The sequence below is a fragment of the Amycolatopsis oliviviridis genome, assembly GCF_014654365.1.
Classification (GTDB): Bacteria; Actinomycetota; Actinomycetes; order Mycobacteriales; family Pseudonocardiaceae; genus Amycolatopsis; species Amycolatopsis oliviviridis.
Genome location: NZ_BNAY01000011.1, coordinates 1 through 55,571 on the forward strand (window position 1 = coordinate 1; position 55,571 = coordinate 55,571).

A 55,571-nucleotide genomic window follows, 5' to 3' on the forward strand; every position below is an offset into this window, starting at 1 on the left:
GGCTACCCGTCGTCGCCTTGGTAGGCCATTACCCCACCAACAAGCTGATAGGCCGCGGGCTCATCCCGTACCGCCGGAGCTTTCCACAACCAACCATGCGGCCAATTGTCATATCCGGTATTAGACCCAGTTTCCCAGGCTTATCCCAAAGTACAGGGCAGATTGCCCACGTGTTACTCACCCGTTCGCCACTAATCCACCCCGAAAGGCTTCATCGTTCGACTTGCATGTGTTAAGCACGCCGCCAGCGTTCGTCCTGAGCCAGGATCAAACTCTCCAACAATGTCAAATTTGATCGAGGCATAAAAGTAATGCTCTCAAAGGAACCTCTTACGAGGTTTCAATACATAAGCTCTACTGGCTTAGTTCACTAGCACACTGTTGAGTTCTCAAGCAACACACCCCAGATCGCACCGTGGCTACACGGCCTTATCCGAAGCAGTTATTCCTAGCAGTTTTTGGTGAGACACCCACTCAATCACCTTGAGGTGAGAGCTTGGTTCGTGTCCCGCGGCCACCCGGTTTCCCTGGCGACTTGGAGAACTTTACATGGCCTCCAGAGGCCCGAAACAGGGGGGTACCTTAACTGCGTTTCCGCAGGTCAGGGCCCCTGTTTCGGGCCGGGGCCGCGATCAGCCCCCGACGCGCACGCCGGCGACGTTGCGCTTGCCCTTGCGGACGACGAGCCAACGGCCGTGCAGAGCGTCCTCCGGGGACGGCTTCCACGCCTCGTCGGCGATCTTCGTGTTGTTGACGTACGCGCCGCCTTCCTTGACGGTGCGGCGCGCGGCGCCCTTGCTGTCGACGAGCCCTCCGGCGATCAGCAGGTCGACGATCGTCGACTCGCCGTTCGGGTCCACCTTGCCGTTCGGCACCTCGGCCATGGCGGCGTCGAGGGTCGACGAGTCGAGCTCACGCAGCTCTCCCCTGCCGAACAGTGCCTGGCTGGCGGCGATGACCTGCCGGGTCGCCTCCTCGCCGTGCACCAGGGTGGTGAAGTCCTCCGCCAGCTTCCGCTGCGCGGACCGCAGGTGGGGGCGCTGTTCGGTGTCCTCGGCGAGCGCCGCGATCTCCTCCTGCCCGAGGAAGGAGAACATCCTCAGGTAGCGGATGACGTCGGCGTCGGCGACGTTCACGAAGTACTGGAACCACGCGTACGGCGAGGTCATCTCCGGGTCGAGCCAGACGCTGCCGCCGCCGGTGGACTTCCCGAACTTGCGGCCCTCGGTGTCGGTGACCAGCGGCGCGGTCAGCGCGTGCGTGTGCCCGCCGTCGGTCCGGCGGATCAGGTCGACCCCGCCGACGAGGTTGCCCCACTGGTCCGAGCCGCCGATCTGCAGCTTGCAGCCGTACTCGCGGTACAGGTGCAGGTAGTCCTGCGACTGCAGCAGCAGGTAGCTGAACTCGGTGTAGGACATGCCGTCGGCCTCGAGGCGGCGCTTCACCGTCTCCCGGTTCAGCATGGTGTTGACCGGGAAGTGCTTGCCGACGTCGCGCAGGAACTCGACCACGGTCTGCTTGCCGGTCCAGTTCAGGTTGTTCTCGATGACCGCGCCGGTCGGCGAGTCGTCGAAGTCGACGAACCGTTCCAGCTGACCGCGGATCCGGTCGGCCCATTCGGAGACGGTGTCCAGCGTGTTGAGGGTGCGCTCACCGGTGTCGCGCGGGTCGCCGATCATCCCGGTGGCGACGCCCGCCAGCACGATCGGCCGGTGCCCGGCTCGCTGGAAGCGCGAGAGCATCAGGAGCGGGACCAGGTTGCCGGCGTGCAGGCTGGGCGCGGTCGGGTCGAATCCGCAATAGAGCGTGAGGGGTCCTTGGTCGAGGTCTCGCCGCAGTGCGTCGGTGTCGGTGGATTGCGCGATCAGGCCGCGCCAGGTCAGCTCGTCAAGGATGTGCTCGCTCACGCCTGTAGATCCTCCCGCACCAGGTCAACCGACTATCGGCCGGGGGCGGCCGCCCGTCGCTTGCCGCCCCGGCGATAGGTGGAGACCGCGGGCGATCCGTCGACCCAGAACCGCCATGGGGTGTCCATCGCCATGGCGACGCCGACGCGCGGCCCGGTGCGGATGCCTGTTTCGGGGACGCGTTCTCCGGTGAACAGGCGGACGGGGGAAGCGGGGTCGGTCAGGTCGACGCCGTTCTCGGCCCGGTCGATGCCGAGCACCGAGGTGAGGATGGCCGGTCCTTTGGCGAGTTCGCCGTTGCCCCGCGCCGACGGCCGGCGCGCGCGGGCGACGTCGGCCCCCGACACCACCTCACCCGCGCGCAGCAGTACGGCGCCGGGCTGGCCGTCTTCGGCGCCGACGACGTTCGCGCAGAAGTGCATGCCGTAGACGAAGTACACGTACAGATGCCCCGCGGGTCCCCACATGACCGCGTTGCGCGGGGTCTTGCCGCGGTAGCAGTGCGACGCGGGGTCGTCGAGTCCGCGATAGGCCTCGACCTCGACCAGCCGGACGGCGACCGTGCCGTCGGGACCGGTCGCTTCGATCACCGATCCGAGCAGGAGCGTGGACAGCTCCACCGGGTCCAGCGCCAGATCGCGCCGGGTGAACTGCCTGCCGGTCTCCAAGTTTCCGCACTCCCCTTTTCGCCGCGATCTCCCGGCACCGACCTTAACCGGCCCCTGGCCGGACTCGGCATTGAGCGATCGCTCAACCATGCTCTACAGTGCCTTTGAGCGATCGCTCAAACCGGAGGGGGCTCCATGAGCAGAAGAGCGCTTTACGTCGAAACGGTGATCCGCACCGACCTCGACACGCTGTGGGAATACACGCAGGACCCGCGTCTGCACGAACGCTGGGATCTCCGCTTCGCGCGGATCGAACCGGTCGCGGGTTCACCCGGGCGGTTCCGGTACACGACGAAGTTCCTGGGGATCGTCGTCAACGGCACCGGAACGCACGCCGGCGAGAGCACCCGGCCCGACGGAGGCCGGACGTCCGCGCTGAGGTTCGCCTCCACGGAGCGGCTGTCGCTCATCAAGTCCGGCTCGGGGTACTGGCGCTACTCCCCCGTCGACGACGGCGTCCGGTTCGTCACCGGCTTCGACTACACCACCCGGTGGGGTGTCCTCGGCAGGTTCGCCGATCTCCTGTTCCGGCCGGTCTTCGGCTGGATGACGGCCTGGTCGTTCGACAGGCTCCGCTGGTGGCTGGAGACCGGCACACCGCCTGAACGACTCCCGTTGCTCTCGCCCTCGGCGAGCCGCTGCCGACGGAGCCCGCGCACGGGCAAGGACGGCAGCGCGCCCCGCATTCTCGACACCTTGGAGCAGGCATGATCTTCCGCGAAGCGCTGGGCGGCGAATTCGCTTCGCTGCACCCCCGGATGCGCGAACGACTGTCGCTGAGCACGGAGAACGGCGTCGGGATGATCGGCATCGGCGTGATGGACGAGATCTGGCGCGGCGCCGCGTTCGCCACCCCGTTCCTGCGGCTCGGCGCGTCGAGGCACATCCTGTTCCCGGAGCGCGGCCGCAACGTCCCCTTCACCATCGAGAACTACCCGTACGTCGACTCGCTCGGCAGGGAGACGGTGTCGTTCGTCCGCACTTTCGAACTGCCGGAGCGGCGACGCCGGTTCGACGCGCAGATGATCTACAGCGCCGAGCGCGGGAAGATCGTCGACTACCTGGGCACGCATCAGCACCTCGCCGTCGATCTCGACGTGACCGTGCGGCCGGACGGCGGCTTCCACATCCGGTCGGAAGAGTTCCGGCTCCATGAAGGCCCGCTCCGGTGCGTGGTGCCGCGATCCGTCGTCGGTGTGGCCGAGGTCGACGAGTGGTTCGACGACGAGAGCGGCCTGTTCCGGATCGAGATCCAGGTGATGAACCGGCGGTTCGGCCCGCTGTTCGGCTACCGCGGCGCGTTCGAGGCTCGGTTCGTCGATCTGCGGACGGGGGTGAGCGGTGCCGTGAAGCCTCTGCGTGAGAAAGTCCTGGACTGATGAACGGGACCGGTACGAAACAGCGGTTGATCGACGGCGCGCTGGAGACGATCCGCACCAGCGGCATCACCGCGGTTTCGGCCAGGACCGTCGCGGCCGCGGCGGGTACCAATCAGGCGCTGATCTTCTACCACTTCGGCAGTGTCGAGGAGTTGATCGCGCAAGCCTGCGTGACGGCGACCGAAAGCCGCGTCACCCATTTCCGTGACCGGTTCGCCGAAGTGAGCACGCTGGGCGAGTTGCTGGAGCTGGGCCGCGTCATCCACGCGGAGGAACGGGCCGAGGGGAACATGGCGGTCCTCGCTCAGGCCCTCGCCGGCGCGCAGGGCGGCGGGCGGCTGGCCGAGGCGACGCGGCAGGCCCTGGACAAATGGGTCCACGAGGTCCGGCAGACCCTCGACCGTGTGCTCGCCGGTTCACCGGTGCTCGAACTGGCGGAGACCGAGGGGCTGGCCCACGCGGTCTCCGCCGGTTTCCTCGGCCTGACACTGTTCGAGTCGGTCGATCCGGAAGGCGCCGAGCACGCGCTGAGGGCGCTGGGACAGCTGGCTGTCCTGGCCGACGTCCTCGAAGGGCTCGGCCCGGTCGCCACCCGCGCAGTGCGCGCGAAGCTCCGGAAGACGGCGAAGCGGTAGCCCCGGAGCCGGGTCCGTGGCGAGCGGAGACGACGCGGTTCGCGCACGACCTGCGTTCGGTGTTCCCTGCGCCATCCGTGGATCGGCTCGCTACTGGGCGAGACCGGGGTGGCGTATCTGGGGCCGAACGTCCTGAGGATGTCGGAAGCGGCGCTGGCGATGCGCGTGAAGGCCCCCTTCCCTCGGCTCAGCCGAGGGAAGGGGGCCTTCACGCGGGATGGGTCTAGCTCAGCCAGGCGCGGTGTTCGGCGACCCGCGCGACCAGCCGGTCCCGCTGCTCGGCGACCCGCTCCGGAGCGGTGCCGCCACGGGCGTTGCGCGAGCTCACCGAGCCTTCGACAGTCAGCACCTCGCGCACGGCGGGCGTCAGCGCCGGGTTGATCTTCTCGAACTCTTCGTCGGTCAGTTCGTCGAGGCCGACGCCGCGGCCCTCGGCGACTCGGACGCTCTCCCCCGCCGCCTCGTGCGCGACACGGAACGGAACCCCTTGGCGCACCAGCCATTCAGCGATGTCCGTGGCGAGGGTGAACCCGGCGGGCGCCAGTTCGGCGAGCCGGTCGGTGTGGAAGGTCAGCGTCTCGAGCATGCCCGCGATGGCCGGGAACAGCAGTTCCAGCTGCTCGACGGAGTCGAAGACCGGCTCCTTGTCCTCCTGCAGGTCCCGGTTGTACGCGAGCGGCTGCGCCTTGAGCGTCGCGAGCAGACCGGTCAGGTTCCCGATGAGCCGTCCGGCCTTGCCGCGGGTCAGCTCGGCGACGTCCGGGTTCTTCTTCTGCGGCATGATCGAGCTGCCGGTCGCCCAGGCGTCGTCGAGGGTGACGTAGCCGAATTCGGCGGTGTTCCAGATGATCACCTCTTCGGCGATCCTGGACAGGTTGACCGCGAGCATCGCGACGTCGAAGGCGAACTCGGCGACGAAGTCCCGCGAGGCGGTGCCGTCGATGGAGTTCTCGACGCTGGTGTCGAAGCCCAGCTCCTCGGCGACGGCCTCGGGGTCGAGTCCGAGCGAGGAGCCCGCGAGCGCGCCCGAACCGTAGGGCGACTCGGCGGTGCGAGCGTCCCAGTCACGCAACCGGGTGACGTCGCGCAGCAGCGACTGGCCGTGCGCGAGGAGATGGTGGGCCAGCAGGACCGGCTGGGCGTGCTGGAGGTGGGTGCGACCGGGAAGGATCGCGTCCGGGTGCCGCTTCGCCTGCGAAACCAGCGCGTCGACGACGCCGAGAGTGCCGGCGACCACCCGGCGGGCGGCGTCCCGCAGCCACATCCGGAACAGCGTCGCGACCTGGTCGTTGCGTGAACGGCCTGCCCGCAGCTTGCCGCCGAGGTCGGTGCCCGCGCGCTCCAGCAGACCACGTTCGAGCGCGGTGTGGACGTCCTCGTCGGCGACGGTCGGGGTGAACGCACCCGAAGCGACGTCCTGGGCGAGGGCGTCCAGCGCGGCGAGCATGCCGGTCAGCTCGTCTTCGGTGAGCAGACCCGCCTTCCGCAGCACTCGCGCGTGGGCCCGCGACCCGGCGATGTCGTACGGCGCCAGCCGCCAGTCGAAATGGGTCGACGCGCTCAGCGCCGCCATCGCCTCCGCCGGTCCGCTGGCGAACCGGCCGCCCCACAGCTGCACCGGCTGCTCATTCCCGCTCACAACACTCCTCGGATTCCTTGGTTCTCTTCAGGCGACTGACCGGTCGAAGGTAGCGCCTGTGGTGAAGTCGTACAGCGCGTGCTCGTCGCGCGCGCTGTTCACGACCGCGTTCCCGCGGTGCAGGACCAGGCAGGCCTCGCCGGAGACCCGCCCGATACTGACCTTTTTCAGTTCTTCGTACGCGCTGACCAGCGCGAGTGCGGCGGGACCCTCGTAGATCCCGCGCCCTTGGAGCCCGAAGGCGCCGAGACGGCGGTTCAGCTCCTGGAAGGCTTCCGGCAGCGTCACGGTCTCCCCGTCGATCGCGACCGGCACCCCTTCGTCGAAGGTTATGACCAGCTTCTCCGGATCTTCCGGGAAGGCGAACCCGTCAGGCGTCACCTTCGGTCTCCTCACCGCCGTCCACAGTGGACGACCGTCGGGCCAGCGCCATGAAGCGATCGGCCAGGTCCTTGCCGGACAGCGGTTCCCTCGCGATCACCGCGACCGTGTCGTCGCCGGCGATCGAACCGACGACCTCCTCCAGCGCCGCCCGGTCGATGGCGCTGGCGAGGAACTGCGCCGCGCCCGGCGGCGTGCGCAGCACCGTCAGATTTCCCGACGAGTCCGCCGAAACGAGCAATTCGGCGAGCAGCCGCGAAAGCCGGGACGTGCCGCCTTGCACCCCGCGTACCGGACTGCCGTCCTCCGGGATGACGTACACCGGCGCGCCGGAATCGGCGCCCCGCAGCTTCACCGCGCCCAGTTCGTCGAGGTCCCGCGACAGCGTCGCCTGCGTGACGTCGATCCCTTCCGCCGCCAGGAGCTTCGCGAGCTCCGTCTGGCTGCGGATGGCCATCGACGACACCAGTTCGGTGATCCGGGCCTGCCGGGTGACTCTGCCGCCGGTCATCGTCGCTTCTCGTCCATGAGCCACACCAGAAGCGCCTTCTGCGCGTGCAGCCGGTTCTCGGCCTCGTCCCAGACCGCGCTCGCCGGACCGTCGATGACCTCGTCGGTGATCTCCCAGCCGCGGTGCGCGGGCAGGCAGTGCAGCACGATCGCCTCGTCCGCGGCGCGGCGCATCAGCGCGGTGTTGACCTGCAGCTCACGGAACGGGCCGACGCGGTCGAGACCGTCGTTCTCCTGCCCCATCGAGGTCCAGGTGTCGGTGACGACGACGTCCGCGCCTTCGACCGCGGCGTACGGATCGGTGAAGACCGTGGTGCTGCCGCCGGTCTCGGTCGACCGGTGCTTGGCGTCGAGCATGACCTGCTGATCCGGCTGGAAACCCTCCGGCGAGACGACGCGGACGTGCATCCCGGCCGTGGTCCCGCCCAGCAGCAGCGAATGCGCCATGTTGTTGGCGCCGTCGCCGAGGTAGACCAGGGTGAGCCCGGCGAGCTTGCCCTTGCGCTCGCGGATGGTCATCAGGTCGGTGAGCACCTGGCAAGGGTGGAACTCGTCGGTGAGCGCGTTGATCACCGGGATACTGGCCGCCGACGCCATCGCGTCGATCCGCTTCTGGGCGAAGGTCCGCCACACGATCGCGTCCAGGTACCGCGAAAGCACCCGCGAGGTGTCCTCGATGGTCTCTTCGCGGCCGAGCTGCATGGAGCGCCCGTCGACGATCACGGGGTTGCCGCCGAGCTGGGCGATGCCCACCTCGAAGGAGAACCGGGTCCGGGTGGAGTTCTTCTCGAAGATCGCCGCGACGGATTTGCCCTCCAGCGCGCGGGAGCTCAGCGGCTCGGCCTTCAGCTGGTCGGCGAGGTCGAGGATCTCGGCCTGTTCGGCGGGGCTGAGATCGTCGTCACGGAGGAAGTTGCGCAGCATGCGTTCGTCTCTGTCCTAGGTGGTGGTGGAATCGAGCGCCCCGGGAAGGGCTTCGAGGAATCCCGCGGCCTCGTCGGCGCTCAGGATCAGCGGCGGTGCCAGCCGGATGGTGTCCGGGGCGATCGGGTTGACCAGGTAGCCCGCGTCCTGCGCGGCCTTGGCGACCGTCGCCGAGACCGGTTCGCGCAACGCGATGCCGAGCAGCAGCCCGGCCCCGCGGACCCCGGCCACCAGCGGGTGGCCGAGCTCCTCCACGCGAGAGGCGATGTCCTTGCCCAGCGCGGAAACGTGGTCGTTCAGGTTGTCCGCGGCGATGGTCTTGAGCACGGCGAGCCCGGCGGCGCAACAGATCGGGTTGCCGCCGAAGGTGGTCCCGTGGTGCCCCGGCTTCACCAGGTCTCCCGCCTCGCCGACGCCGATGACCGCGCCGAGGGGCAGACCGCCGCCGAGTCCCTTCGCCAAGGTGACGAGGTCCGGGACGATGCCAGCATGCTGGAAGGCGAACCACGCGCCAGTGCGGCCGATGCCGGTCTGCACCTCGTCGAGGACGAGCAGGGTCCCGGTCGCCTTGGTGATCTCCCGCGCGGCCTGGAGGTAGCCGTCCGGCGCCGGGACGACCCCCGCCTCGCCGAGGATCGGCTCAAGGAACACCGCCGCCGTTTCGTCGTCCACCGCGGCACGAAGGGCGTCGATGTCGCCGTAGGGAACGTGGGTGACGCCCGGGACCAGCGGCGCGAACGGGTCCCGCTTCGAGGGCTGGCCAGTCAGCGTCAGTGCACCCATGGTGCGGCCGTGGAAGGCCCCCTCGCAGGCCACGATCTTGGTCCGGCCGGTGAGCCTGCTGATCTTCAGCGCGGCTTCGTTGGCCTCGGCGCCGGAGTTGACGAACAGCACCTTCGCGTTGCCGGACAGGCCGGCGACGTCCAGGAGCGTTTCGGCGAGTTCGACGACGACCGGGTTCACGTAGAGGTTCGAGGTGTGCCCGAGTTTCGCGACCTGTTCGGAGACCGCGGCCACCACGGCGGGGTGGGCATGGCCGAGCGCGTTGACCGCGATGCCGCCCAGCAGATCGACGTACGGCTTGCCGTCGGCGTCCCAGACCGTCGCGCCCTCGCCTCGGACCAGGGTCAGCGCCGGGGTGCCGTAGTTGTCCATGAGGGACGACTTCCAGTGTTCCTGGCCGTCTACATTGGACTTGAGGATGGTCACGGGAGCTCCGTTTCGGGGAAGACCATGGTACCGATGCCGCGGGAGGTGAAGACCTCCAGAAGCACCGAATGGGCGATGCGGCCGTCGATCACGTGCGCGCGGCGGACGCCGCCGCGGATGGCGCGCACGCAGGCCTCCATCTTCGGGATCATGCCGCTGGCGAGGCCGGGCAGCAGGGTTTCGAGGCGGTCCACGCGGATCCGGTCGACCAGCGAGCCGCGGTCCGGCCAGTTGGCGTAGAGGCCTTCGACGTCGGTGAGCACGACGAGTTTCTCCGCGCCGAGCGCGGCGGCCAGCGCACCGGCGGCGGTGTCGGCGTTGATGTTGTGGACGACGCCGTCGACGTCCGGGGCCACGGTGGACACCACCGGGATCCGGCCCGCGTTGACGATGTCGAGCACCGCGTCCGGGTTGACCTCGGAGACCTCGCCGACGAGCCCGATGTCGACCGGCACACCGTCCACAGTGGCCTGTTTGCGCTCGGCGGTGAACAGCCGCGCGTCCTCGCCGGAGATCCCGACCGCGTACGGGCCGTGCGCGTTGATCAGCCCGACCAGCTCGCGGCTGACCTGGCCGGTCAGCACCATGCGGACGATGTCCATGGTCTCGGGTGTGGTGACGCGCAGGCCGCCCTTGAACTCGCCTTCGACGCCGAGCCGGTTGAGCATCGCGGTGATCTGCGGGCCGCCGCCGTGCACCACCACCGGACGGAGCCCGACCGTGCGCAGGAAGACCATGTCCTCGGCGAAGGCCTGCTTGAGGCTCTCGTCGATCATGGCGTTGCCGCCGTACTTGACCACGACGGTGGCGCCGTGGAAACGCTGCAACCAGGGCAAGGCTTCGATGAGGATCGAGGCCTTCTCGGCGGCCGTCGCGAGCCGCTCGTCCGCGGGGACCGTGGATTCGGAAGGGCTCATGACGAGTACGCGCTGTTCTCTTCGACGTACGCGTGCGAGAGGTCGGTCGTGTAGATCGTCGACTCCCCTTCGCCGAGGCCCAGGTCGACGACGATCTCGATGTCCTGGCCCGAGAGGTCCGCCTCGGAGCGGTCCGCCGCCGGGGTGCCCTTGGCGAACAGGGTGACGCCGTTGATCGCGATGGCGACCTTCTCCGGGTCGATCTCCGCGGGGACCCGGCCCAGCGCCATGGCGATGCGGCCCCAGTTCGGGTCCGAACCGAACAACGCGGTCTTGACCAGGTTGTCCTCGGCGATCGTCCGGCCGACGGCGATGGCGTCCGCCTCGCTGGCCGCGCCGGTGACCGTGACGTCGACGTACTTGGTCGCGCCTTCGGAGTCCGCACGCAGCTGCAGCACGAGGTCGAGGCTGACGGCGGTGAGCAGTTCGGTCAGTTCGGCCTCGGTCGGTTCGACGCCGCTGGCGCCGGACGCGAGGACGAGCACGGTGTCGTTGGTGGAGGTGCCGCCGTCGACGTCGAGCCTGTCGAAGGTGACACCGGTGGCGGCGCGCAGGGCCCTGTCGAGGGCTTCGGGGGTGACGACGGCGTCGGTGGTGAGGACGGAGAGCATCGTCGCGAGGTTCGGGGCGAGCATGCCCGCGCCCTTGGCGAACCCGCCGACACTCCAGCCGCCGTCGTGCTTCGCGGCCGCTTGCTTCGGCTTGCTGTCGGTGGTCATGACCGCGGTGGCGGCGTTGAGGTCGGCATCGGAGCCGATGCCGAGTCCCGCGAAGGCGGTGTCCACGCCGGAAAGCAGCTTGTCCATCGGCAGCCGCTCGCCGATCAGGCCGGTCGAGCAGACCGCGACCTCGATCGCACCGGCTTCGAAGAGCCCGGCGACCTTCTCGGCCGTCTGGTGGGTGTCCTGGAAACCACCGGGACCGGTGGCGGCGTTCGCTCCGCCGGAGTTGAGGACGACGGCCTTCAGGCGCTGCTGCTTGAGCACCTCCTGCGACCACAGGACGGGGGCGGCCTTGATCACGTTGCGCGTGAACACGCCGGCCGCGACCTGCAGCGGCCCGTCGTTGACGACGAGCGCGAGGTCGAGCTTGCCCTCGGCCTTGATCCCGGCGGCCACGCCCGCGGCGCGGAACCCCTTCGGCTGGGTGACGGTCACGGAGCCACTCCTACGGTCGGTAGTCCGGTGGTTTCGGGGAGGCCGAGTGCAATGTTCATCGACTGGACGGCGCCTCCCGCGGTGCCCTTGGTCAGGTTGTCGATGGCCGCGACCACGATCAGGCGCCGGGTGTCGGCGTCGACGGTGACCTGCAGCTGGACGTTGTTCGAGCCGACCACCGAGGCCGACGACGGCCACCGGCCCGGTGGCAGCAGCTGGACGAACGGCTCGGTGGCGTACGCCTTTTCGTAGACTTCGCGGGCGCCGTCGGCGTCCAGGTCGGTCTTGAGGGCGGCGCTCGCGGTGGTGAGGATCCCTCGCGGCATCGGCGCCAGCACGGGGGTGAACGAGACCTTGACCCGCTCACCCGAGACCGCCGAGAGGTTCTGCGCGAATTCGGGGGTGTGCCGGTGGGCGCCGCCGACGCCGTACGCGGTGGCCGACCCCATCACCTCCGAACCGAGGAGGTTCGGCTTGAGGCTCTTGCCCGCGCCCGAGGTCCCGGTCACGGCGACGACGTTGACCTCCGGCTCGACCAGGCCCGCGGCGAGAGCCGGGGCGAGGGCGATCGAGCCGCCGGTCGGGAAGCAGCCGGGCACCGCGATGCGCTTGGTCCCGACGAGGCGCTCGCGGGCGCCTGACAGTTCGGGAAGCCCGTACGGCCATTGCCCGGCGTGGTCACCGCCGTACCAGCGCTGCCAGTCGGCCGCGTCGGAGAGGCGGTGGTCCGCGCCGAGGTCGACCACCAGGACGTCCGGGCCCAGCTGCGCGGCGAGGGCACCGGAGTGGCCGTGCGGCAGGGCGAGGAAGACGACGTCGTGCCCGGCCAGGGTCTCCGGAGTCGTCTCCAGGAGGACACGGTCCGCCAGGGGCGCGAGGTGCGGCTGGTGCTGGACGAGCGGCGTCCCCGCGGAGCTGGCCGCGGTGAGCGCACCGATCTGGATTTCGGGATGGGCCAGCAGCAGGCGCAGGAGTTCGCCGCCCGCGTACCCGCTGGCTCCGGCCACCGCGATCTTCACCGTCATACGTATGATTATGCACAGGCGTGCAAGTTCAATCAAACGAAGGTCGCGTGGCTCACCCGAAATAGGCCATCCCCTGTCCCTTGTCCGAGGCATCCTTGCGGCATGACGGACACGCCCGCCCGGCTGCTCAGCCTGCTGTCGCTCTTGCAGACCCCTCGCGAGTGGCCCGGCAGCGAGCTGGCCGAACGACTGGAGGTCAGCCCTCGGACCATCCGCCGCGACATCGACAGGCTGCGCGAGCTCGGGTATCCCGTCGAGGCGTCGCGAGGCTCAGAGGGCGGCTACCGGCTGGGCGCGGGCGCGGCCATGCCACCGCTGTTGCTCGACGACGAGGAGGCCGTCGCGATCGCGGTCGGTCTCCGGGGCGCCGCCGGGCAGGCGATCTCGGGTATCGAGGAGTCTTCGGTACGGGCACTCGCGAAACTCGAACAGGTCCTGCCGTCGCGGCTGCGCTATCGCGTCGGAGCGCTCGGCGCCGCGACCGTGCCGCTGCCCGGCACCGGGCCCGCCGTGGACCCGGAACACCTCACCGTCTTCGCGGGCGCGATCGCCAACACCGAGCGGACGCGGTTCGCCTACCGCACCGGCGACGGGACCGAATCCCGCCGGCACGTCGAACCCCACCGGCTCGTCTCGGCCAAGCACCGCTGGTACCTGCTCGGCTACGACCTCGACCGGGACGACTGGCGGATCTTCCGCGCAGACCGGATCTCCGAGCCGCGGGCCACCGGCGGCCGGGCGACGCCGAGACAGCCACCCGCGCAGGACGTGGCGGCCTATGTCACCGACAAGATGTACAGCCTCCTTCCCACCTACAGCGCACGCGTGACCTTGCACGCGCCGATGAGCCAGGTCGCCCCCGCGATCGGGGACAACGTCGGCGAACTCGAACCCGTCGACGACGAGACCTGCGTCCTGAACGCGGGCACCGACACCCTGGACTGGCTCGCGTTCCGGCTCCTCGGACTCGGCTGCGAATTCACCGTGCACGAGCCGCCGGAACTGATCAGCCACCTCCGGGAGATGGCCGCGCGGGCCGAGCGCGGCACGAAGTCCACAGTGGACTGACGAGTGGCTGCGAGGGCCGGGCGGCCCTCGCAGCCACCTGGAATCAGCCGAGTTCACCTCCCTCGCGCTGACTCGGCGGGATCGGGAGGTACGCGCCCCGGCGCTCCGGGTCGCAGCCGACCCTCGGCAGCCGGGCCCGGATCCCGCCCGGCGTCCGCTCGAACCGCCGCGCGATCTCCTCGACGCTTTCCCCGGCCAGCCAACGGCTTTCCAGTTCCGCGTCCAGCTCTTCGGACCACGGCAGGCCCTGGTGCGCGGGGCGGTCCGCCGATCTTCGGCGGCCGTTGCGGCCGGTGCTCCGGCCCGCGAACGCCATCAGCGTGTCGGAAAGGACGGTCGCCAAGGCCGGCACGGCCTCGGCGTCGATGTCGAGCCTGCCTTCGGCGACAGGCTCCTCCTGCGGTCCGGCTCCGCCGACCATGACGGTCACCCAGCGGTCTTCCCCGGCCGCGCCGCCACCCTCACGGGCGGCGACCTCGATGCGATAAACGGTGTCCTGCACGCGGATCTCGGTCCGGTGCTCTTCGACGATGGTCATGCCGGGGACGCTAACGGGCGGCCCCGACAATTCCCCGGCCCGGCGACGGGGAATCGGCGCGGGACGGTGGATGACCGGTACTTTCATCGCTTTTCGAGACGAGAGGGTGCCGGTCATGGCCGGTGGACTGACGCATTCAGAGGACTAATTGCGTCAGTCCCAAAGGAAATGCCCCGGTCCGGGAAACCGGACCGGGGCACGGAAGCGTCCCGAAAGCGACGGGCTCAGAAAGGCAGCGCCTGAGCCAGCGCCTCCTTCTTCACTTCAGCCACCGAAGACGGCACGTCCGACTTCTTCGTGCCGGCCGCGGCACCGGCCGGGACCGGCGGCGGGACCGGGGTGCACTGCACGTCCGAACCGTTGCCCGGCTTGCGCACGGGCAGCTTCCCGGTCAGCAGGTAGTCCGCGATCTTGTCGTCCACACAGGACACACCGGACAGCGAGCCCGAGTGCGTCGTGCCACCGGGGGCGCTGATCAGGCTGGAGTTCGGGTAGCGCTTGCGGACCTCGAGGCTGCCGGGGTACGGCGTCGCGGCGTCGTTCTCCTCGTTGACCAGCAGGATGCCCGGGACCTTGCGCCCGTCGATCTCCACCGGCTTGCCCGGCTTCGCGGGCCAGTCGATGCACGGCGCGTTGAACCAGGCGTTGCCCCAGGTTTCGAACGGCGCCCGGAAGTGGGTGACCCAGTTGTCGAACTTCCAGCGGGGCCAGCTCTTCGGCCACGCCACGTCGGTGCACTGCACGGCCGCGTACACCGCGTAGCCGTTGTCCTCACCCGGCGGGTTGGAGTTGTCGTACAGGCCCTTCAGGGTCTGCCAGTCACCCTTGTGGACCCAGCCCGAGAACGCGTTCGCCATGTCTTCCCAGCCGAACACGTAGTAGCCGGCCTGCAGGAAGATGTCCGTCCACTCGGAACCGCCGATGACGCCGCCCGCGGGCTTGTCGTACAGCTTCTTCTGCTCGCCGTACCACAGCTTCTCGACCGCGGACGCCGTCTTGCCGAGGTGGTAGACGTCGTCGTACTTGGCCAGCCAGCCGAAATAGGTCTTGATGTTCTTGTCGAAGGCGATGTCCTGGTTCAGGTTCGCCTGGTACCAGACGTCGCGGGGGTCGACCGTGCCGTCGAACACCATCCGCCGCACGTTCTGTGGGAACAGCGTGCTGTAGACCTGGCCGAGGTAGGTGCCGTAGGAGAAGCCGTAGTAGTTGATCTGCTTCTCGCCCAGCGCCTTGCGCAGGCTGTCGACGTCCTTCGCCACATCGATGGTCTTGATGTGGTCGAGGATCGCGCCGTTCTTGGCGCACGCCTTCGCGTAGCCCTTCGCCTTCTCACGCCACGCCGTCTCGATGGCACGGGTGGTCGGCACGTACTGCGGGCGGTTGTAGGAGGCGTAGTTCCCGTCGCAGGTCAGCGACGGCTTGCTCTCCCCCACGCCACGCGGGTCGAAGCCGATCCAGTCGTACTCCTCACCCGCCTTCTTGGGGACGGCCCGGCCGAGGGTCGACAGGCCGAGACCGGAGCCACCGGGGCCACCCGGGTTGACGATCATGACGCCCTGCGACTGGGCGGACTTGTGCTTGACCCGCGAGACGGCGATCGAGACCTTCTCCCCGCCCGGCTTCGCGTAGTCCAGCGGGACCTCGAGGAAGCCGCATTCCGCGCCGGCCTTGACCAGGCTCGGGCGCGTGCAGGCTCCCCAGGAGATGGGCTTCGGATCGAAGTCCGACGCCGAGGCGGCCGTGGCGGAAGGAGCGAGCGCCATGGTGCCGACGCCGATCCCCGCGACCGCCAGGGCGGCAACGAATTTCTTCACTGTGTTCCTTTTCGTCCGCGTTCGACCCGGTCGGGCCGAAGCTACCGAGAACCGGCTTCAATCTCGCTGACCGACACGTTGACCGCCATCCCTCTTTAGTCGGTATCCGAACCCCGATCCGGGCATATCAGTCTTTGTCGGTCCCTTGTCGTACGCTCGCGGCGCCCACTGGGGAAAGGAGAACGCGTGGACGAGGTGAAAAGCCTGGTTTCGGCGGTTCGCAACGGTTTGGCCGCGCTGGCCGATCCGGAGAAGGCGCCGTCGATGCGGGCGTACATGAAGTCGGAGATGCCGTTCCTCGGTGTGGCGTCACCGCCTCGGACGGCGCTGCTGAAACAGGTCTACGCCGAGCATTCACTAACCGATCGAGTGAGTTTCTCGACCGCCGTGCTCACCTTGTGGCGTGAGGCGGATTTCCGTGAAGAGCGCTACGCGGCGATCGCCCTTTCCGGACACCGCGCCTACACCCGCTGGCAGGACGGCGATCTGCTCGGCCTGTACGAGGAGATGATCGTGACAGGCGCGTGGTGGGACTATGTGGACGAGGTCGCGATCCGCCGGGTCGGGCCGATCCTGCGGGCGGAACCGGAAACGATGACCCAGCGGATGCTGACCTGGGCCTACGACGAGGACAAGTGGCGTCGTCGCACCGCGGTCATCTGCCAGGTCGGCGCCAAGGGCGGCACCGACACCGACCTGCTCACCCGGGCCGTCGAAGCGAACATCGACGACAAGGACTTCTTCCTGCGCAAGGGAATCGGCTGGGCGCTGCGCGAGTACGCGAAGACCGAGCCGGACTGGGTGCGCGCGTTCGTCGCCGCGCATCCGGCACTGTCCACTCTGTCCAGGAAGGAGGCGCTCAAGCACCTGGGAGATTGAGCGCCGACGTGAAGGCCCCCTTCCCTCTGCTGAGCCGAGGGAAGGGGGCCTTCACGCGCTGAACGGTATCAGGCCCGCAGGCTCGCCCCGAGGCGTTCACCGGCGAGCGCGACGGCAGCGTCACGGGCCTTCGTGGCCTCGTCGACGGTCAGCGTGCGGTCCGCGGCGCGGAACCGCAGCTTGTACGCCACCGAACGCTTGCCCTCACCCAGCTGCTCGCCCTGGTAGGAGTCGAACAGCGCGATGTCCTCCAGCAGTTCGCCCGCACCTTCGCGCAACGCCTCGGCCAGGTCCGCCGACGGCACGCCCGCCTCGGCGACGAGGGCGACGTCGAGCAGCACCGGCGGGTACGCCGAGATCCGCGGCGCCGGACGGCTGTCCGGGATCGGGATCGCGTCCAGGTCGAGTTCCATCGCGACGGTGCGCGGCGGCAGCCCGAGCGCCTCGACGACCTTCGGGTGCAGCTCGCCGGCGTAACCGACGGGCCACTGGCCCACCCGCAGCTGCGCGCAACGGCCGGGGTGCCACGGCGGCTGGTCCGCCGCGGCCGTGGTCAGCTCGACACCGGCGGCCTGCGCCACCAGCCGCGCCGCCTGCACCGCGTCGGCCCAGTTCGCCTGCTCGCCCTCGCCCCACCAGCCCGCGCGGCCACGCTGGCCGGCGAGCACGACGGCGACGTGCAGCGGCTGCGGCGGAACGGCCGCCTCCAGGACCGCGAGTTCCTCGTCGGTCGGGCGGCGGTCCACCCCGAGCGAAGGCATCGGGATCGGGTTCGGCCCCGGCAGCACGACCTGTCCGATGTGGAACAGCGAGACATCCTTGAAGCCACGGGAAATGTTGCGCTGCAGGATCTCCAGCAGCCCCGGCAGCAAGGTGCTCGCCATCCGGTCCTTGTCCGCCTCCAGCGGATTGCGGATCTGGACGGTGCTGCGGCGGACGTCGTCCTCGGGCAGCCCGAACGAATCCCAGACCGAGTCCGAGATGAACGGGAAGGGCAGCACCTCGACGTAGCCGTTCTCGGCCAGCGCACGCGCGACCGAACGACGGCGGCGCTGCGTGTCGGTGAGACCACGTCCGGCCGGAGCGTCGGGCAGCACCGACGGGATGCTGTCGTAGCCCTCCAGCCGGAGCACCTCCTCGACCAGGTCGGCGGGCTGCACCAGGTCACCGCGCCAGCTCGGCGGGACCGCGGTCACCAGCGCGGTGCCGTCCTCGGACGTGCCCACGTTGACCTTGCAGCCGATCTGCGAGAGCCGCTTGACCGTGACACCGCGCTCGTAGCGCACCCCGGCCACCTGGTCGGGCATGCTGATCGGCATGGTCACCGGCAGGTTCGGCTCGACGCCGCCCTCGTCGGTGCGGCCGGGCAGGATCGAGCCTTCGCCGTACTGGCGCAGCAAGCGCGCGGCGAGTTCGACGGCCGCCGCGCAGAGCTGCGGGTCGGTGTAGCGCTCGAACCGCTTGGCCGCTTCGGAGAACAGCTTGTGGCGGCGGGCCGTCCGGCTGATCGACGAGGGATCCCAGTGCGCCGCTTCGAGCAGCACGTCGGTGCTCTCCGGCGTGATCTCGGTAGACGCGCCACCCATCGTGCCCGCCAGCGAGATGACCCCGCTGTCGTCGGCGATGATCACGTCGTCCACGTCGAGCGTGCGCTCGACATCGTCCAAAGTGGTCAGTTTCTCGCCCGGCTTCGCCTTGCGCACCACCAGGTCACCCTTGATCGAACCGGTGGCGAACGCGTGCAGCGGATGCCCGAGTTCGAGCATGACGTAGTTGGTCACGTCGACCGCGAGCGAGATCGAACGGATCCCCGCCAGCATCAGGCGACGCCGCATCCACCACGGCGTCGGCGCCGTCGCGTCGAGGTTCTTCACCCGGCGCAGGACGAACCGCTTGCAGCCTTCGGTGTCTTCGAGCCGCACCGGCCAGGCGTCGCTCTCGGCCTCGGGGAGCTCGCGGGACGCCGGGTCGCCGAACGGGACGTCGAGCGCGTTGGACAGCTCGCGGGCCAGGCCGCGGACCGACAGCGCGTACCCGCGGTCCGGGGTCGGCGTCACCTCGAGGACGGTGTCGTCGAGTTCGAGCAGCTTGTTCGCGTCCTCGCCCGGGCTGGCCGTGCTCGGGGGCAGCACCAGAATGCCGGAGTGGTCGTCACCGATGCCGAGTTCGCGCGCGGAGCAGATCATGCCGTCACTGAGCCGGCCGTAAGTCTTGCGCGAGCCGATCTCGAAACCACCGGGCAGCACCGTGCCGGGCAGCGCGACGACGACCAGGTCGCCCTCGGCGAAGTTCGTGGCACCACAGATGATCCCGCGGGTCCTGATCCCCGTGGGGCCGTCGTCCTCGAATGGACCTTCGTCGTCGTCCTCGTCGTCGTCGAGGTTCTCGTCCGGCTTGTCGGCCTCGGCGACGGTGTCGTCATCGGACTCGCCGACGTCGACCCGGCAGAAGCGGACCGGCTTCTTGAACTCGGTGAGCTCCTCGATCTCGGCGACACGGCCGACCACGAGCGGGCCGGTGACCGGTTCGAGCTTCCGCACGTCGTCGACCTCGATGCCGATGCGCACGAAGGCGTCGGCCAGATCCTGGGCCGTGACCTCCTCGTCGACGTCGAGGTGTTCGATCAGCCAGCTGGCTGGGACCTTCACTCAGGCCTCCGTTCCGAAGGGCAGGGTGAACCGGATGTCGCCCTCCACCATGTCGCGCATGTCCGGGATTCCGTTGCGGAACTGCAGGGTGCGCTCGATACCCATGCCGAAGGCGAAGCCCGAGTAGACCTCGGGGTCGACGCCGCAGGCACGCAGGACGTTGGGGTTGACCATGCCGCAGCCGCCCCATTCGACCCAGCCGGGTCCGCCCTTCTTCTCCTCGAACCAGACGTCGACCTCGGCCGACGGCTCGGTGAACGGGAAGAAGTGCGGGCGCAGGCGGGTCTTCGACGTTCCGCCGAACATCGCGCGGGCGAAGGCGTCGAGGGTGCCCTTGAGGTGCGCCATCGTCAGGCCCTTGTCCACCGCGAGTCCTTCGACCTGCGAGAACACCGGGGTGTGCGTGGAGTCGAGCTCGTCGGTCCGGTAGGTGCGGCCGGGGCAGACGACGTACACGGGCAGGTCGCGGTGCAGCAGCGTGCGGGCCTGCACCGGCGAGGTGTGCGTGCGCAGCACCAGGCCGGAGTCCTCCTCGCCGAGGTAGAACGTGTCCTGCAGCTGGCGCGCGGGATGGTCCTTGCCGAAGTTCAGCGCGTCGAAGTTGAACCACTCGGCTTCGAGCTCCGGCCCGTCGGCGACCTCGTAGCCCATGGCGACGAACGCGTCGGCGATCCGCTCGGACAGGGTCGCGATCGGGTGCCGGGCGCCACGGGGCACCCGATCCCACGGGAGCGTGACGTCGACGGCCTCATCGCGGAGCACTCGCTCGTCACGCTCCGCTTGCAGCACCGCACGACGCGCGTCGAAGGCGGACTGAATGCCTTGCCGGGCTTCGTTGACCCGCTTGCCCGCCTCGGCCTTCTCCTGCTTCGGCAGGGCGCCGATCTCGCGGCGGGCGAGCAGCAGCGGAGACTGGTCCCCGAGGTGAGCGGGTTTGACCGCGGCCAGCGCGTCGAGATCCGCCGCGGCGGCGAAATCCGTCTCGGCCTGCTTGACGGCGGCCGTCAACGTTTCCGGCGCGAGGGCTCCCACCTGGGGGTCCTGCTTGTCGTTGGCTTCGGACATAACTCCTCGGCGTCCGCTGGGACTGGTCCGGTGCGCGCGAACGCGCACATGGGTTTAGCAGCTGCTGAATTCTATGGGACAGCGAACGGCGGCCCCCGATCACCCTCGGGCTGGGCACACCGTCACTCAGGAGTGCGAAAAACGCGCTCTACGCCGTAAACAAGGTGCTGGAACGAACACTGCGTTCCATGAGAGCTCCCTTGGTGTCGTGATGCGAGCGGCGTCGTTCCCGCGACTCTACGTGGCCGCGGCCCGGGAAGCCATCGCATTCGTGTACACGCAGATCGCGGCGGCCGTCGCGAGGTTCAGACTCTCCGCCCGGCCGTACATCGGGATCTTGACCGCGAGGTCGACCGTCTCCAGGACGGCGGGCGGCAATCCGTGCGCCTCGTTGCCGAACACCCACGCGGTGGGCTCGTCGAAGCTCACTTGATCGAGTTCGGTGTCGGCGTAGCCGTGCGCGCCGATCGTGCGGAGACCGGCGGCGGAGCAGGCCTTCAAGGCCGCGTCGACGTCCCGGATCCGAGTGATGGCGGGGTGGAACAGGCTGCCGGCGGCCGCGCGGACGCATTTGCCGTTGTGCGGGTCGACACTGTCCCCCGCGAGGACGACCGCGTCGGCACCGGCGGCGTCCGCGACCCGGATCACGGTGCCCGCGTTGCCGGGGTCCGCGACATCGACGAGGACGACGACGAGCTTGGCGCCCGGCTTGAGGACGGTCTCTTGTGGACGGTCGACGAGCGCGCAGACCGCGACGATGCCCTGCGGTGTCACGGTCTCGGACAGCCCGTCGGCGGCGCGATCGGTGATCGGCGAGACCGGGACGCCTGCCTCGCGCGCGGAGGCGAGCAGGTGCTCGTGCTGCGCGGCGGCGCGTTCGGTCACGAACAGCTCGTACACCTTGCCACCGTCTTCGAGGGCGGCCTCGACGGCGTTCGCGCCCTCGGCGAGGAACCGGCCGGTCTTCTCCCGCTCGGCCCGGCGGGTGAGCTTGCGCGCAGCAACAACCCGGGGCGTCCGTTCGGTGAACGGAGCCGCCCCGGGTTGCGGAAGAGCGCTTTCGCCGGTCAGGCCGACTTCTTCTCTTCGGTGTTCACGTTCGCCTTGGCCAGCTCGGCCAGCGCGGTGAACGCGGCGGCGTCGTTGACGGCGAGGTCCGCGAGGATCTTGCGGTCGACCTCGACACCCGCGGCCTTGAGGCCCTGGATGAACCGGTTGTAGGTCACGCCGTTGGCGCGGGCCGCCGCGTTGATGCGGGTGATCCACAGCTGGCGGAAGTCACCCTTGCGGGCACGACGGTCCCGGTAGGCGTAGTTCAGCGAGTGAAGCGTCTGCTCCTTCGCCTTGCGGTACAGCCTCGAACGCTGGCCGCGGTAGCCGCTGGCGAGCTCGAGAGTCGCGCGACGCTTCTTCTGGGCGTTGACAGCCCTCTTGACGCGTGCCACTGGTCCATCCTGTCGATCTGGGGGCGCGGCGGGCGCGCCCGGGGTTTACAAGTGCGGGGGTGTCAGCGGCCGAGAAGGCGCTTGACGCGGCCGACGTCGTTCTTGGCGATCTCGGTCGTGCCTTCGAGGCGACGGGTGAGCCTGTTGGACTTCTTCTCCATCAGGTGGCGGCGGCCGGCCTTCTGGCGGCGCAGCTTGCCCGAACCCGTGACGCGGACACGCTTGGACGTCCCGCTGTGCGTCTTCATCTTCGGCATTACGTTGTCCTCTTTCGTGCGGCGGCACACCGGGGTGCTCCGGTGTGCCGCTGACATGTGCTGGTCGGCGCTACGCGTCGGCGGGCGGCTCGGACGACTCGTCCTTGGCTGCCTTCGCGGCCTTCTGCGGCTTCACGTTCTTGTGCGGGGCCAACACCATGATCATGTTGCGACCGTCCTGCTTCGGCGACGACTCGACGAACCCGAGTTCGGTCACCTCGTCGGCGAGCTTCTGCAGCAGCCGGAAACCGAGTTCCGGCCGGGACTGCTCGCGACCGCGGAACATGATCGTGACCTTGACCTTGTTGCCTGCCGCCAGGAAGCGCGACACGTGACCCTTCTTGGTCTCGTAGTCGTGCTGATCGATCTTCGGCCGCAGCTTCTGTTCTTTGATGACGGTGAGCTGCTGATTGCGGCGGGACTCGCGGGCCTTCTGCGCGCTCTCGTACTTGAACTTGCCGAAGTCCATGAGCTTGCATACGGGCGGGCGTGCCTGCGGAGCGACCTCGACGAGATCGAGATCGTTCTCCTGTGCCAGCCGCAGCGCATCTTCGATCCGGACGATGCCGACCTGTTCACCGGCCGGTCCGACGAGGCGGACCTCCGGAACCCGGATTCGGTCGTTGATGCGTGTCTCGGAGCTGATGGGGCCTCCCTGGTTCGAGGTAAATTCTTCTACCGTTTCGACCTGGTGCCCACATGCCGAAGGCCCCGGTACCGTGAGGTACGCGAGGCCCACTCATTCCGATCGCGTTCAGTCTCCAGAACCGAACGCACCGCCGCCGACGCCCGAAATCGTCTTTGGCGAGACCGGACCCGGACACCTGGTGTTGCGGCGGTGACACGGGTGGGAGCGGGGCTCCACTTGCCGCCCCCGATCGCTCGGGGGCTGGTCGCTCGTGGAAGGGTACCAGACGTGTCAGATGAACCCGTTCAGCAACCCCCGTATTCCCCGGACGTCCGCGACCTGGAGGACATCCCGAGCGTCGAGGTGATCAGCAGGGCGGCCGTCATGCTGCTCTCCGCCGGCGCCGAACGACTCGGCCTCGCGGGCGAGGATCCGGCCAGCTCACCGCACCGCGACCTCGACGAGGCCCGCCGCCTGATCACCGCCCTCGCCGGGCTGGTGACCGCTTCGGCAGAGTACCTCGGCCTGCACGCCGGCCCATTGCGTGACGGCCTGCAGTCGTTGCAGAAGGCCTTCCGTGAGGCTTCGGCCGTGCCGGACGCTCCTGGGCAGGGGCCGGGCGAGAAGTACACGGGCCCGGTCTACTAGGCGCGCTTCGCCTGCCTTCAAGTGCAATGAAGGGGCCTTTCATAGCAAATTTTGCTATGAAAGGCCCCTTCATTGCACGCACGCTTGGCGCCGCCGCGACTGGCAGCTAACATTTCAGATGTGAGTGGGTTAGCGAAGGTGCCGAGGTCCCTCCTCAGGGACGAGGCCTACGAGAACATCCGCCGGGCGATCATCGACGGGACGCTGCCGCCGGGGACGAACCTGCGCGACGGCGACCTCGCCGATCAGCTGGGGCTTTCCCGGGCGCCCGTGCGCCAGGCGCTGCTGCGGCTCATCGAGGACGGCCTCGTCGAGTCGAAGCCGCAGAGCTACACGCGCGTGGCCGGGTTCGTGCCCGACGACGTCCGCGACGCACTCCAGCTCGTGCGCGCGCTGCACGAGTTCGCGGTCCGCGCGGGTGCGCCGCGGATGGGGCCCGCCGAGGTCGCGGCGATGCGCGCGGCCAACGACCGGTTCGCCGGCGCGATCGCCGCCGGGGACATCGCGGCCGCGATCGCCGCCGACGACGAGCTCCACGACGTCCCGGTGGCGGCCGCGCGCAACCGGGCGATCGCCGCGACGCTGGCCCGCTACACACCGCTGCTCCGGCGCCTCGAATACGCCCGCTTCGGCTCCCTGCCCGCACACCGGTCGGTCCAGCGGCACGCGGAACTGGCCGACGCCATCGAAGCGGGCGACGTCGACGCGGCCTGCGCGATCACCGCCACGATCTGGACCGAACTCGAAGCCCTCCTGGAGACGCCATGACCCTCGCCGACTTCCCGCGCTACCCGCTGCTGTTCGGCCCCTCCCCCGTCCACCCGCTCGAACGGCTCACCGCGCACCTCGGCGGGGCGAAGGTCTGGGCGAAACGCGAGGACGTCAACTCCGGGATCGCGTTCGGCGGCAACAAGACCCGGAAGCTCGAATACCTGGTCGCCGACGCGATCGCCACCGGGGCGGACACGCTGATCTCGATCGGCGGCGTGCAGTCGAACCACACCCGCCAGGTCGCCGCGGCCGCCGCGCGGGCCGGGCTCAAGGCCGTGCTGGTGCAGGAGAGCTGGGTCGACTGGAACGACCCGCTGTACGACAAGGTCGGCAACATCCAGCTCTCGCGCATCCTCGGCGCGGACATCCGGATGGTCGACGCCGGATTCGGCGTCGGCTTCAAGGAGAGCTGGGAGAACGCGGTCAAGGAGATCGAAGCGGGCGGCGGGAAGCCGTACGCGATCCCGGCGGGCGGATCGGACCACCGCCTCGGCGGGCTCGGTTTCGCGAACTGGGTCGTCGAGCTCGAAGCGCAGGAAGCCGAGCTCGGCGTCTTCTTCGACACGGTGATCGTCTGCTCGGTCACCGGCAGCACGCAGGCCGGGATGGTCGCCGGGGCCGCCCTGTCAGGCAGGCCGCGGCGGATCCTGGGCATCGACGGATCGGCGAAACCGGCCGAGACCCGGGATCAGATCACCCGCATCGCCCGGGCGACCGCCGAGCTGATCGGCGCAGGTGAGATCGGCGAGGTCGAACTGGACGAGCGCTACCACGCCGGGATCTACGGCATCCCGGACGAATCCACTTTGGACGCGATCAGGACGCTGGCGCGGCTGGAGGGTGTCCTCACGGATCCGGTGTACGAAGGCAAGTCGATGGCGGGGCTGATCGACCTCGTGGCCCGCGGTGAGATCTCGCGGGACTCGAACGTGCTCTTCGCGCACCTGGGCGGGCAGCCCGCGCTGAACGGGTACACGAGCGTCCTCTAGCTCCGAAGTGTCATGAAAGGTCCTTTCCTGACGAAAGACGTCAGGAAAGGACCTTTCATGACACACGCGCGGGGATCAGTCCACCACGGCCAGGACGTCGATCTCCACCAGCAGTCCGGCGGGCAGGCCGACGTACACGGTGGTGCGGGCCGGGTGCGGGGCCTCGCCGATCAGCTTGTTGTAGACCTCGTTGAACACGCCGAAGTGGTCGACGTCGGTCAGGTACACGCGCACCATCACCGCGTCGGCCAGGCTCGAACCGGCGGCCTCGAGCACCGCTTCGATGTTCTTGAAGGTCTGCTCGGTCTGCTCGCCGACGGTCTCGCCGACGATGGCGCCGGTGGCCGGGTCGAAGGCGACCTGGCCGGCCACCTGCAGGATGTTGCCCTTGCGGACCGCCTGCGAGAACGCGGCCACCGGCTTCGGCGCGTTCTCCGTGCTGATCGCGGTCTTGCTCATTCCAACTTCCCCTTTCGGTTCCCCGTCCATCCACTGTGGACGGAAGCTTCTTCGGTGGCGGCGGCGAGTTCGGGCACGAGCCCCATCAGGCCGTCGTAGTCCAGCAGTACCTTCGGCACCGATATCGACGCGGCCGCCAGCACGACGCCGCCCGGGCCGCGGACAGGCGCCGCGATGCAGTGGATGAAGTCTTCGTGTTCGGCGTTGTCCACCGCGTAGCCGCGGTCGGCGACGAGCGCGAGTTCCTTCTGGTACGCCTCTGCCGTGGTGATCGTGTTCGGCGTGCGGACGAAGAAGTCGATCCTCGACACCACGTCCGCCTGCTTCTCCGGTGTCATCGCCGCGACGAGCACCTTGCCGACGGCGGTGCAGTGCAACGGCGCGCGCTTCCCGATGCGGGAGTACATCCGCACCGAATGCCTGCCCTCGAACTTGTCGATGTAGACGACCTCGCCGTCCTCATAGGACGCGAGGTGGATGGTGTGCCCGGTGCGCGCGTTGAGCCCGGCGAGCGCCGATTGCGCGGTGCGGCGGACGTCACGGTCCTCCAGTGCCTGCTGCGCGAGGTCGAACAGCGCACTGCCCAGCCGGTAGTACCGCTGCCCTTCCCGGCGCACGAAATGGTGCGTCTCCAGGGTGCGCAGCAGGCGCAGCACGGTCGACTTGTGCACGCCGATCTCCTCGGCGAGCTGATCGAGCGTCTTCGGCTCGCGGGCGAGTCCGCTCAGCAGCGTCAGCGCCCTGTCCAGGCTCTGGCTCATCCGCCCACCAATCCCTTGTCCGTCAGCTTGGCCGCCGCCCATGCTGCCTCATCCGCCCCGAGGAGCGTCTCGACCACGGATTCGGGCAGCGGCGTCCCCACGTCGTCGTGGGTCAGCAGGGTGGCGGCGGCCTGGAGGTGACCGCGCCGCAGCCGCGTCGCCGGGGCGTCGCCGCGCAGGACGGCGGCGAGGAACCCGGCCGCGAACGCGTCACCGGCGCCGACCGGCTCCACGACGTCGACCTGGAGCGCGGGCGAGAACAGGGGTGCCGCGTCACCGTCGATCAGGGTCACGCCGCGTTCCCCGTGCTTGAGGACCAGCGTCTTCGGTCCGGGCAGCGCGGCGCGAAGCCGCTCCGGGTCGCCGGTCCCCCACACCCGCTCGGCTTCGTCCTCACCGGCGAGCACGATGTCGGCGCGGGCGGCCAATTCGGCCAGTACCGAAGGATCGCGTCCGGTCCACAGGGCGGGCCGGAAGTTCACGTCGAACGACACCAGCGTGTCGCCGCGCGGGCGTTCCATCAGGGCGCGCACCAGGTCGAGGCAGCCGTCCGACAGCGCCGGCGTGATCCCCGACAGGTGGATGACGCGCACGCCGTCGAGATCGAGTTTCCCGAGCAGCCCGGCGTCCATTCCGGACGCGGCCGAGCCCTTGCGGTAGTACCGCACGGGACTGCCCTGAGCTCCGCTTTCCTTGATGTAGAGCCCGGTCGGCCGCGTCGGGTCGACCATGACCGCGCTGACGTCCACCCCCGCGGCGGCGATCTCGCGCACCAGCGCACGGCCGAACGGGTCGTCCCCGACGGCGCTCACCCACGCGCTGGCGAAACCCAGCGCCGGGAGATGGCAGGCGACGTTCGACTCGGCCCCGCCGATCGTCCGCACCCACTTCCGCACCTCGTCGGGCGGCCCGGATTCGGCCGGTACGAACAAGGCCATCGACTCCCCGATGCACAAAACGTGGGGCGCGCTTGTCACCTTCGCGTCTCCTAGTCGTCACGCCGTTGACCTCTAGCGGACCGGATGCTACACCTATCCCACGCAATATGCGCAACGTCCGTTGCAACATACGCAACCGAGGTGAACCTCATGTTCGAAGCCGGCACCATCGATTCCGCCGCGGTCGCGGCCGTCCGGGAGGAGCGCGTCGACTGGCGCTTCCGCTCGGTCGCGCCTTCGCTGACGGGTCTCACGATCGGCGAGGCCGCCGCCCGCGGCGCGAAGCTGTTCGAAGACGGCTTCCTCGGCCCGTTCGTCGTCCTCGACGAAGAAGCCGTCGAACACAACCTGCGCACGATGGCGGGCTGGTGTGCCGAGCGCGGTGTCGCGCTGGCCCCGCACGGCAAGACGACGATGGCGCCGCAGCTGTTCGAACGGCAGCTGAAGCACGGCTCGTGGGGCATCACCTGCGCGAACGCCGGGCACCTGCGGATCTACCGGGCCTTCGGGGTCTCGCGGATCCTGCTGGCGAACCAGCTGCTCGACCCGTCGGGCCTGAAGTGGCTCGCCGCCGAACTGGACGCCGACGACGACTTCGAGTTCGTCTGCTGGGTCGACTCGGTCCGCGGTGTCGAGCTGATGACCGAAGCCCTGAGCGGTGCCCGCCGGAAGGTCGACGTCCTCGTCGAACTCGGCGCCGAGGGCGGCCGCACCGGTGTCCGCGACACCGAGACCGCGCTCGCCGTCGCCGAAGCCGCGCACGCGAGCCCGGCCCTGCGGCTGCGCGGCTCCGGCGGTTACGAGGGCGCCCTCTCCCACCACACCGACGAGAAGTCGCTCCAACTGATCAGCTCCTATGTGGACGGTCTGCGCGAACTCGTCTTCGCCTTCCACGACAAGGGTCTGCTCGACGACGCCGGGCAGATCATCGTCACCGGCGGCGGCAGCGCGTACTTCGACCGCGTCGCCGACGAGCTCACCAAGGACTGGGGCGGCCTGGACGTCCTGCCGATCCTGCGCAGCGGCGCCTACGTGACCCACGACGACGGCTTCTACCGCGTGATCTCCCCGCTGGGCGAGCACCCGCGCATCGACGGCGTCGCCTCGTTCCGTCCCGCGCTGCGCGCCTGGGCACAGGTCACGTCGAAGCCGACGGACAAGCTCGCGCTGCTCACCATCGGCAAACGGGACGCCTCCTTCGACGAAGGCATGCCCGAACCGCGCCTGATCCGCAAGAGCGACGGGTCACCGTCCGCGCTCGAAGGTCATTCCATCCAGAAGATGAACGACCAGCACGCCTTCCTCACCCTGCCCGCGTCGTCACCGGTCGAGGTCGGCGACTGGATCGCCCTCGGCCTGTCGCACCCCTGCACCGTGTTCGACAAGTGGCCCCTCATCCCGGTCGTCGGCCCCGACGGCGAGACCGTGCTCGATTTCGTCCGCACGCATTTCTGATCCGTCCTCCACCGCCGCAGAGGAAGAATCATCATGGACATCGTCGTCCGCTCCGCTCTGGTCGCCGACGGCACCGGGGATCCGCTCACCAGGCACGACGTGGGCATCTCCGGTGGCCGGATCGCCAGTGTCGCCGAACCAGGCTCGCTCGCGGGCCGCCGCACCATCGACGCCGAAGGACTCGTGCTCGCGCCCGGGTTCATCGACATGCATTCGCATTCCGATCTCCAGCTGCTCGCCAATCCGGATCACCTCGCGAAGCTCTCCCAGGGCGTCACGACCGAGGTCCTCGGGCAGGACGGGCTCTCCTACGCGCCCGTGAACGACGACGTCCTCGTGTCGCTGCGCCAGCAGCTCGCCGGGTGGAACGACGATCCGGCGGGCTTCGACTGGAACTGGCGCTCGGTCGGCGAATACCTCGACCGGCTCGACGCCGGGGTCGCGGTCAACGCCGCCTATCTGGTGCCGCAGGGCACCGTCCGCATGCTCACCGTCGGCTGGGAAGACCGGCCCGCCAGCGAAGCCGAGATGAACGCGATGAAGGAACTCATCGCGACCGGACTGGCCGAGGGCGCGATGGGCATGTCGTCCGGGCTCACCTACACGCCGGGCATGTACGCGACGACCGAAGAGCTCGTCGAACTGTGCCGGGTCGTCGGGGAGAACGGCGGCTTCTACAGCCCGCACCACCGCAGCTACGGCAAGGGCGCGCTCGAAGCGTTCGGCGAGATGGTCGACGTCTCCCGCCGCTCGGGCTGCCCGCTGCACCTCGCGCACGCCACCATGAACTTCTCGGTGAACAAGGGCAAGGCGGGGAACCTGCTGGAGCTGCTCGACCAGGCGCTCGACGACGGCTGCGACATCACGCTCGACACCTATCCCTATCTTCCCGGCGCCACCTACCTTTCCGCGCTGCTGCCGAGCTGGTCCACCGAAGGCGGGCTCGACGCCACGCTGGCCAGACTGTCCGATGTGGACACCCGCGAGCGGATCCGCGCCGAGATCGAGGAGACCGGCTCCGACGGCGCGCACGGCGTGCCGATCGACTGGGAGGCCATCGAGATCAACGGTGTCCGCCGGGACGAGAACTCCCACCTCGTCGGGCATTCCGTCGCGGCGTCCGCGCAGCGCGCCGGGAAACCGGCCGCGGAACTGTACTTCGACGTCCTGCTCTCGGAGAAGCTCGGCACGTCCTGCCTGATGCACGTCGGGCACGAGGAGAACGTCCAGGCGATCATGCGGCACCGCACGCACACCGGCGGCAGTGACGGGCTCCTCGTCGGCGCGCGGCCGCATCCGCGCGCCTGGGGCACGTTCCCGCGCTATCTCGCGCGCTACGTCCGCGAACTCGGCGTCCTCGACCTCGCCGAATGCGTCGCCCACCTCACCGGCCGCGCGGCGCAGCGCCTGCGGCTGACCGACCGGGGTCTCGTCCGCGCCGGATATGCGGCCGACCTCGTGCTGTTCGACCCGGAAACCGTCGCCGACACCGCCACGTTCGACGAGCCGCGGCAGCAGGCCGCCGGTATCCCCCATGTCTTCGTCAACGGTGTCGCCGCCATCGACGATGGTCAACCGACCGGCGCCCTCGCCGGCCATTCACTGCGGAACCCCGGGAGTGCCCGATGATCGACTGGCTCCAACATTCGACGGGAGGTCTCCTGACCCTCGCCGCCGTCTCGATCGCGGTGTTGTTGTTCCTCATCATCAAGGTCAAACTGGAACCCTTCATCGCGCTGATCGTGGTCGGCCTGCTGACCGCGCTGGCCGCCGGCCAGCCGGTCGTCCAGATCGTCGGCTCCGCGCAGAAGGCGTCGGACTCCCTGCTGGAAAAGGGTTTCGGCGGAATCCTCGGGCATATCGCCGCGATCATCGGGCTCGGCACCATCCTCGGGTCCATTTTGGAGCGTTCCGGTGGGGCGAAGGTCCTCACCGGCGCGCTGCTGCGGGCCATCGGCGAGAAACGGGCCCCGCTGGCGATGGGTCTCGCGGGCTTCGTCTTCGGTATCCCGGTGTTCTTCGACATCGGCATCTTCGTGCTCGCGCCGCTGGTCTACGTCGCCGCCAAACAGGGCGGCCGTTCGCTGGTGCTCTACGCGCTGCCGCTGCTCGCCGGCCTTTCGATCACGCACGCTTTCCTCCCGCCGCACCCCGGTCCGGTCGCCGCGGCGGGCCTGCTGCACGTGGAACTCGGCTGGATCATCCTGATGGGCCTGGTCTGCGGTATCCCGGCGTTCCTCGTCGGCGGTGTGCTGTATTCGACCTGGATCGGCAAGCGCGTCGACGTGGCGGTCCCCGCGGAGTTCCTGGTCGCGGAAGAAGAGGGCGAGAAGGAGGAGAACCCGCCGTCGCTCGGACTGGTGCTGGGGATCATCGCGGTCCCGCTGGTGCTGATCCTCGCCGGGACCTTCGGCAGCATCTGGCTTCCCAAGGAGTCCGCGCTCGCCGGCGTCGCCGCGTTCATCGGCACCCCGGCGGTCGCGCTGACGATCTCGGTACTGCTCGCGTCGTGGCTGCTCGGCCTGCGCCGGGGCTTGACGGGCAAGGATCTGAGCGAACTTTCGGCGAAGTCGCTGCGCCCGGTCGCGATGATCCTGCTCGTGGTCGGCGCGGGCGCGTTCTTCGGCGCCGTGCTGGCCGCGACGGGGATCGGCAAGGCCGTCGCGGGTTCCCTCGACAACGCCGGTCTCCCGGTCATCCTGGCGGCCTACGTGATCAGTTGCGGTATGCGCATCGCGCAGGGTTCGGCGACGGTCGCGATCGTGACCACGAGCGGCATCGTCGCGCCGACGGTGGCGACGCTGGGCTACTCGCAGATGCAGCTCGCGCTGCTGGTCGTCGCAATCTCGGCCGGATCGATCATCGCCTCCCACGTCAACGACGGTGGTTTCTGGATCATCTCGCGGTACTTCAACATGTCCGTCCCGCAGACCCTGAAAACCTGGACCGTATTGGAAACCGTCCTTTCCGTTTCCGGTTTCGGCGTGGCAGCATTGCTCATGGCAGTGGTTTAAACCACCTGAAAGCTGGGAGAGATCACGATGACCGGACTCGATCGACGCACCTTCCTCGGCGCCGTCGGAGCGGCTGGGCTCACCACCGTTCTGGGTTCCCACCTCGCGAACGCCTCCGAACAGACCTGCGGACCGAAGGGAACCGGGGCCATCTACATCAGCAGCTACACCAGTTCCGGGCACGGGCTCGATGTCGCTCACCGGGACGCGACCACGAACGCGGTGGTCGTCGACCGGACTATCCCGGGAGTCAGCAACGCTTCCTGGTTCGACATCAGCGCCGACCGCAAGACGCTCTACGTCACCAATGAGGACGAGAACGGTCAGATCTCCGCGCTCAGCCTGGCCGATCCGGCGAAACCCAAGCTGCTCAACAAGAAGTCGGCGAAGGGCCAGCACCCGACACATCTGAGCGTCCACTCGAGCCAGAAGTACGTGCTGGCCGCGAACTACAGCAGCGGCAGTGTCGTCGTGCTCCCGATCCTCGCGGGCGGGAAACTCGGCGACGTCGTCGATCTGGCCCAGCACAAGGGCGCCGAACGGGCCGCGCACGCCCACCAGGTGGTCAACGACCCCACCGGCAAATGGGTGCTCTCGGTCGACCTCGGCGCTGATTCGGTCTACGTCTACAAACTCGACGTCGCCACCGGGAAGCTGAAGCTGAACCAGCAGCTGAAGCTCCCGTCGGGCGCCGGGCCGCGCCACCTCGCCTTCCACCCGAACGGCAGGTACGCGTACATCCTCGGCGAGCTGCGGGCCGAGGTGACCGTCGCGGCGTGGGACCCGGCCACCGGGAAACTGACCGCCGGGCAGGTCGTCGCGGCCGTTCCGGCGGGCACCCCCGGCGCGCAGTACCCGGGCGAGATCACCACGTCCAAGGACGGGAAGTTCGTCTACGCGTCCGTGCGCGGTTCGGACACGATCGCGTCGTTCGGCGTCGGCGAGGACGGGAAGTCGTTGCAGCTGCTGAACAACGCGCCCGTCGGCGGCGTCTACCCGCGCCACATCACCCTGGATCCGACCGAACGCTGGTTCTACGTCTCCAGCGACAAGTCCGGCACGCTCAGCTGGCTGCCGCGTGATCCCGCCACCGGTCTCCCGGGGGCCGTCGCCGGGAAACTGGCGCTCCCCCAGGTCAATTCCGTCTTTTTCGCATAAGGAGAAAATCCCATGAGAACTCGCGTGCTCATCGCGGGCCTCGCCGCGGTCGGCCTCGTCGCGGGCTGCGCGCCCGCCCAGAACGCCCCCGCCGCGGGCGGCGGTGACGAGAAGACCGGCACCGTCCGGGTCTGGCTGTTCGACGAAGCCAACCGCGCGCCCAAGGAGGCCGCGGTCAAGGAGGCGATCGCCGAGTTCAAGGCGGCGCATTCGGGTGTCGAGGTCGACGTCCAGTGGATCCCGGTGGAAGGCCGCGCGGACAAGTTCTCCGGTGCCTTCAACGACCCCGCGAGCGCACCGGACGTCGCCGAGTTCGGCAACACCGACGTCTCCAGCTACGCCGCCACCGGCGCGCTGGCCGACCTGACCGGCGACCTCTCGTCGTGGAAGGAAGGGGCGGACATCCTCCCGGCGGTGCTGGAGACGGCGAAGTCCGGCGGCAAGACCTACGGGCTTCCCTGGTTCACCGGTATCCGCGCGTTGTACTACCGCACGGACCTCTTCGCCGAACTCGGCCTCAAGCCGCCGACGACGCTGGCGGAGCTGACCGAGACCGCGAAGACGATCCGTGCCAAGAAGCCGGAGCTGTACGGCATCTCCGTCGGTGGCAAGTACACCTACGCGATGCTTCCGTTCCTGTGGGCGCACGGCGGCGAGATCGCCAAGCAGGAAGGCGACAAGTGGAAGTCCACTGTGGACTCCGAGCAGGCCAAGGCCGGGGTGACGGCGTACGCGAACCTGCTGAAGGCGGACATCTGCCCGCCCGAGCAGTGCGCCAACCTCACCGGGACGCAGAGCATCACGGCGTTCGCGGGCGGCAAGGCGGGTATGTCGATCGGTGGTGACTTCAACCGCAAGGCCGTCGAAGCGGGCCAGGTGAAGGGCAAGTACGCGATCATCCCGATCCCGGGCACCGAGGCGGGCAAGATCGCCCCGGCGTTCGCGGGCGGCAACCTGCTCGGCGTGTTCAACGCGACCAAGCACAAGAGCCTCGCGGTCGAGTTCACCGAACTGCTCGGTGGCGCCAAGTACCAGGAGAAGATGTACGTCGCCATGGGCAACCTGCCCACGCTCGGCAGTGTCCAGCAGAAGCTCGCCGCGAGCGACCCGTCGGTCAAGCCGTTCGTCGACACGCTCACCGCGGGCACGAAGTTCGTCCCCGCCACCGCGGCCTGGTCGAAGATCGACGCGCAGAACGTGCTGCCGACCGCGATCCAGCAGATCGCGACCGGCGGCAAGGACCCCGCGGCCGCGCTCGCGACCGCGTCCGCCGAGATGAACAAGGCGTTCGGCTAAGTGGTCACGAAAGAAATCCCCCGCACCACGGCTCCGGCCGTCCCGGCACGGCGGTCCCCCCGCCGTCGCCGGGACGGGCGGGCCGCCCTGCTCTACCTGGCGCCCGGTGGCGTCCTGCTGCTGGCGATGCTGGTGTACCCGATCTACCAGCTCGTCCTGATCTCGTTCTACGACTACGGCCAGCCGCAGGCGGTCGGGAACGCGCCGCTGGTGTTCCTCGGCTTCCAGAACTACACCGACCTGCTGCAGAACATCCAGTTCTGGGAGGTGCTGGCCAAGACCCTCGGCTTCACCGCGGTCTGCGTCGTCGGCAGCCTCGCGCTCGGGACGGGGCTCGCCGTGCTGGCGACTCGCGTCCGCGCCTGGGCGCGGGTCCCGCTGTTCCTGGCGGCACTGGCCGCGTGGGCGACGCCGGCGATGGCGGGCTCGTACGTCTGGCTGTTCCTGTTCGACGCCGACTTCGGCCTGGTGAACGAGGTGCTTTCGGGCCTCGGGTTCACCGGGATGGCCAACCACTCCTGGACCTTCGACACCTACAGCACCTTCGGCCTGGTGGCCGCCGAGGTCATCTGGTGCTCGTTCCCGTTCGTCATGGTGACGATGTACGCGGGACTCAAGGGCGTGCCGGAGGAGGTCATCGAGGCCGCGTACCTCGACGGCGCGTCGACCTGGCGCACCACGTGGTCGATCACGCTGCCGATGGTGCGGCCGCTGCTCACCATCGCCACCATCCAGTCGATCATCTGGGACTTCAAGATCTTCACCCAGATCTACGTGATGACCAACGGCGGCGGCGTGGCCGGGCGCAACCTCGTGCTCAACGTCTTCGCCTATCAACAGGCCTTCGCCGGACAGGAATACGGTCTCGGCGCGGCGCTCGGAGTCGTGATGACCTTGCTGCTGCTGTCCATCACCGGGCTGTACGTCCGGTCGCAACGCCGGAGCGCGGGATGGGTGTGACGACCGCGCCGAAGAACCGCCGGGTCAAGAAGCCGGGCAGGCTGATCGCCGAGATCATCTGCGTGGTGATCGCGGGCATGGTCGCGTTCCCGGTGTACTGGATGGTGCTTTCGGCGTTCAAGCCCACCGGGCAGATCCAGGCGGAGAACCCTCGCCCCTGGACGCTCACACCGACCCTGGAGCACTTCGAACGCGTGCTCAGCGGCGAGGGCTTCGCGATGTTCTTCCTGAACAGCGTGATCGTGGCCGTCGTGGTGGTGGCCCTGTCGCTGCTGCTGTCGTTCCTTTCGGCGGTCGCGCTGACCCGGTTCAACTTCAAGGGCCGGACCGTGCTGCTGGTGATGGTGCTGGTGGCGCAGATGGTGCCGGTCGAGGCGCTGACCATCCCGCTGTTCTTCCTGATGCGCTCGGTCGGCGACGTCGCGCCCGCGTTCGGCACCAACCACCTCGGCTCGCTGATCCTGGTGCACCTGGCGTTCAGCCTGCCGTTCGCGATCTGGATGCTGCGCGGTTTCGTCGCCGCGGTGCCACAGGAGCTGGAGGAGGCGTCGAAGATCGACGGGGCGAGCCGCATGCGGTTCACCTGGCAGATCCTCTTCCCGCTGGTGGCGCCCGGACTGGTGGCGATCAGCGTGCTGGCGTTCATCCACGCGTGGAACGACTTCCTGTTCGCCAAGACGTTCATCATCTCCAACACCGAGAACCAGACGCTCCCGCTGGCGATCCTGGTGTTCTTCAAACCGGAGGACACCGACTGGGGCGCGGTGATGGCGGGCTCGACCCTGATGACCATCCCGGTGCTGGTGTTCTTCATTCTCGTGCAACGACGACTCGTGTCCGTCATGGGCGGCGCGGTGAAGGGCTGACATGCCTGGCTTCGAAACTCTGCTCCCCCGTCCCGTCTCGGTGGAACCCTTGCCGGGGCAGTGCGCGGCACCGTCCGAAGTGGACGTCCGCACCGACACCGGACTGCCCGCCGAGGGCTACCGGCTGGAGATCGACCCGTCCGGCGTGACCCTGCACGCGGCCGACGCGGCCGGCGAGTTCTACGGCCGCCAGACGCTCCGGCAGCTCATCGGCCCGGACGCGTTCCGGGCCAAGTCGATCCACAGTGGACAACAGACGATCCCGTGCGGCGTGGTCACCGACCACCCGCGGTTCGGCTGGCGTGGCTGTCTCCTCGACGTAGCGAGGAATTTCCGGACCAAGGCCGAGGTGCTGCGGTTCGTCGACCTGATCGCCGCGCACAAGCTCAACGTGCTCAACCTGCACCTGACCGACGACCAGGGCTGGCGGATCGAGATCCCCGAGTTCCCCAGGCTGACCGAGGTCGGCGGCTGGCGGAAGTCGTCCATGGTCGGGCGGCATGACGGGCCGGAGCGCGACGGGCGGCCGCACGGCGGGTTCTACACGGCCGACGATCTCCGCGAGATCGTCGCGTACGCCGCCGCGCGTTCGGTGACGGTCGTCCCGGAGGTCGACATCCCCGGGCACGCGCGGGCCGCGATCGCCGCTTACCCCGAACTCGGCCCGGAAACCAGCGAACCGTGGGAGGTGTGGACGAGCTGGGGCATCAGCACGTCGCTGCTGAACACCGAGAAGTCCACTGTGGACTTCTTCAAGCGTATTTTCGACCACGTGCTGGACATCTTCCCGTCCGAGGTCATCGCGCTCGGTGGCGACGAAGTGCCCGGCGCGACCGAGGAACACGGCTGGTTCGTCCGCGAGATCGCGCAGCACCTGGTCGAGCGGGGACGTCGTCCGCTCGGCTGGGACGAGGTGCTCGAAGCGGGCGACCTGCCGCCGATGATCATCGGCTCGTGGCAGAGCGAGGCGGCGGGCGCGCGTGCCGCCGCGGCCGGTCACGACGTCGTCATGTGTCCCGAGGACCACGTCTACCTGGACCACCGGCAGTCCGACCACCCCGACGAGCCCATCCCCGTCGGCTATCTGAGCACTTTGGAGAGCTTCTACGGCTACGAGCCGGTGCCCGCCGATTTCCCCGAGGACAAGACGATTCTCGGTGCGCAGGCGCAGGTGTGGGCGGAGCATCTCGACACCGTGCGACGAGTGGACTACGTCGTCTTCCCGCGTCTGTGCGCCTTCGCCGAGGTGGCGTGGAGCGACCCCGAGGGACGGGACTACGCGGAGTTCCTACCGCGCCTGCGGGATCACCACCTGCCGAGGCTGGACGCGCTGGGCGTCGAATACCGGCCGCTCGACGGGCCGCACCCCTGGCAGACCCGGCCGGGTGTTCCGGGACGGCCGCGCTCCAAGTAAGTACATGATGGCCCCCTTCCTTGCGCCTGACGCGAGGAAGGGGGCCATCATGTACTTATGAGTGATCAGTCCGAGCGGTGGGTCGACGCCACCCAGCTTCCTGAAGAACTCGTAGCGCTCATCGACACCCTCCGCCCCGGCGAGGACGTGCGGATCACCCGGAACGGCGAGACCATCGGGACGATCTCCGGCACTGTTCAGCAAAACCCGGCCCCTTCGACGGACTCCGAAGACATCACTGTCGTAGCCACCGCTATGAAGCTTTCGGCGTCGGCGCGGGACTCGTTGTCCGAACGGCTCGGCCCCGGTTACCTCGTCCTGGACCTCCACTCTGCTCCCCCGACCGTCGACGTGCTGCTGGTCCCGCCCGCCAGCCCGCAACTGATCGGGAACTTCCGCGCGCTGTATCCGAAGGCCCGGATCGTGATCACGGAGATCGAGGACGCCGAACTCGGGGTCAAGTACGAAGGTCCAGTACGCCGCCTCCTCGACGCCGGCGCCGAAGCCTATCTGCCGTCCAGCACGATCCCGCGGCTGGCGGAGCAGCTGGACCGGACCATGACCCAGCTGAACCAGCTCACCGACGGCACATCGGCTCCCCTGACCATCGAATCGCCGCGGGACCGCGCCCTCGAATGAGGGGCGGCCAGCACCAATGGTCGCAAGCGGCACGGGCCGTTCTCTTTGAGGGGTAAGGCAAACGTGTTGTGAGGCGAAGGGATCTTTCCCCGCGTGGAATGCGGCGAAAGTCCCCTTCACCTCGGCCCGACACGCCACCTGCAGGTCCGCCCGACAAGACACGTTTGCCTTACCTGTCAATAGATGTCCGGAACTTGGTTTACCTGGGTGTGGGCATGCCGAGGGGCCCGTCGCCGGTGGTGGTGGCGGGCTCCCTGGGGGTTCAGTGGTTGTTGCGGCGGGGTGTTTGTAGCGGGTCGAGGTATTGCGGCGGAATGAACTCCGGTCGCCCGTCGGTGGCGATGTGGACTTTCCAGCCGGATTGGCCATGGATGACCATGTGGTGGTAGCGGCACAACAGACACAGATTGTTCAGGTCGGTGTCACCGAGTTCACCCCACGGAAGAATGTGGTGGGCTTCGCAGTGCTTGGGCCGCCTATGGCAGCCAGGGAAGGCGCAGCCGTGATCCCGGAGGTTCAGAGCCCGCCGTTGGGCGGGGGTGACGGTGCGGGCGGCGCGGCCGATGTCGAGCGGTTCGCTCTCCGCCCCGAGGACCGCGGGGATGATCTTCGCGTCGCAGGCGAGCAGGCGGGCGTGGCGTGCGGTGATCTGGGTGACCTCGTCCACGCACGCCATCCCCAGTCCTGAGGTGAGGGTGTCCAGCGGGATCGTGACCACCACCGTGGTGCGGTCTCCGGAGAGGGTGGGGGCTTTGTCGTTGGTCATCGCGTAGTGGATGGCGTCGAAGAGCGCGTCGCCGTGGCGCTCGCCGGGGGTGCGGGGGTCGCGGTTGCCGTCCTCGTCGACGGGTCTTCGTTGTCCCCACGTCTCGAACAGCGCGTTCGCGCGAGCCCCGAACTCCGGATCCAACAGCCCGTTGAGTCGCCACCAGCCATCGTCACGTTTGCGCAGATGCACCTCGCGGGAGGGTGGCTTGAGGTCTTCGTCCTTGGGTTCGTTGCCGTCCGGGTCGAGGTGGCCCAGGAGTTCCGCGCCGCCGTTGGCGATCTGCTGCGGGCCGGCGTTGCGGGCCAGATTCACCAGAATCCGCTCGGCCCCCGACCGGTCTTCCGCTGACACGTCGGCCGGGATCTTCTTCAACACCGCCAGCAGCGGATCCAGCTGCTGATGCCCGAGTTCACCCTCGGCCGCGGCCGCCCCCGCGAGCGGCGCGAAAGCCGGTGCTGGGGTGCCGTCCAGATTCCTGCCCTCATTCAACGCCACCGCCCGCGCCACGGTGGTCCCCGCTTCCTTGGGACTGATCCGCGCGGTTTCGGCGAACCAGCCCGCCGTCGACCCGTGCCCGAACAGCTCCATCGGACCCCGGGCTTCGATCTCCACCAGGAACTGACCGACCTCCGCCAAGGCTTGGCGTGCCACCGACAACCGCTCCACCACACCGTGCGCGAGCTCCCGCGCACCGGCACGCCACAACTCCTGCGGCGGCTCGAGGATCCGTTGACTGGACACCCCACAACAATACCAAGAACCGAACAAGCGTGCGAATGCGAAAGGGTTTGCCGGAAACGGAGCGAAGGTATTTCACATTCAGTGTTCGTGCTTATTGGGGTCAAGGTGAAGGATGGCGATGGAGTGTTAGGGCTTTGGTGGCGTTTCGGGCTGGGCGAAGGGGGCTTTCGCCGCATTCCACGCGGGGAAAGGTCCCTTCGCGTCACGACAAGTTTGCCTTACCCTTCAATAACCGGTCTCACCACTCACGATCAGCGGGTGTTGCCTTCGAAGTCGCCGAGATTAAGCCAGCCCACCCGATCGTCCCAGCTGTCCCAGAAGACCTGCTTCTCGGAAGCCCGGTAGAAATGCCGGTAGCCCATCAACTCACCGCAATCGATGCTTTCCTCGACCAGATCAGGTGTCCCGAAAACCTCGAGGAACTCTTCGCGGGATCGCAGATATCCGAAGTGGGCGAGGAGCCCGCGCTCGCCGCCGTACATCGCGAAGCCGATGACCGTCCCCTCGATGATCTTGCAACTGAACTTGCCGGCGAAGTGCACGATGCCTTCGCCGCCGACAGCGTTGTCGACCACCGTTTCGAGCGAGAGGCGATCGCCGTTCTCTCCGTAGTATTCGCTTTCCAAGTCGGTGCCACCCCGCCGGCGGTGGACGATCGGCGAAAGCGTGACCTCGATGACGCGGTCACGGGCGACGGTGTCCGCGGCCTTCGAGCCGAAGCGGACACCGCCGAGGCTCAAGTCGTGTGGATCGACGTCCGGCCGGGTGAGGACGTCCAAATCGTCGAGTATCTCGATCACCCGGTGAAGGGTAGTGACGGCGGCCAGGCGACCTCCACGAACCGTGGCCGGTAGATCCGCGCGTCCGCGATGTTGTCGGCGTGGTCGAGCGAGTTCACGTTGTACGACACCGTGAGCTTTCCCGGGCGGCTCAGCCGCGGATGCGCTGTCGCGTCGTAGACGATCCGCCGGTCGCTCGCTTCGGGCGCCCGGTACAGGATCCGCGGCGCACCGAACGGGCCGGTCGGTGAAGGGGCGGTGTAGGCCAGCATCACCGGGCTGAAGCCGGGACTGGTGTCCATGGTGATCAGCACGTACTCGCCGCCGATCCGGGTCACCGAGAACGCCGTCCCGATCCCGGACAGCATCCGGGCCGAGTCCTCCTCGTGGGACGACCACCCGGCGCCGGTCCAGAACCGCCACGGTCCGCGAAGTCCTCCGACGGGCACCCTGGCCAGCCGGAGATGGCCTTGTTCGGCACCGTAGACATACGTGTATCCGCCGTCTTCGAGCAGTTCCGATCCCCACGCGACCTTGTCGCCCACCGGGATCACCAGCAGCTCGGACGGCGTCAGCGCGGGCAGCCGGAAGGTGGCCAGCGAGGTCCCGGTGCCCCGGAAGTCGAGTCCGCCGGACCCCGTCGTCCGGTACCGGTTGTAGAGCACCCGCAGGACGTCGCCCTCGACGACGCCGTCGCCGACCCAGTAGTGCTCGCCCGACCCGGGAAGCCCGATCAGCGGCTCCGGGTCTTCGGCGGTGCCGCCGTGCAGTGTCTCCCCCAGCGTGCCGTCGGGACGCTGGACGACCAGGGTGTTGCGGGCGATCGGGCTGTCCGGCGGACGGCTGTGGTCCGGGTTCACCCTGCCGAGGAACGTGTCCGAGAACAGCCACGCGGTGCGGCCGTCCGGCAGCGGGACCGACACCGTGCGATCCCCGCCGGTCCAGTGCCCGCCTTGATCGCCGTAGCTGTTCCAGAGCTCGTTCAGCCCGCCGACGGGGGCCACGCGCGGTGGCACGGACGCGATGCCGCTGCTCGCCACCACGGCGCTGAGCAGCAACGCCGCCACGACGAGAATCCGCGACGGCCGGCGCATCGGATGATGCTAACTCTTTGTACGAGCCTTGTGCGCCAGGTGGTTACGGTCCGCGGGATGTCCTGGAAACTGCTTTCCGTGAGTGTGCTCGCCGCCCTCGTGTGCACCGGATTCACGACGGCCGAAGCCGCTTCGAAGACCTACTACGTCGACCAGGTCGCGGGGAACGACACCGCGAGCGGCACCTCTCAGCAGGCCCCGTGGAAGTCCCTGGCGAAGGTCTCCTCGACCGCGCTCGCTCCCGGCGACACCGTGCTGTTGCGTCGCGGCAGCACCTGGAGCGGTGGGCTCGCCGTCAAGGGCTCGGGCGTCACCATCGGCGCGTACGGCACGGGTGCCCGCCCGATCGTCAAGGGCAACACCGAAGCATGCGTCGACCTGCCGGGCGACGACAACGTGGTGCAGGACCTGCAGATCGGCGTCGCGACGGACGCCGGGCGCTGTTCGTGGGCCGGGGTGAAGGTGTCCGGTGACCGGAACAAGGTGCTGTCGAACCTGATCACCGGCGCCGGCGCGGGGGTGTACATCGCGCCGTCGGCGGACCACACCGAGGTCACGCAGAACGACCTCGTCGACAACAACCACATGACCGTCGTGACCCCGGGCGGCGACGACGACTCCGGCGCGTTCGCCGTGCTGGTGCAGGGCAACGACTCCGACATCGGCTGGAACCGGATCAGCGGCTCGATCGCGAAGGCCGACGACTTCGGCGGCCTCGACGGCGCCGCCGTCGAGATCTTCTACGGGTCCCGCAACGTCATCCACCACAACATCTCCGAGGACAACGAGACCTTCACCGAACTCGGTACGGACACGAAGGATCCGGACGGTGTCTCGACCGGCAACGTCTTCGAGTACAACGCGGTCTTCGGCGCCAAGACGCGCGGCGGGATCATCACGCGCGGCGCCGAGGACGGCAACGGGCCGGTACTCGGCACGGTGTTCCGCAACAACTCGCTCCGGCTCCCGAACGCCGAGTCGGAGGGTTTCGTCTGCTACGGCGGCTGCACGAACCAGATGCTGACGATGACGCAGAACGTCGTCCAGGCGGCGTACAAGGTCGGCTACGCGGCCTCGGCCTTCACCGCGACCGATCACAACGTCTACTTCGGCGGGCTCCGCCAGTTCACGGCGGGCGCGACGGACAAGGTCGCGGATCCGAAGTTCACCTCGTCCACGAACCTGATCCTGCTGGCCGGCAGCCCGGCGATCGACCTCGGCATCACGAAGTACGACGACCGCGACGTCGACGGGAATCCCGTGTACGCCGGCGCGCGGGTCGACGCGGGCGCCTACGAGTTCCAGGGCTAGGACGCAGTGAAGGCCTCCTTCCCCACCTTGAGAGCAGGGAAGGAGGCCTTCACGGAGCGGAAAGCGTCAGTAGTTGTAGATGCGCTGCATGGTGCCGGTCGACAGCAGGCCGTTGGCCCACAGCGAGTTCACCCGCGAGACTTCCTGGGCGTTCGGCTTCGCGTTGGTGCAGGACGGGCCGGGGCCGCCACCGGACATCAGTTCGGAGCACGGACCCTGGTAGTTGTCCGGCAGGCCGAGCGCGTGGCCGGTCTCGTGCGCGGCGATCCGCGTCTGGTCGTACTGCTGCGCCTGCGTGTAGTCGATGAAGATGGTGCCGCGACCGTGGCCGTCGGTCTGGGCGTACGAACCCCGGGGGTCGTTTCCCTCGGTGTAACGCAGGGTGGCGCCCGACGAGCTCTCCTGCAGCTTCACGTTGGACACCGAGTTGTTCCAGTTCGCCGCACCCGCCTGGATGGCGGCACGGAAGCTGGGCGCTCCCGAGGCGTCGTAGTAGACCGTGGTCACCGCCGCGGCCGTCTGGGCGGGCTCGACCGCCGCGGCCTGTCCGGCGGTCACCGGGACGGCGAGCAGTGCCAAGCTCACGGACGCGGAGACGAAGAACTTCCTTGCCATGGACCCACTCCTTGTGAGGACAACGGAATGGTTCGTGAATTTAGGAGCCTCCGCCGCGACTGGGCACCAACTTTCGTAGTGTCAGACAGCTGGTGATTTACCAACACTTTCGTCTATTGACATGCGCATGTCCGCATACAACGATGCCGCGTTCAAGGCCGCAGCACGAGCTTGCCGGAAGTCGCCCGCGCCTCCAGCTCCGTGAGCGCCTTCGGCCCGTCCGCGAGGTCGTACACCGACGGGGTTCCCGGAACGCAGACGCCGGCGGCGATGAGCTCGCGCAGCTCGTCCAACAGCTCCGCGAAGATCGACGGCGCGTGCTCGATCAGGACGCCGAGATGCAGGCCGATCAACTGGATCTGGTGCCGGAAGTTCAAGTCCCGGTTGGTGATCGCGGCCTCTCCCCCGGCGACGCCGTAGACCACGACGCGTCCGATGACCCGCTTGGCGGCGGCGAGACTCGCGGCGAACGTCGTCCCGCCGACCGATTCGAGCACGATGTCCACCTCCCCCGTCTCCGCGCCGTAGCCGAGGACACGGTCGGCGCCCAGCGCCCGCACCAGGTCGTGCTTGCCCGGCGAGGCGGTGCCGATGACGGTGGCCCCGTAATGCTTGGCGAGCCTGACCGCGGCCTGGCCGACCCCACCGGCCGCCGCCTGCACCAGCACGGTCTCACCGGCGGCCACTCGCCCCAGTGGCCTGAGCGCGGCGAGCGCGGTGACCCAGTTCAGGATCAGCCCGATCGCCTGATCGTCCGACCAGCCCTCCGGCACCGGGACCGCGCCGGCCGCGGGCATGACCATGTACTCGGCGAAGGCACCACCACCGGTCCCGACGACGTGGTCGCCGATGACCGGCGTGGTCACGTCCTCTCCCACGGCCACGACCTCACCGGCCGCCTCGAATCCGGCGATGTAGGGCGCTTCCGGACCGCCCTCGTACGTGCCCCGCGTCTGCATGACGTCGGCGAAGTTGACCCCCGCCGCGGCGACCTTCAGCAGGATTTCGCCTGGTCCCGGCGTCGGAACGGGTGCGTCGGCGATCAAGCGGAGATCTTCAGGACCGTTCACGGAATCCTGTCGCAGTGCGCGCATCGAAGTCATGCCCGCACGCTAAAACCCTTACGTTTGCGTGAGGGTCAAGTCGCGGAGGTACGCGTCGAGGGCGTCGCGGTTGCGGGTCATGAGCGCGATCCGGCGATCGAGCACTTCCCGCTGCCGCGCCACCTCGTCGATCATGTACTCGCACGGCACTTTCGGCCGGACGTCGCCGGGTCCTTCGAGGTAGGGCAGCACTTCGCGGATCAGCCTCGTCGGCAGTCCCGCGTCGATCATCCCGCAGATCTGGAGGACGGCTTCGACCGAGCCGTCGCAGAAGTCGCGGTAGCCGTTGCCTTCGCGCCCCGGGCTGATCAAGCCCTCTTCCTCGTAGTAGCGCAGCGCACGGACGCTGACCCCGGTCCTCCGCGCGAGTTCGCCGATCTTCACCCGGACCACGGTAGCCGTCGCGACGCGGTATAGGTCGTTATACGGTCTTCGGTTTGTACCAGACCTCGGGGCGGCCGACCTGGCCGTAGCGGGGCTCGCGCTGTGCGAGGCCGTTGTCCGCGAGGTATTCGAGGTAGCGACGGGCGGTGACGCGGGAGGCGCCGATCGCGGTGGCCGCCGCACCGGCGGACAGGCCGTCCGCGGCCGAGGCGAGGACTTCGGTGATCGCCTCCAGGGTCTGCCCGCTCATCCCTTTCGGCAGCGCCTGCCGCTCGGTGGTGCGCAGCGTGCCGAGCGCGCGGTCGATCTCGGCCTGTCCGGAGACCTCGCCGGAGGCGCCGTGGAACTCGGCGTAGCGCTCCAATTTCTCCCGCAGGGAAGCGAAAGTGAATGGTTTCAGCAGGTACTGCACGACGCCGACGGACACGGCGGCCTTGACCAGCGCCAGATCCCGCGCCGAGGTCACCGCGATGACGTCGATCGGGAGACCGGCCGCGCGCAGCGACCGGCAGACCGCGAGCCCGTGCGTGTCGGGCAGGTAGAAGTCCAGCAGAACCAGGTCGACCGGTTCGCGTTCGCAGAACCGCAACGCGTCGCCGCCGGAATGGACGACGCCGGACACGGTGAAGCCCGGCATTCTCTCGACATACACCCGATGCGCGTCGGCGGCCACCGGTTCGTCCTCGACGACCAGCACCTTGATCATCGTGTCGGCTCCTTCGGCGGCTGCGGCGTCTTGAATGGCAACCGCACGGTGAACACCGCGCCTTCGTCGCGGCCGACGTCGATGATCCCACTGTGCCGCCGCACCGCTTGACCCACCAGCGCCAGGCCGAGCCCGTGCCCGTCCTCGGGTTTGGTGGTCCAGCCGCGCCGGAAGACGTCCTCGACGTCGTCCACCCCGGGTCCGGTGTCGGCGACCCGCAGCAGCAGTTCCTCGGTGCCGGACCGCACGGTGACCTCGACCCCGGGACGTCCGCCGTTTCCGGCGTTCCCCGCGGCCGCGTCGATGCCGTTGTCGATCAGGTTGCCGAGGATGGTCACCAGGTCCCGCGGCGGGACGCCGGTGTCCGCGTCCTCCATGACGGTGTCGGGGGTGATCGTGAACTCGACGCCGCGTTCGCTCGCCTCCGCCGCCTTGCCCAGCAGCAACGCCGCCAGCACCGGTTCGGCGACCGCGCCGACCACGCGATCGGTGAGTTCCTGCGCCAGCGCGAGTTCTTCGGTGGCGAACTCGACGGCCTGTTCCGGGCGGCCGATCTCGACCAGCGAAACGACGGTGTGGAGCCGGTTCGCCGCCTCGTGCGCCTGCGACCGCAGCGCTTCGGCGAGTCCGCGCACCGTGGTCAGTTCCCCGGTCAGCGCCTGGAGTTCCGTGTGGTCGCGCAGGATCACGACGGTGCCCATCGCCTCTCCGCGCGAGCGCACCGGCGCCGTGCTGACGACGAGCACCCTGGCTTCGGTGAGATGGAGTTCGTCGGTGCGCTCCTCTCCTGACGTGAACGCTTCGACGAGATCCTCGGGAATGTCCAATGCGGACAGTTCCCGGCCGACCGGATCCTCGGCGACGCCCAGCAGCGCGCGGGCGCCGTCGTTGCACAGCACGACCCGCCCGTCGCCGCCGACGAGCAGCAGTCCCTCGCGCACGGAGTGCAGGACGGCTTCGTGGTACTCGAACAGGTTGCTCAGTTCCTCGGGCGCGATCCCCCTGGTCTGCCGCCGGAGGCGGGCGCTGACCAGATAGCTGCCGATCCCGCCGACCACCAGCACCGCCACCGCGACCCCGATCAACGGCCACAGGCGTTCGCGCAGTTCTGCGTCGATGGCTTCGACCGTGATGCCGACGGACACCAGCGCGACGACCTGCCCCGCGGCGCCGCGCACCGGGACCACGACGCGTTCGGACGGGCCGAGCGAACCGGCATAGGTCTCGACGACCTTGCCGCCGCGTTGCGCCTCGCCGATGTTGCCGATGAACGGCTGCCCGATCAGCTCCGGATTCGGGTGGGTGTAGCGGATCCCGTTCGTGTCCATGATGGTCACGAAATCCACTTCCGTGTCCGCGCGGACACTCTGCGCGAACGGCTGGAGTGTCTTGGTGGGATCCGATGTGGACAGTGCGGCGATCACGCCGGGCGCGTCCGCCACCGCTTCGGCGACCGCGGTCACCTTGTCGCGCGCCCGGTCCTCGGTGGCCCGGACGGAATCGAGATAGGCGAAGGTCACCCCGGCCGCGACGAGCACGAAAAGCACGACGAGCTGCAGAATCAGCAACTGGCGGGCAAGACTGCCACGCCTGGTCCGGATCCGCGTCGTCGAGGGCACCCGCTCATACCAGCACATCGGCACCGGCACCGCTTCATCTACCCGGGACGGAATTCCCTAAAAGGCACTCGTGCGAACTCAATGAACACAACCGTGACCCAGCTCACCTGACCGAGTGATAGTGATGGGCAATCCCCATGGACACCCCCTGAGCTGGAGGCAAAGGTGCCTACAACGCCGGAAGCGGCGCCGCGACGCCGCGACAAGATGCACTACCTGTACATGGCCGTGATCGCGGCGGTCGTCCTCGGCGTCATCGTCGGATTCGCCGCGCCGGATCTGGCCAAGGAGCTCAAGCCGCTCGGCACGGGCTTCGTCAACCTGATCAAGATGATGATCTCCCCCATCATCTTCTGCACCATCGTGCTCGGCATCGGATCGGTCGCGAAGGCCGCGAAGGTCGGCAAGGTCGGGTTGCTCTCGCTCGGTTACTTCCTGATGATGTCGACCTTCGCGCTCGCGATCGGTCTCGTCGTCGGTAACCTGCTGCACCCGGGCGAGGGTCTGCACCTCGATCCCGCTGCCGCGGCGAAGGCACACACGCAGGCCGAGGGCGGCGAAGGCACCGTCGACTTCCTGATGGGCATCATCCCCACCAGTTTCGGTTCCGCGTTCACGGAAGGCCAGGTGCTGCAGACGCTGCTGGTCGCGCTGCTCGCCGGCTTCGCCGTCCAGAAGCTGGGCACCAAGGGCGAGCCGATCCGCCGCGGCATCGAGCACATCCAGCGGCTCGTGTTCCGGATCCTCGCCATGATCATGTGGGTGGCGCCGGTGGGCGCGTTCGGCGCGATCGCCGCGGTGGTCGGCGAGACCGGCTGGGGCGCGCTGCGCAGCCTCGCCGTCATCATGATCGGCTTTTATCTGACCTGCGTGGTGTTCGTGTTCGGCGTGCTGGGCGCGGTGCTCTGGATCGGCGCCCGGGTCAACATCTTCACGCTGCTCCGCTATCTCGGCCGCGAATTCCTGCTGATCCTGTCGACCTCGTCGTCCGAGTCGGCCCTGCCGCGCCTGATCGCGAAGATGGAGCACCTCGGGGTTTCCAAGCCCGTCGTCGGCATCACCGTGCCCACCGGGTACTCGTTCAACCTCGACGGCACGGCCATCTACCTGACGATGGCGACCCTGTTCATCGCGACCGCACAGGACCAGCCCCTGGGCGTCGGTGAGCAGATCTCCTTGCTGCTGTTCATGATCATCGCGTCGAAGGGCGCGGCGGGCGTGAGCGGCGCCGGTATCGCCACCCTCGCCGGCGGACTCCAGTCGCACCGGCCGGAACTGGTCGACGGCGTCGGCTTCATCCTCGGCATCGACCGGTTCATGTCCGAGGCCCGCGCGCTGACGAACTTCGCGGGCAACGCCGTCGCCACCGTCCTGGTCGGCACGTGGACCAAGGAATTCGACCGTGACCAGGCCAACCGGGTCTTCAGCGGTCAGGCCCCGTTCGACGAAGCCACCCTGATCGACGATCACGCCTCGGATCCCCACGAGGACCGTGACGGCGAACGGGAGAAAGCCGTGGCGAACGCGTAACGCCCGGCAAGAGTGAAACCGCGGTGCGAGAGTCCCCCCGTTCTCGCACCGCGGTTTCTTCATTTCTGGAAAACTCCGGGCATGCCGGACGCCATCGACCGCTACGTGCTCGCGCGGTACTCGAAACTGCTGCACGGGAACTTCGCCGGGATGATGAGCGACCCCGAACGCGAGCCCTTCCTGAACGACCTCGTCGAGGACGCGCGGCGGATCACCGACGGCGAACTCGAGGAGCTGCTCGACGACGGCTGGCGGCCGCGGATCACGGCGGCCTGGCTGATCGGCGTCGACCGTCGCACCGCCTGGCGCTGGCGCCTCCGGGAACTGTTCCTCGAAAGCGGGATGGTCTTCGCCGGGCAGGGTTACTGTTTCGCCCTGGCCCGGTTCGGCACGATCGCCGACGCCGAGATCCTCGTGTCCTATCTGGACCAGTACCTCGCTCGGCCGGATCTGCGGTACGACCAGGCGTGGGCGCTCGCGGCCCTGCATCACATCGACGCCGACCTCAGGACGGCCTACACGTCACGCTATCTGCGTCCCGGCGGCCTCTGGGAGAGCTGGTCCGCGAAGAACAGCACGGATCTGCCGTTCCAGAAGATGTACTTCGACCTGCTCTGCTCGCACGTCCAGCGGGCCGTGCACGCGGCAGGCGTCAGGCACTGACCTTCTCGTCGTAGACCACGCGGGACGCGGCGATCGACTCGCGGTGACGCTCGGCCCAGCTCAGCAAGCCGCTCAGTGACGCGTACAGCTCCTTCGCCATCGCGGTGGCCTCGTACTCCACCTTCGGCGGCACTGTCGGATACACGGTGCGCACGAGCAGACCGTCGCGTTCGAGGTTCCGCAGCGTCAGGGTGAGCATCCGCCTGCTGATCCCCTCCACCGACCGCTCCAGTTCGGTGAAGCGCACCGGACCGCGGGTGGCCTCCAGCAGGATGCCGATCGCCCACTTGCCGCTGATCCGGTTGATCACTTCCAGGACGGTGCACACCTCGAGTTTTTCCGGGTCGACCACCCTGGCCTGCGCGGTCACATCGCTGTTCCCCTGGGACATGAAAGTGCCTCCTTCCGGCAGGGAACAGAGTCACACAAGATGGGCGCTGTTACAAGTGATGCACCAAGGCATCACCTGGGGAAACCAAAGGATTCACCATGCCACAGCGCCCTCTCGCCCTCGCCGTGCTCTGCGCCGTCTCGCTGATGGTCGTCCTCGACGGTTCGATCGTGGCCGTCGCGCTGCCGTCGATCCAGAACGACCTCGGCTTCACTTCATCGAGTCTGGCCTGGGTGGTCAACGCGTACCTGATCACGTTCGGCGGGCTGCTCCTGGTGTCCGGCAGGCTGGGCGACCTGATCGGCCGGAAACGGGTCTTCCTGGCCGGGCTCGCCGTGTTCACCCTCGCTTCGCTGCTCTGCGGGATCGCGGCGGACCAGACTCAGCTCATCGTGTTCCGTTTCCTGCAGGGCGCGGGCGGCGCGCTCGCGTCGGCCGTCGTGCTCGGCATGATCACCACGCTGTACCCGGAACCCCGGGCGAGGGCGAAGGCGATCGGCGTCTACAGCTTCACCCAGGCCGCGGGCTCGTCGATCGGGCTCATCGCGGGCGGCACCCTGACCCAGCTGCTCGACTGGCACTGGACGTTCTTCGTCAACCTGCCGATCGGCGTGATCGCGCTGGCGCTGGCCGTCCGGCTGCTCGACCCGGACCGCGGGACCGGGCTGCGCGGCGGCGAACCGTTGCTTCCGTTGAGGATCTTCCGTCTCCGGGCGGTGTCCGGGGCGAACACGGTGATGATCCTGATGGTCGCCGGCCTGTTCGGCTTCCAGTTCATCACCGCGCTCTACCTGCAACGGGTGCTCCGGCTCGACGCGCTGGGCACCGGCTTCGCCTTCCTGCCCGCCCCGGTCTCGATCGCGGTGATTTCGCTGGTCTTCGCCGAGCGGCTGAATCACCGTTTCGGGGCGCGGAAGGTGCTCGTCACCGGGCTGTCGCTGGTCGCGCTGGCGCTCGGTTTCCTCGCCACCGTCGAGGCCGACGGGAACTACGCGACGGACGTCCTGCCCGCGCTCGTCCTGATGGGTGCCGGGTTCGGCGCCGCGATGCCCGCGCTGATGGGCCAGGCGATGTCCGGCGTCGCCCCCGCCGACGCCGGGGTCGCTTCGGGACTGATCAACACCACGCAGCAGATCGGCGCGGCGATCGGTACCGCGGTGCTCGCGAACGCGGCCGCGTCCCGCACCGGATCGCTGCTCGCCGAAGGCACCGCGATGCCCGAAGCGCTCACTGGCGGCTACCGGGTCGCGTACGCGTTGAGCGCTGGGCTGCTCGCTCTCGCCGCCTTCGTCGCGGCTGTGGTTCTTCGTGACCGGAAGGCTCAGGAGGTGATCGTCGCGTAGGCCCATTCGGAGACCTCGCCGCCGAGGCGCACCTCGGCGGCACCTCCGGGCTTCCAGACCCCGCTCCCGCCGAACGCGGCCATCCCTCCGGTCTTCCCGGAGTACTGGGACAGCACCACCCACATCCCGTGGCCGGCCGCGACACCGACCTGGTCGAGCAAGCGGTCTTCCTGGCCTTCGCTGAAGAGCGCGCTGAGAACGTAGACCTCGGCACCGGCCTCGGCGAGCTCCCGCGGGTGGTCCGGGTTCGCGGCGTCGAGGCAGATCGCGAGGCCGAGCCGCCTGCCGCCGACCTCGACGATCACCTCCCGCCCGCCCGGCTCGAACAGCTCTTCCTCGCTGTTGTGCAAGTTCCGCTTCGCATAGGTGGCAACGGTTTCGCCGTCAGGACCGAGGACGAGCGAACCGATGTGCCGCCGGCCGTCCTCCACCAGCGGAAGACCGATGACGGCGTGGACGCCACTCGCCCGGCAGGCCTCCCGGAGCGGTTCGAGACGCGAGTCGCCGGCTGTCAGCCAGAGTCCCGGATCCGCGGCGAGCGCCTCGAACTCCAGGCCGGTCAGGGAGAGTTCGGGGAAGACGCAGAGCTCGGCCTCCACGCTCCGGATGAGCCTCGCGTGTTCGGCGAGGTTCGCCGTCAGGTCAGCGGGGACGGTGAACGGCTGCACGGTGGCGACACGCATGGCCGGAGCCTAGCCCGCCGAGGCGCCCAGATATCCCCGCAATCCGTGTTGTCCCCGTCTCATCATGAGCCCGTGGTTGATCCGGAAGACCGGCCTGGCGATGCGATCGAGCTTGCGCAGCAACGGTTTCCGCGCCTCGACCTCCTGGGTGATCTCCAGCAGGGTGCCGCCGCCCACCGGCGTCAGGGCACCCGCCAGCATCCCTTCGAGATCGCCGCTGAGCAGGACCCGCACCCGGCCTTCGCGCTCGTCCTGCCGGTCGCGATGCATCCGCACGGTCAGCGCGTACGGCAGCCTGGACCGGCAGACGAGTTCGGCGGTGTCCTCGTCGACCTGACTGACCGACCGGACATCACGCCACCACAACGGATACGCGGCCAGGTCGACCACGGCCTCGAAGACCGCCTTGGGTGAAGCGGGAAGCACCCACGTGTCGCGGAAGCGGTACCAACCGCCTCCGCGACCCGTGAGCGAGCCCGTCATACCTGCGCCGACACCAGGTTCCGGCCGTCCATGGTCACGACGTCGACCGAGGCCACGTCGTCGGGGGCGACCAGAGCCGAACCGTCGATACCGGTGCCCTCGCGTTCGCCCTTCGCCGAAACCAGCCAGCTTCCCGCGTTGACCCTCTCGCCGCTCTTGGTCACCACGACGAGCTGGCACTTCTCGCCCGCACGGACGCCTTCGGCCTTCGCGTGGAGCCGGACCCAGCCCACCGCCGGGATCACCCGGACGGCCACCTGCGCGCCCGTTTCCCGGTTGGTGGCCGCGAGATCGCGGGTGCCGGGCACCGGGGCGGTCGCCGTCGGCACCGGCAAGGCCACCGTCGACGGTTCGGGCGACGTCTGCCGTCCGACCAGCACACCCGCGCCCAGCGCCACGACGACCAGCACGGCCGCACCGGCCACCGCGAGCAGCCGCCGCGGTTTGCGTTCCTGAGTGCCTTCTTCTTCGCGAACCTGCCGCAGCGTGCGCTGCAGGAGCAGGTCGCCTCCGTCGGGAGGCCCTTCGAGGAACGCCTCCGGCGGAACCTCGTCGAGGTGATACCTCAGCTCCGAGAGCTCGCGCACCTCACGACGGCACGCGGGGCAGCTCGCCAGATGTGTCTCGAACGTGGCCGCTTCCGCCGGGGTGAGCCCGCCGAGGACGTAGGCGGCGAGCTGGCCCTGGTCGTGTCCCACCGCACTCATCGCGCTACCTCCTTCCCGGTTCCCGACATCACGGCTCTCAGCGCCCGTAACGCGTAATAAGATCTCGACTTAACGGTACCCGGGGCCACGCCCAGGGATCGTGCCGCTTCGGCCACCGTCCGGCCCCGGTAGTAGATCTCCACCAGGACCTCACGATGTTCGGCGGACAGGCCGTCCATCGCCCCGAGGACGGCCATGGAATCCACGACGCTCTGCGCGTGATCCTTCTCCACCGCCGGGGTCGGCGCGCCTTCCTCCGGCTCCGGCACTTCCGGCGGCCGTGCCGCCCTGGCCCGCGCGCGGTCGGTGATGATGTTCCGGGCGACCGTGAGCAGCCAGCCCCGCACCGATCCCTTCGCGTCGTTCTCCAGGTCCTCGGCGTGTTTCCACGCCCGCACCAAGGTCTCTTGCACGACGTCCTCCGCGGCCGCGCGGTCCCCGGTCAGCCTCGTCGCGTACGCCAGCAGGCTTCGCCCGTGTTCGGCGTACAAGTGCCGGACCAAGTCCTCGCCTTTGGCCTTTTTGGGCCGCCAGCCTCCGATCGCCACTCGTGTCCTCCCGACGGTCTTCTGGGTCGGCGAGGACAGTACTGCAACCCGCAGGGGCAGAGTGGATCGTTCGGCGCGCGCCGCGATCGAACTGTGCATCGGCACCGGCCTCTCCTCGGTTCTCCATGGCCGCCTCCTCTTGCCTCCCACACGGACGGCGCGGGGATGCGGTTCAACCGGGTCTTGTCGATCACCGGATGCGCTCGTATGCTGACGCCTCCGGATCCCGCCGCCGCCTGATTCCCGGGAGGGACGAGGCGTGCCAAGGAAACTCGCGGCCGTTCTGCTGGCGGTCGCTTTCGTGTCGGGATGCGGACAGGAACCCGGTTTCACCGCGACGCTGACGGATCCGGTGAACGTCGACCTGAGCTGGCCCGACGACGATCCGAACGTCGCGGGCCGGATCGTCGAATACACCACCGACCCGCACGGCGAATACACGATCCTGCAGTTCGTGCCGGCGCGGCAGACTACCTACCGGCATCCGGACCTGATGCCGGAAACGCGGTTCTACTACCGGATCCGGCCTTTCTATGGCGCCGTGTCGGACGCTGTCACGGTTTCCGGAGCCGCCACTCCGGCCTCGTCCGGACCTGCCGTTTCCTTGCGGGCGGGCGATCGCTCGGCCGCTCCGGCGGCGTTCCGGGCCGAGCCCGCGCCGGAGGCGATGGTGCGGTTCAGCTGGGCCGACCGCTCCAGTGACGAGGACGGTTTCCTCGTGGAGATCAAGAAACCCGGCGCGGACGGGTTCGTGCCGATCGAGGTCTCGGACCCGGGGACGACGTCGGCGGGGCTCGCCTCGATGCCGGGCGAGGAAGGCGCTTCGTACCGGCTGCGGGCGTTCTACTACGGGCCCGCCTCGCCGGTCTTGGACCGGACCACGGGGAGGGCGCCCGCCTAGCCCGCGTGCGCAATGAAGGGGCCTTTCATAGCAAATTTTGCTATGAAAGGCCCCTTCATTGCGCTTTGGCGACCTCAGGCGAGAACGGTCTTCAGGAACTCGCCGGTGTAGCTCTCCTCCACCGAAGCGACGTGCTCCGGCGTGCCCTCCGCGATCACGGTGCCACCACCGGAACCACCCTCGGGGCCCATGTCGATAATCCAGTCCGAGGTCTTGATGACGTCGAGGTTGTGCTCGATGACGATCACCGTGTTGCCCTTGTCCACCAGCCCGTTGATCACGCCGATCAGCTTGCTGATGTCCTCGAAGTGCAGGCCGGTGGTCGGCTCGTCGAGGATGTAGACCGTCTTGCCGGTGGACCGCTTCTGCAGCTCGCTGGCGAGCTTGACGCGCTGCGCCTCGCCACCGGACAGGGTCGGCGCGGGCTGCCCGAGCCGGACGTAGCCGAGGCCGACGTCGACGAGGGTGGCCAGGTGCCGGTGGATCGCCTTGATCGGCTCGAAGAACTCGGCCGCCTCCTCGATCGGCATGTTCAGCACGTCGGAGACGGTCTTGCCCTTGTAGTGCACCTCGAGGGTCTCGCGGTTGTACCGGTCGCCCTTGCAGACCTCGCACGGGACGTAGACGTCCGGCAGGAAGTTCATCTCGATCTTGATCGTGCCGTCACCGGCGCAGGCCTCGCACCGGCCGCCCTTGACGTTGAACGAGAACCGGCCCTGCTGGTAGCCGCGCACCTTCGCCTCGGTGGTCGCGGCGAACAGCTTGCGCACGTGGTCCCAGACGCCGGTGTACGTCGCCGGGTTGGACCGCGGGGTGCGGCCGATCGGCGACTGGTCGACGCGGACCAGCTTGTCGACGCCTGCCAGCCCGTTCACGCGGGTGTGGCGGCCCGGCACCTGGCGGGCGCCGTTGAGCTTGTTCGCCAGCACGGTCGCGAGGATGTCGTTGACCAGCGTGGACTTCCCGGAACCCGAGACGCCGGTGACCGACACGAGGCAGCCGAGCGGGAACGACACGTCGAGTCCGCGCAGGTTGTGCTCGCGCGCGCCGACGACGGTCAGCTGACGCTTCTTGTCGACCGGGCGCCGGATCGCCGGGACCTCGATCTTGCTGCGGCCCGACAGGTACGCGCCGGTGATC

Annotated in this window: 57 protein-coding genes and 1 rRNA gene (1 of these 58 running past the window's edge); 22 read left to right on the forward strand and 36 right to left on the reverse strand. The window is 68.6% G+C overall.

The window, feature by feature from the left end; genetic code table 11:
- The 3 genes from IE302_RS36000 to IE302_RS36010 form a co-directional block, all read right to left on the reverse strand.
- Window positions 1-283: ribosomal RNA gene (locus IE302_RS36000) — 16S ribosomal RNA — on the reverse strand; the annotation flags it as partial.
- A 349-nt stretch (window positions 284-632) separates the two neighbouring features.
- Window positions 633-1,907 (reverse strand): tyrosine--tRNA ligase, encoded by a 1,275-nt coding sequence (gene tyrS / locus IE302_RS36005; RefSeq protein WP_191258933.1) that lies wholly within the window; start codon window positions 1,905-1,907, stop codon window positions 633-635.
- Window positions 1,908-1,939: 32 nt separating this feature from the next.
- Window positions 1,940-2,575 (reverse strand): DNA-3-methyladenine glycosylase, encoded by a 636-nt coding sequence (locus IE302_RS36010; RefSeq protein ID WP_191258934.1) that lies wholly within the window; start codon window positions 2,573-2,575, stop codon window positions 1,940-1,942.
- Window positions 2,576-2,710: 135 nt separating this feature from the next.
- On the opposite strand from IE302_RS36010, the gene IE302_RS36015 reads away from it, so the two are divergent.
- Genes IE302_RS36015 through IE302_RS36025 form a run of 3 tightly spaced genes read left to right on the forward strand, consistent with a single transcriptional unit; the run spans window position 2,711 to window position 4,589 of the window.
- The gene (locus IE302_RS36015) at window positions 2,711-3,286 is read left to right on the forward strand and encodes an SRPBCC family protein (RefSeq protein ID WP_191258935.1); all 576 of its coding nucleotides are present in this window, start codon (window positions 2,711-2,713) and stop codon (window positions 3,284-3,286) included.
- Window positions 3,283-3,954 carry a DUF4166 domain-containing protein gene (locus IE302_RS36020; protein ID WP_191258936.1) on the forward strand — a complete coding sequence of 224 codons (672 nt, stop codon included), beginning with the start codon at window positions 3,283-3,285 and terminating at the stop codon, window positions 3,952-3,954. The genes IE302_RS36015 and IE302_RS36020 overlap by 4 nt, the downstream gene beginning before the upstream one ends.
- Complete coding sequence (locus IE302_RS36025) at window positions 3,954-4,589, forward strand: TetR/AcrR family transcriptional regulator (protein WP_191258937.1); 636 nt, start codon at window positions 3,954-3,956, stop codon at window positions 4,587-4,589. Before IE302_RS36020 ends, IE302_RS36025 begins: the two co-directional genes overlap by 1 nt.
- A 223-nt stretch (window positions 4,590-4,812) precedes the next feature.
- Here IE302_RS36025 and argH read toward each other — a convergent pair whose 3' ends face one another.
- From argH to argC, 8 genes are read right to left on the reverse strand one after another with little or no spacing between them, the layout of a single operon-like run.
- Window positions 4,813-6,228, reverse strand: coding sequence for an argininosuccinate lyase (gene argH / locus IE302_RS36030; protein ID WP_191258938.1), 1,416 nt, complete (start codon window positions 6,226-6,228; stop codon window positions 4,813-4,815).
- A gap of 27 nt (window positions 6,229-6,255) precedes the next feature.
- Window positions 6,256-6,609: an adenine nucleotide alpha hydrolase family protein gene (locus tag IE302_RS36035; protein ID WP_191258939.1), complete on the reverse strand. Its 354-nt coding sequence runs from the start codon at window positions 6,607-6,609 to the stop codon at window positions 6,256-6,258.
- Window positions 6,599-7,120, reverse strand: coding sequence for an arginine repressor (locus tag IE302_RS36040; protein WP_191258940.1), 522 nt, complete (start codon window positions 7,118-7,120; stop codon window positions 6,599-6,601). Before IE302_RS36040 ends, IE302_RS36035 begins: the two co-directional genes overlap by 11 nt.
- Window positions 7,117-8,043, reverse strand: coding sequence for an ornithine carbamoyltransferase (argF, locus tag IE302_RS36045; protein WP_191258941.1), 927 nt, complete (start codon window positions 8,041-8,043; stop codon window positions 7,117-7,119). The genes IE302_RS36040 and argF overlap by 4 nt, the downstream gene beginning before the upstream one ends.
- Window positions 8,044-8,058: 15 nt before the next feature.
- Window positions 8,059-9,252 (reverse strand): acetylornithine transaminase, encoded by a 1,194-nt coding sequence (locus tag IE302_RS36050; RefSeq protein ID WP_191258942.1) that lies wholly within the window; start codon window positions 9,250-9,252, stop codon window positions 8,059-8,061.
- Window positions 9,249-10,169, reverse strand: coding sequence for an acetylglutamate kinase (argB, locus tag IE302_RS36055; protein ID WP_063276204.1), 921 nt, complete (start codon window positions 10,167-10,169; stop codon window positions 9,249-9,251). Before argB ends, IE302_RS36050 begins: the two co-directional genes overlap by 4 nt.
- A complete protein-coding gene (gene argJ / locus IE302_RS36060; protein ID WP_191258943.1) occupies window positions 10,166-11,326 on the reverse strand; it encodes a bifunctional glutamate N-acetyltransferase/amino-acid acetyltransferase ArgJ in 1,161 nt (386 codons plus the stop codon). The genes argB and argJ overlap by 4 nt, the downstream gene beginning before the upstream one ends.
- Complete coding sequence (gene argC / locus IE302_RS36065; RefSeq protein ID WP_191258944.1) at window positions 11,323-12,351, reverse strand: N-acetyl-gamma-glutamyl-phosphate reductase; 1,029 nt, start codon at window positions 12,349-12,351, stop codon at window positions 11,323-11,325. Before argC ends, argJ begins: the two co-directional genes overlap by 4 nt.
- A 102-nt stretch (window positions 12,352-12,453) precedes the next feature.
- On the opposite strand from argC, the gene IE302_RS36070 reads away from it, so the two are divergent.
- Complete coding sequence (locus tag IE302_RS36070) at window positions 12,454-13,419, forward strand: helix-turn-helix transcriptional regulator (RefSeq protein ID WP_191258945.1); 966 nt, start codon at window positions 12,454-12,456, stop codon at window positions 13,417-13,419.
- Between the two features lie 43 nt (window positions 13,420-13,462).
- Here the strand turns inward: IE302_RS36070 and IE302_RS36075 are convergent, their stop codons facing one another.
- Both IE302_RS36075 and IE302_RS36080 read right to left on the reverse strand, forming a co-directional pair.
- Window positions 13,463-13,957 (reverse strand): helix-turn-helix domain containing protein, encoded by a 495-nt coding sequence (locus IE302_RS36075; RefSeq protein ID WP_191258946.1) that lies wholly within the window; start codon window positions 13,955-13,957, stop codon window positions 13,463-13,465.
- 224 nt (window positions 13,958-14,181) lie between these two features.
- Complete coding sequence (locus tag IE302_RS36080) at window positions 14,182-15,771, reverse strand: alpha/beta hydrolase (protein ID WP_191258947.1); 1,590 nt, start codon at window positions 15,769-15,771, stop codon at window positions 14,182-14,184.
- Window positions 15,772-15,957: 186 nt separating this feature from the next.
- Between IE302_RS36080 and IE302_RS36085 the strand changes: the two genes are divergently transcribed.
- A complete protein-coding gene (locus IE302_RS36085) occupies window positions 15,958-16,650 on the forward strand; it encodes a DNA alkylation repair protein (protein ID WP_191258948.1) in 693 nt (230 codons plus the stop codon).
- Window positions 16,651-16,718: 68 nt separating this feature from the next.
- On the opposite strand, the gene pheT is transcribed toward IE302_RS36085, so the two are convergent.
- The 6 genes from pheT to infC all read right to left on the reverse strand — a co-directional run bounded on the left by pheT (window position 16,719) and on the right by infC (window position 22,711).
- Entirely contained in the window at window positions 16,719-19,298 is a 2,580-nt protein-coding gene (gene pheT / locus IE302_RS36090) for a phenylalanine--tRNA ligase subunit beta (protein WP_191258949.1), read from the reverse strand.
- Window positions 19,299-20,363, reverse strand: a complete 1,065-nt coding sequence (pheS, locus tag IE302_RS36095) for a phenylalanine--tRNA ligase subunit alpha (RefSeq protein WP_191258950.1) — start codon at window positions 20,361-20,363, stop codon at window positions 19,299-19,301.
- A gap of 237 nt (window positions 20,364-20,600) precedes the next feature.
- Window positions 20,601-21,434 carry a TrmH family RNA methyltransferase gene (locus IE302_RS36100; protein WP_191259193.1) on the reverse strand — a complete coding sequence of 278 codons (834 nt, stop codon included), beginning with the start codon at window positions 21,432-21,434 and terminating at the stop codon, window positions 20,601-20,603.
- A complete protein-coding gene (gene rplT, locus IE302_RS36105; protein WP_005163284.1) occupies window positions 21,431-21,808 on the reverse strand; it encodes a 50S ribosomal protein L20 in 378 nt (125 codons plus the stop codon). The genes IE302_RS36100 and rplT overlap by 4 nt, the downstream gene beginning before the upstream one ends.
- A gap of 62 nt (window positions 21,809-21,870) precedes the next feature.
- Entirely contained in the window at window positions 21,871-22,065 is a 195-nt protein-coding gene (gene rpmI / locus IE302_RS36110) for a 50S ribosomal protein L35 (protein WP_007028043.1), read from the reverse strand.
- Window positions 22,066-22,135: 70 nt separating this feature from the next.
- Window positions 22,136-22,711 carry a translation initiation factor IF-3 gene (gene infC, locus IE302_RS36115; protein ID WP_051071860.1) on the reverse strand — a complete coding sequence of 192 codons (576 nt, stop codon included), beginning with the start codon at window positions 22,709-22,711 and terminating at the stop codon, window positions 22,136-22,138.
- A gap of 270 nt (window positions 22,712-22,981) precedes the next feature.
- Here infC and IE302_RS36120 point away from each other — a divergent pair, with 270 nt between their 5' ends.
- The 3 genes from IE302_RS36120 to IE302_RS36130 all read left to right on the forward strand — a co-directional run bounded on the left by IE302_RS36120 (window position 22,982) and on the right by IE302_RS36130 (window position 25,101).
- Window positions 22,982-23,341, forward strand: a complete 360-nt coding sequence (locus tag IE302_RS36120) for a DUF1844 domain-containing protein (RefSeq protein WP_191258952.1) — start codon at window positions 22,982-22,984, stop codon at window positions 23,339-23,341.
- Window positions 23,342-23,461: 120 nt separating this feature from the next.
- Window positions 23,462-24,109, forward strand: a complete 648-nt coding sequence (locus IE302_RS36125; RefSeq protein WP_191258953.1) for a GntR family transcriptional regulator — start codon at window positions 23,462-23,464, stop codon at window positions 24,107-24,109.
- On the forward strand, window positions 24,106-25,101 hold the full coding sequence (locus tag IE302_RS36130) for a 1-aminocyclopropane-1-carboxylate deaminase (protein WP_191258954.1): 996 nt from the start codon (window positions 24,106-24,108) through the stop codon (window positions 25,099-25,101). The genes IE302_RS36125 and IE302_RS36130 overlap by 4 nt, the downstream gene beginning before the upstream one ends.
- Before the next feature lie 75 nt (window positions 25,102-25,176).
- Here the strand turns inward: IE302_RS36130 and IE302_RS36135 are convergent, their stop codons facing one another.
- From IE302_RS36135 to IE302_RS36145, 3 genes are read right to left on the reverse strand one after another with little or no spacing between them, the layout of a single operon-like run.
- Entirely contained in the window at window positions 25,177-25,560 is a 384-nt protein-coding gene (locus IE302_RS36135) for a RidA family protein (protein WP_020629655.1), read from the reverse strand.
- A complete protein-coding gene (locus IE302_RS36140; protein ID WP_191258955.1) occupies window positions 25,557-26,321 on the reverse strand; it encodes an IclR family transcriptional regulator in 765 nt (254 codons plus the stop codon). The genes IE302_RS36135 and IE302_RS36140 overlap by 4 nt, the downstream gene beginning before the upstream one ends.
- Window positions 26,318-27,259, reverse strand: a complete 942-nt coding sequence (locus IE302_RS36145) for a sugar kinase (protein WP_229908154.1) — start codon at window positions 27,257-27,259, stop codon at window positions 26,318-26,320. Before IE302_RS36145 ends, IE302_RS36140 begins: the two co-directional genes overlap by 4 nt.
- A 150-nt stretch (window positions 27,260-27,409) precedes the next feature.
- Here IE302_RS36145 and IE302_RS36150 point away from each other — a divergent pair, with 150 nt between their 5' ends.
- The 9 genes from IE302_RS36150 to IE302_RS36190 are packed head-to-tail and all read left to right on the forward strand — an operon-like array spanning window position 27,410 to window position 38,061.
- Complete coding sequence (locus IE302_RS36150) at window positions 27,410-28,714, forward strand: amino acid deaminase (RefSeq protein ID WP_191258957.1); 1,305 nt, start codon at window positions 27,410-27,412, stop codon at window positions 28,712-28,714.
- Between the two features lie 33 nt (window positions 28,715-28,747).
- Window positions 28,748-30,343 carry an N-acyl-D-amino-acid deacylase family protein gene (locus IE302_RS36155; RefSeq protein ID WP_191258958.1) on the forward strand — a complete coding sequence of 532 codons (1,596 nt, stop codon included), beginning with the start codon at window positions 28,748-28,750 and terminating at the stop codon, window positions 30,341-30,343.
- Window positions 30,340-31,728 (forward strand): GntP family permease, encoded by a 1,389-nt coding sequence (locus IE302_RS36160; protein ID WP_191258959.1) that lies wholly within the window; start codon window positions 30,340-30,342, stop codon window positions 31,726-31,728. The genes IE302_RS36155 and IE302_RS36160 overlap by 4 nt, the downstream gene beginning before the upstream one ends.
- A gap of 27 nt (window positions 31,729-31,755) precedes the next feature.
- On the forward strand, window positions 31,756-32,886 hold the full coding sequence (locus tag IE302_RS36165; protein ID WP_191258960.1) for a lactonase family protein: 1,131 nt from the start codon (window positions 31,756-31,758) through the stop codon (window positions 32,884-32,886).
- 12 nt (window positions 32,887-32,898) lie between these two features.
- The gene (locus IE302_RS36170) at window positions 32,899-34,182 is read left to right on the forward strand and encodes an extracellular solute-binding protein (RefSeq protein ID WP_191258961.1); all 1,284 of its coding nucleotides are present in this window, start codon (window positions 32,899-32,901) and stop codon (window positions 34,180-34,182) included.
- A complete protein-coding gene (locus tag IE302_RS36175; protein ID WP_191258962.1) occupies window positions 34,183-35,142 on the forward strand; it encodes a carbohydrate ABC transporter permease in 960 nt (319 codons plus the stop codon).
- On the forward strand, window positions 35,133-36,008 hold the full coding sequence (locus tag IE302_RS36180; protein WP_191258963.1) for a carbohydrate ABC transporter permease: 876 nt from the start codon (window positions 35,133-35,135) through the stop codon (window positions 36,006-36,008). Before IE302_RS36175 ends, IE302_RS36180 begins: the two co-directional genes overlap by 10 nt.
- 1 nt (window position 36,009) lies before the next feature.
- The gene (locus IE302_RS36185; RefSeq protein WP_191258964.1) at window positions 36,010-37,422 is read left to right on the forward strand and encodes a beta-N-acetylhexosaminidase; all 1,413 of its coding nucleotides are present in this window, start codon (window positions 36,010-36,012) and stop codon (window positions 37,420-37,422) included.
- Between the two features lie 57 nt (window positions 37,423-37,479).
- Window positions 37,480-38,061 carry a hypothetical protein gene (locus IE302_RS36190; protein ID WP_191258965.1) on the forward strand — a complete coding sequence of 194 codons (582 nt, stop codon included), beginning with the start codon at window positions 37,480-37,482 and terminating at the stop codon, window positions 38,059-38,061.
- Between the two features lie 262 nt (window positions 38,062-38,323).
- Here IE302_RS36190 and IE302_RS36195 read toward each other — a convergent pair whose 3' ends face one another.
- From IE302_RS36195 to IE302_RS36205, 3 genes are all read right to left on the reverse strand, one after another.
- Window positions 38,324-39,571, reverse strand: coding sequence for an HNH endonuclease signature motif containing protein (locus tag IE302_RS36195; protein WP_191258966.1), 1,248 nt, complete (start codon window positions 39,569-39,571; stop codon window positions 38,324-38,326).
- Window positions 39,572-39,822: 251 nt separating this feature from the next.
- Window positions 39,823-40,371 carry a hypothetical protein gene (locus IE302_RS36200; protein WP_191258967.1) on the reverse strand — a complete coding sequence of 183 codons (549 nt, stop codon included), beginning with the start codon at window positions 40,369-40,371 and terminating at the stop codon, window positions 39,823-39,825.
- Entirely contained in the window at window positions 40,368-41,444 is a 1,077-nt protein-coding gene (locus tag IE302_RS36205) for a DUF5005 domain-containing protein (RefSeq protein ID WP_191258968.1), read from the reverse strand. Before IE302_RS36205 ends, IE302_RS36200 begins: the two co-directional genes overlap by 4 nt.
- Window positions 41,445-41,501: 57 nt before the next feature.
- Between IE302_RS36205 and IE302_RS36210 the strand changes: the two genes are divergently transcribed.
- Window positions 41,502-42,755, forward strand: coding sequence for a choice-of-anchor Q domain-containing protein (locus IE302_RS36210; protein ID WP_191258969.1), 1,254 nt, complete (start codon window positions 41,502-41,504; stop codon window positions 42,753-42,755).
- Between the two features lie 66 nt (window positions 42,756-42,821).
- Here IE302_RS36210 and IE302_RS36215 read toward each other — a convergent pair whose 3' ends face one another.
- The 5 genes from IE302_RS36215 to IE302_RS36235 form a co-directional block, all read right to left on the reverse strand.
- A complete protein-coding gene (locus IE302_RS36215; RefSeq protein WP_191258970.1) occupies window positions 42,822-43,370 on the reverse strand; it encodes a snapalysin family zinc-dependent metalloprotease in 549 nt (182 codons plus the stop codon).
- A gap of 152 nt (window positions 43,371-43,522) precedes the next feature.
- Complete coding sequence (locus IE302_RS36220) at window positions 43,523-44,473, reverse strand: alcohol dehydrogenase catalytic domain-containing protein (protein ID WP_191258971.1); 951 nt, start codon at window positions 44,471-44,473, stop codon at window positions 43,523-43,525.
- Window positions 44,474-44,491: 18 nt separating this feature from the next.
- Window positions 44,492-44,857: a MerR family transcriptional regulator gene (locus tag IE302_RS36225; protein WP_191258972.1), complete on the reverse strand. Its 366-nt coding sequence runs from the start codon at window positions 44,855-44,857 to the stop codon at window positions 44,492-44,494.
- Window positions 44,858-44,894: 37 nt separating this feature from the next.
- Window positions 44,895-45,563 carry a response regulator gene (locus IE302_RS36230; protein WP_191258973.1) on the reverse strand — a complete coding sequence of 223 codons (669 nt, stop codon included), beginning with the start codon at window positions 45,561-45,563 and terminating at the stop codon, window positions 44,895-44,897.
- Window positions 45,560-47,200 carry an ATP-binding protein gene (locus IE302_RS36235; protein ID WP_191258974.1) on the reverse strand — a complete coding sequence of 547 codons (1,641 nt, stop codon included), beginning with the start codon at window positions 47,198-47,200 and terminating at the stop codon, window positions 45,560-45,562. The genes IE302_RS36230 and IE302_RS36235 overlap by 4 nt, the downstream gene beginning before the upstream one ends.
- Window positions 47,201-47,389: 189 nt before the next feature.
- On the opposite strand from IE302_RS36235, the gene IE302_RS36240 reads away from it, so the two are divergent.
- Window positions 47,390-48,712, forward strand: coding sequence for a cation:dicarboxylate symporter family transporter (locus IE302_RS36240; RefSeq protein ID WP_191259194.1), 1,323 nt, complete (start codon window positions 47,390-47,392; stop codon window positions 48,710-48,712).
- A gap of 81 nt (window positions 48,713-48,793) precedes the next feature.
- Complete coding sequence (locus IE302_RS36245) at window positions 48,794-49,375, forward strand: DUF6000 family protein (RefSeq protein ID WP_191258975.1); 582 nt, start codon at window positions 48,794-48,796, stop codon at window positions 49,373-49,375.
- On the opposite strand, the gene IE302_RS36250 is transcribed toward IE302_RS36245, so the two are convergent.
- Window positions 49,365-49,766 (reverse strand): winged helix-turn-helix transcriptional regulator, encoded by a 402-nt coding sequence (locus tag IE302_RS36250; RefSeq protein WP_191258976.1) that lies wholly within the window; start codon window positions 49,764-49,766, stop codon window positions 49,365-49,367. The genes IE302_RS36245 and IE302_RS36250 overlap by 11 nt on opposite strands.
- Window positions 49,767-49,864: 98 nt before the next feature.
- Here IE302_RS36250 and IE302_RS36255 point away from each other — a divergent pair, with 98 nt between their 5' ends.
- Window positions 49,865-51,109 (forward strand): MFS transporter, encoded by a 1,245-nt coding sequence (locus IE302_RS36255; protein ID WP_191258977.1) that lies wholly within the window; start codon window positions 49,865-49,867, stop codon window positions 51,107-51,109.
- Here the strand turns inward: IE302_RS36255 and IE302_RS36260 are convergent.
- From IE302_RS36260 to IE302_RS36275, 4 genes are read right to left on the reverse strand one after another with little or no spacing between them, the layout of a single operon-like run.
- Window positions 51,088-51,792, reverse strand: a complete 705-nt coding sequence (locus IE302_RS36260) for a carbon-nitrogen hydrolase family protein (RefSeq protein WP_229908156.1) — start codon at window positions 51,790-51,792, stop codon at window positions 51,088-51,090. The two genes, IE302_RS36255 and IE302_RS36260, sit on opposite strands and share 22 nt — an antisense overlap.
- Window positions 51,793-51,801: 9 nt before the next feature.
- Window positions 51,802-52,275 carry an SRPBCC family protein gene (locus IE302_RS36265; protein ID WP_191258978.1) on the reverse strand — a complete coding sequence of 158 codons (474 nt, stop codon included), beginning with the start codon at window positions 52,273-52,275 and terminating at the stop codon, window positions 51,802-51,804.
- On the reverse strand, window positions 52,272-52,982 hold the full coding sequence (locus IE302_RS36270) for an anti-sigma factor family protein (protein WP_191258979.1): 711 nt from the start codon (window positions 52,980-52,982) through the stop codon (window positions 52,272-52,274). Before IE302_RS36270 ends, IE302_RS36265 begins: the two co-directional genes overlap by 4 nt.
- Window positions 52,979-53,530, reverse strand: coding sequence for a sigma-70 family RNA polymerase sigma factor (locus IE302_RS36275; protein ID WP_191259196.1), 552 nt, complete (start codon window positions 53,528-53,530; stop codon window positions 52,979-52,981). The genes IE302_RS36270 and IE302_RS36275 overlap by 4 nt, the downstream gene beginning before the upstream one ends.
- Before the next feature lie 259 nt (window positions 53,531-53,789).
- Between IE302_RS36275 and IE302_RS36280 the strand changes: the two genes are divergently transcribed.
- Window positions 53,790-54,431 carry a fibronectin type III domain-containing protein gene (locus IE302_RS36280; RefSeq protein WP_191258980.1) on the forward strand — a complete coding sequence of 214 codons (642 nt, stop codon included), beginning with the start codon at window positions 53,790-53,792 and terminating at the stop codon, window positions 54,429-54,431.
- 74 nt (window positions 54,432-54,505) lie between these two features.
- Here IE302_RS36280 and uvrA read toward each other — a convergent pair whose 3' ends face one another.
- Window positions 54,506-55,571, reverse strand: partial view of an excinuclease ABC subunit UvrA gene (gene uvrA, locus IE302_RS36285; RefSeq protein ID WP_191258981.1) — the final stretch only. It continues 1,790 nt past the right edge of the window; 1,066 of the gene's 2,856 nt are visible here — the last part of the coding sequence; the start codon falls outside the window, past its right edge — the gene reads right to left on this strand; it ends in the stop codon at window positions 54,506-54,508.

What these genes read in the sequence shown, in the direction of transcription:
- IE302_RS36015 (WP_191258935.1), top strand. Translation starts at nt 2,711, where the DNA reads ATGAGCAGAAGAGCGCTTTACGTCGAAACGGTGATCCGCACCGACCTC.
- IE302_RS36020 (WP_191258936.1), top strand. Translation starts at nt 3,283, where the DNA reads ATGATCTTCCGCGAAGCGCTGGGCGGCGAATTCGCTTCGCTGCACCCC.
- IE302_RS36025 (WP_191258937.1), top strand. Translation starts at nt 3,954, where the DNA reads ATGAACGGGACCGGTACGAAACAGCGGTTGATCGACGGCGCGCTGGAG.
- IE302_RS36040 (WP_191258940.1), bottom strand. Translation starts at nt 7,120, where the DNA reads ATGACCGGCGGCAGAGTCACCCGGCAGGCCCGGATCACCGAACTGGTG.
- argF (WP_191258941.1), bottom strand. Translation starts at nt 8,043, where the DNA reads ATGCTGCGCAACTTCCTCCGTGACGACGATCTCAGCCCCGCCGAACAG.
- argB (WP_063276204.1), bottom strand. Translation starts at nt 10,169, where the DNA reads ATGAGCCCTTCCGAATCCACGGTCCCCGCGGACGAGCGGCTCGCGACG.
- argC (WP_191258944.1), bottom strand. Translation starts at nt 12,351, where the DNA reads ATGACGGTGAAGATCGCGGTGGCCGGAGCCAGCGGGTACGCGGGCGGC.
- IE302_RS36070 (WP_191258945.1), top strand. Translation starts at nt 12,454, where the DNA reads ATGACGGACACGCCCGCCCGGCTGCTCAGCCTGCTGTCGCTCTTGCAG.
- IE302_RS36075 (WP_191258946.1), bottom strand. Translation starts at nt 13,957, where the DNA reads ATGACCATCGTCGAAGAGCACCGGACCGAGATCCGCGTGCAGGACACC.
- pheS (WP_191258950.1), bottom strand. Translation starts at nt 20,363, where the DNA reads ATGTCCGAAGCCAACGACAAGCAGGACCCCCAGGTGGGAGCCCTCGCG.
- rpmI (WP_007028043.1), bottom strand. Translation starts at nt 22,065, where the DNA reads ATGCCGAAGATGAAGACGCACAGCGGGACGTCCAAGCGTGTCCGCGTC.
- IE302_RS36130 (WP_191258954.1), top strand. Translation starts at nt 24,106, where the DNA reads ATGACCCTCGCCGACTTCCCGCGCTACCCGCTGCTGTTCGGCCCCTCC.
- IE302_RS36135 (WP_020629655.1), bottom strand. Translation starts at nt 25,560, where the DNA reads ATGAGCAAGACCGCGATCAGCACGGAGAACGCGCCGAAGCCGGTGGCC.
- IE302_RS36140 (WP_191258955.1), bottom strand. Translation starts at nt 26,321, where the DNA reads ATGAGCCAGAGCCTGGACAGGGCGCTGACGCTGCTGAGCGGACTCGCC.
- IE302_RS36145 (WP_229908154.1), bottom strand. Translation starts at nt 27,259, where the DNA reads ATGGCCTTGTTCGTACCGGCCGAATCCGGGCCGCCCGACGAGGTGCGG.
- IE302_RS36150 (WP_191258957.1), top strand. Translation starts at nt 27,410, where the DNA reads ATGTTCGAAGCCGGCACCATCGATTCCGCCGCGGTCGCGGCCGTCCGG.
- IE302_RS36155 (WP_191258958.1), top strand. Translation starts at nt 28,748, where the DNA reads ATGGACATCGTCGTCCGCTCCGCTCTGGTCGCCGACGGCACCGGGGAT.
- IE302_RS36160 (WP_191258959.1), top strand. Translation starts at nt 30,340, where the DNA reads ATGATCGACTGGCTCCAACATTCGACGGGAGGTCTCCTGACCCTCGCC.
- IE302_RS36165 (WP_191258960.1), top strand. Translation starts at nt 31,756, where the DNA reads ATGACCGGACTCGATCGACGCACCTTCCTCGGCGCCGTCGGAGCGGCT.
- IE302_RS36170 (WP_191258961.1), top strand. Translation starts at nt 32,899, where the DNA reads ATGAGAACTCGCGTGCTCATCGCGGGCCTCGCCGCGGTCGGCCTCGTC.
- IE302_RS36180 (WP_191258963.1), top strand. Translation starts at nt 35,133, where the DNA reads ATGGGTGTGACGACCGCGCCGAAGAACCGCCGGGTCAAGAAGCCGGGC.
- IE302_RS36185 (WP_191258964.1), top strand. Translation starts at nt 36,010, where the DNA reads ATGCCTGGCTTCGAAACTCTGCTCCCCCGTCCCGTCTCGGTGGAACCC.
- IE302_RS36190 (WP_191258965.1), top strand. Translation starts at nt 37,480, where the DNA reads ATGAGTGATCAGTCCGAGCGGTGGGTCGACGCCACCCAGCTTCCTGAA.
- IE302_RS36205 (WP_191258968.1), bottom strand. Translation starts at nt 41,444, where the DNA reads ATGCGCCGGCCGTCGCGGATTCTCGTCGTGGCGGCGTTGCTGCTCAGC.
- IE302_RS36210 (WP_191258969.1), top strand. Translation starts at nt 41,502, where the DNA reads ATGTCCTGGAAACTGCTTTCCGTGAGTGTGCTCGCCGCCCTCGTGTGC.
- IE302_RS36215 (WP_191258970.1), bottom strand. Translation starts at nt 43,370, where the DNA reads ATGGCAAGGAAGTTCTTCGTCTCCGCGTCCGTGAGCTTGGCACTGCTC.
- IE302_RS36220 (WP_191258971.1), bottom strand. Translation starts at nt 44,473, where the DNA reads ATGACTTCGATGCGCGCACTGCGACAGGATTCCGTGAACGGTCCTGAA.
- IE302_RS36230 (WP_191258973.1), bottom strand. Translation starts at nt 45,563, where the DNA reads ATGATCAAGGTGCTGGTCGTCGAGGACGAACCGGTGGCCGCCGACGCG.
- IE302_RS36235 (WP_191258974.1), bottom strand. Translation starts at nt 47,200, where the DNA reads ATGTGCTGGTATGAGCGGGTGCCCTCGACGACGCGGATCCGGACCAGG.
- IE302_RS36240 (WP_191259194.1), top strand. Translation starts at nt 47,390, where the DNA reads ATGCACTACCTGTACATGGCCGTGATCGCGGCGGTCGTCCTCGGCGTC.
- IE302_RS36245 (WP_191258975.1), top strand. Translation starts at nt 48,794, where the DNA reads ATGCCGGACGCCATCGACCGCTACGTGCTCGCGCGGTACTCGAAACTG.
- IE302_RS36250 (WP_191258976.1), bottom strand. Translation starts at nt 49,766, where the DNA reads ATGTCCCAGGGGAACAGCGATGTGACCGCGCAGGCCAGGGTGGTCGAC.
- IE302_RS36255 (WP_191258977.1), top strand. Translation starts at nt 49,865, where the DNA reads ATGCCACAGCGCCCTCTCGCCCTCGCCGTGCTCTGCGCCGTCTCGCTG.
- IE302_RS36260 (WP_229908156.1), bottom strand. Translation starts at nt 51,792, where the DNA reads ATGCGTGTCGCCACCGTGCAGCCGTTCACCGTCCCCGCTGACCTGACG.
- IE302_RS36265 (WP_191258978.1), bottom strand. Translation starts at nt 52,275, where the DNA reads ATGACGGGCTCGCTCACGGGTCGCGGAGGCGGTTGGTACCGCTTCCGC.
- IE302_RS36270 (WP_191258979.1), bottom strand. Translation starts at nt 52,982, where the DNA reads ATGAGTGCGGTGGGACACGACCAGGGCCAGCTCGCCGCCTACGTCCTC.